At 40.1% G+C, this 57671-nt stretch carries 51 protein-coding genes (2 of these 51 cut by a window edge); 31 read left to right on the top strand and 20 right to left on the bottom strand.

Translation table 11 applies throughout. The features are described 5' to 3' along the window. From nuoN to F991_RS06050, 4 genes are all read left to right on the top strand, one after another. Positions 1-424, top strand: the end of a protein-coding gene (gene nuoN, locus F991_RS06035; protein WP_004669867.1) for an NADH-quinone oxidoreductase subunit NuoN. The gene continues 1073 nt to the left of window position 1, outside the view; 424 of the gene's 1497 nt are visible here — the last part of the coding sequence; its start codon lies beyond the left edge, outside the window; its stop codon occupies positions 422-424. A 106-nt stretch (positions 425-530) separates the two neighbouring features. Next, positions 531-1166: a uracil phosphoribosyltransferase gene (upp, locus tag F991_RS06040; protein ID WP_004669868.1), complete on the top strand. Its 636-nt coding sequence runs from the start codon at positions 531-533 to the stop codon at positions 1164-1166. A gap of 119 nt (positions 1167-1285) precedes the next feature. Next, positions 1286-1576: a cold shock domain-containing protein gene (locus F991_RS06045; protein WP_004669869.1), complete on the top strand. Its 291-nt coding sequence runs from the start codon at positions 1286-1288 to the stop codon at positions 1574-1576. Between the two features lie 116 nt (positions 1577-1692). Next, positions 1693-2400, top strand: a complete 708-nt coding sequence (locus F991_RS06050) for a cold shock domain-containing protein (protein ID WP_004669870.1) — start codon at positions 1693-1695, stop codon at positions 2398-2400. A 10-nt stretch (positions 2401-2410) separates the two neighbouring features. On the opposite strand, the gene gigC is transcribed toward F991_RS06050, so the two are convergent. Next, positions 2411-3295: a LysR family transcriptional regulator GigC gene (gene gigC, locus F991_RS06055; protein ID WP_004669871.1), complete on the bottom strand. Its 885-nt coding sequence runs from the start codon at positions 3293-3295 to the stop codon at positions 2411-2413. Between the two features lie 112 nt (positions 3296-3407). Between gigC and F991_RS06060 the strand changes: the two genes are divergently transcribed. Beyond that, positions 3408-4169, top strand: a complete 762-nt coding sequence (locus F991_RS06060) for a ferredoxin--NADP reductase (protein WP_004669872.1) — start codon at positions 3408-3410, stop codon at positions 4167-4169. 79 nt (positions 4170-4248) lie between these two features. On the opposite strand, the gene F991_RS06065 is transcribed toward F991_RS06060, so the two are convergent. Then, a complete protein-coding gene (locus F991_RS06065; RefSeq protein ID WP_004669873.1) occupies positions 4249-4671 on the bottom strand; it encodes a hypothetical protein in 423 nt (140 codons plus the stop codon). Positions 4672-4879: 208 nt separating this feature from the next. Here F991_RS06065 and F991_RS06070 point away from each other — a divergent pair, with 208 nt between their 5' ends. From F991_RS06070 to F991_RS17650, 3 genes are all read left to right on the top strand, one after another. Continuing rightward, the gene (locus F991_RS06070) at positions 4880-5080 is read left to right on the top strand and encodes a hypothetical protein (RefSeq protein WP_004669874.1); all 201 of its coding nucleotides are present in this window, start codon (positions 4880-4882) and stop codon (positions 5078-5080) included. Positions 5081-5317: 237 nt separating this feature from the next. Continuing rightward, positions 5318-6880, top strand: coding sequence for a mechanosensitive ion channel (locus tag F991_RS06075; RefSeq protein ID WP_004669875.1), 1563 nt, complete (start codon positions 5318-5320; stop codon positions 6878-6880). Positions 6881-6975: 95 nt separating this feature from the next. Further along, positions 6976-7152 (top strand): hypothetical protein, encoded by a 177-nt coding sequence (locus tag F991_RS17650; RefSeq protein WP_004669876.1) that lies wholly within the window; start codon positions 6976-6978, stop codon positions 7150-7152. A gap of 33 nt (positions 7153-7185) precedes the next feature. Here the strand turns inward: F991_RS17650 and F991_RS06080 are convergent, their stop codons facing one another. Further along, the gene (locus F991_RS06080; RefSeq protein ID WP_004669877.1) at positions 7186-8382 is read right to left on the bottom strand and encodes a BaiN/RdsA family NAD(P)/FAD-dependent oxidoreductase; all 1197 of its coding nucleotides are present in this window, start codon (positions 8380-8382) and stop codon (positions 7186-7188) included. A 137-nt stretch (positions 8383-8519) separates the two neighbouring features. Here F991_RS06080 and F991_RS06085 point away from each other — a divergent pair, with 137 nt between their 5' ends. Further along, on the top strand, positions 8520-8885 hold the full coding sequence (locus F991_RS06085; protein WP_004669878.1) for a DUF4870 family protein: 366 nt from the start codon (positions 8520-8522) through the stop codon (positions 8883-8885). Positions 8886-8914: 29 nt separating this feature from the next. Here the strand turns inward: F991_RS06085 and F991_RS06090 are convergent, their stop codons facing one another. The 9 genes from F991_RS06090 to F991_RS06130 form a co-directional block, all read right to left on the bottom strand. Further along, positions 8915-9790 carry a 1-aminocyclopropane-1-carboxylate deaminase/D-cysteine desulfhydrase gene (locus tag F991_RS06090; protein ID WP_004669879.1) on the bottom strand — a complete coding sequence of 292 codons (876 nt, stop codon included), beginning with the start codon at positions 9788-9790 and terminating at the stop codon, positions 8915-8917. Positions 9791-9856: 66 nt separating this feature from the next. Continuing rightward, positions 9857-11020 carry an HlyD family secretion protein gene (locus tag F991_RS06095; RefSeq protein WP_004669880.1) on the bottom strand — a complete coding sequence of 388 codons (1164 nt, stop codon included), beginning with the start codon at positions 11018-11020 and terminating at the stop codon, positions 9857-9859. A gap of 21 nt (positions 11021-11041) precedes the next feature. Then, positions 11042-12697 carry an MFS transporter gene (locus F991_RS06100; protein ID WP_004669881.1) on the bottom strand — a complete coding sequence of 552 codons (1656 nt, stop codon included), beginning with the start codon at positions 12695-12697 and terminating at the stop codon, positions 11042-11044. A 13-nt stretch (positions 12698-12710) separates the two neighbouring features. Continuing rightward, entirely contained in the window at positions 12711-13259 is a 549-nt protein-coding gene (locus F991_RS06105; RefSeq protein ID WP_004669882.1) for a TetR/AcrR family transcriptional regulator, read from the bottom strand. 129 nt (positions 13260-13388) lie between these two features. After that, positions 13389-14360 (bottom strand): MBL fold metallo-hydrolase, encoded by a 972-nt coding sequence (locus F991_RS06110; protein WP_004669883.1) that lies wholly within the window; start codon positions 14358-14360, stop codon positions 13389-13391. A 119-nt stretch (positions 14361-14479) separates the two neighbouring features. Beyond that, the gene (locus F991_RS06115) at positions 14480-15601 is read right to left on the bottom strand and encodes a DUF3644 domain-containing protein (protein ID WP_212749348.1); all 1122 of its coding nucleotides are present in this window, start codon (positions 15599-15601) and stop codon (positions 14480-14482) included. A gap of 39 nt (positions 15602-15640) precedes the next feature. Next, complete coding sequence (locus F991_RS06120; protein ID WP_017396695.1) at positions 15641-16573, bottom strand: IS5-like element IS17 family transposase; 933 nt, start codon at positions 16571-16573, stop codon at positions 15641-15643. A 181-nt stretch (positions 16574-16754) separates the two neighbouring features. Further along, entirely contained in the window at positions 16755-18812 is a 2058-nt protein-coding gene (gene metG / locus F991_RS06125; protein ID WP_004669886.1) for a methionine--tRNA ligase, read from the bottom strand. A 91-nt stretch (positions 18813-18903) separates the two neighbouring features. After that, positions 18904-19401 (bottom strand): hypothetical protein, encoded by a 498-nt coding sequence (locus F991_RS06130; RefSeq protein ID WP_004669887.1) that lies wholly within the window; start codon positions 19399-19401, stop codon positions 18904-18906. Between the two features lie 107 nt (positions 19402-19508). On the opposite strand from F991_RS06130, the gene F991_RS06135 reads away from it, so the two are divergent. The 4 genes from F991_RS06135 (at position 19509) to F991_RS06150 (ending at position 23123) form a co-directional block, all read left to right on the top strand. Next, the gene (locus F991_RS06135; RefSeq protein WP_171063419.1) at positions 19509-20051 is read left to right on the top strand and encodes a GNAT family N-acetyltransferase; all 543 of its coding nucleotides are present in this window, start codon (positions 19509-19511) and stop codon (positions 20049-20051) included. A 182-nt stretch (positions 20052-20233) separates the two neighbouring features. Then, positions 20234-20683 carry a hypothetical protein gene (locus F991_RS06140; protein WP_004669889.1) on the top strand — a complete coding sequence of 150 codons (450 nt, stop codon included), beginning with the start codon at positions 20234-20236 and terminating at the stop codon, positions 20681-20683. Positions 20684-20840: 157 nt separating this feature from the next. Then, positions 20841-22079, top strand: coding sequence for an iron-sulfur cluster carrier protein ApbC (gene apbC / locus F991_RS06145; protein WP_004669890.1), 1239 nt, complete (start codon positions 20841-20843; stop codon positions 22077-22079). Between the two features lie 168 nt (positions 22080-22247). Beyond that, the gene (locus F991_RS06150; RefSeq protein ID WP_004669891.1) at positions 22248-23123 is read left to right on the top strand and encodes a 5'-methylthioadenosine/S-adenosylhomocysteine nucleosidase; all 876 of its coding nucleotides are present in this window, start codon (positions 22248-22250) and stop codon (positions 23121-23123) included. A gap of 86 nt (positions 23124-23209) precedes the next feature. Here the strand turns inward: F991_RS06150 and F991_RS06155 are convergent, their stop codons facing one another. The 4 genes from F991_RS06155 to F991_RS06170 form a co-directional block, all read right to left on the bottom strand. Continuing rightward, complete coding sequence (locus F991_RS06155; protein WP_004669893.1) at positions 23210-25231, bottom strand: TRAP transporter permease; 2022 nt, start codon at positions 25229-25231, stop codon at positions 23210-23212. After that, positions 25215-25703 (bottom strand): DUF1850 domain-containing protein, encoded by a 489-nt coding sequence (locus F991_RS06160; RefSeq protein ID WP_004669894.1) that lies wholly within the window; start codon positions 25701-25703, stop codon positions 25215-25217. Before F991_RS06160 ends, F991_RS06155 begins: the two co-directional genes overlap by 17 nt. Beyond that, the gene (locus F991_RS06165) at positions 25700-26704 is read right to left on the bottom strand and encodes a TAXI family TRAP transporter solute-binding subunit (RefSeq protein WP_004669896.1); all 1005 of its coding nucleotides are present in this window, start codon (positions 26702-26704) and stop codon (positions 25700-25702) included. The genes F991_RS06160 and F991_RS06165 overlap by 4 nt, the downstream gene beginning before the upstream one ends. A gap of 143 nt (positions 26705-26847) precedes the next feature. Then, entirely contained in the window at positions 26848-27399 is a 552-nt protein-coding gene (locus F991_RS06170; protein WP_004669897.1) for a DUF2062 domain-containing protein, read from the bottom strand. 323 nt (positions 27400-27722) lie between these two features. Between F991_RS06170 and F991_RS06175 the strand changes: the two genes are divergently transcribed. From F991_RS06175 to F991_RS06215, 9 genes are all read left to right on the top strand, one after another. Beyond that, on the top strand, positions 27723-28316 hold the full coding sequence (locus F991_RS06175) for a LysE family translocator (RefSeq protein WP_004669898.1): 594 nt from the start codon (positions 27723-27725) through the stop codon (positions 28314-28316). 113 nt (positions 28317-28429) lie between these two features. Then, positions 28430-28999, top strand: coding sequence for a dCTP deaminase (gene dcd / locus F991_RS06180; protein ID WP_004669899.1), 570 nt, complete (start codon positions 28430-28432; stop codon positions 28997-28999). A 409-nt stretch (positions 29000-29408) separates the two neighbouring features. After that, on the top strand, positions 29409-32390 hold the full coding sequence (locus F991_RS06185) for a two-partner secretion domain-containing protein (RefSeq protein ID WP_004669900.1): 2982 nt from the start codon (positions 29409-29411) through the stop codon (positions 32388-32390). A gap of 84 nt (positions 32391-32474) precedes the next feature. Next, entirely contained in the window at positions 32475-34184 is a 1710-nt protein-coding gene (locus F991_RS06190; protein ID WP_004669901.1) for a ShlB/FhaC/HecB family hemolysin secretion/activation protein, read from the top strand. A gap of 243 nt (positions 34185-34427) precedes the next feature. Then, positions 34428-36497 (top strand): hypothetical protein, encoded by a 2070-nt coding sequence (locus F991_RS06195; protein WP_004669902.1) that lies wholly within the window; start codon positions 34428-34430, stop codon positions 36495-36497. A 12-nt stretch (positions 36498-36509) separates the two neighbouring features. Beyond that, on the top strand, positions 36510-37202 hold the full coding sequence (locus F991_RS06200) for a hypothetical protein (protein WP_004669903.1): 693 nt from the start codon (positions 36510-36512) through the stop codon (positions 37200-37202). 20 nt (positions 37203-37222) lie between these two features. Next, positions 37223-39619 (top strand): DUF6160 family protein, encoded by a 2397-nt coding sequence (locus F991_RS06205; protein ID WP_004669904.1) that lies wholly within the window; start codon positions 37223-37225, stop codon positions 39617-39619. A gap of 20 nt (positions 39620-39639) precedes the next feature. After that, the gene (locus F991_RS06210; protein WP_004669905.1) at positions 39640-41139 is read left to right on the top strand and encodes a hypothetical protein; all 1500 of its coding nucleotides are present in this window, start codon (positions 39640-39642) and stop codon (positions 41137-41139) included. A 131-nt stretch (positions 41140-41270) separates the two neighbouring features. Further along, positions 41271-42266, top strand: coding sequence for a DUF6160 family protein (locus tag F991_RS06215; RefSeq protein ID WP_004669906.1), 996 nt, complete (start codon positions 41271-41273; stop codon positions 42264-42266). An 87-nt stretch (positions 42267-42353) separates the two neighbouring features. Here the strand turns inward: F991_RS06215 and F991_RS06220 are convergent, their stop codons facing one another. Together F991_RS06220 and F991_RS06225 are read right to left on the bottom strand one after the other, a co-directional pair. After that, positions 42354-43286 (bottom strand): tRNA dihydrouridine synthase, encoded by a 933-nt coding sequence (locus F991_RS06220; protein WP_004669907.1) that lies wholly within the window; start codon positions 43284-43286, stop codon positions 42354-42356. Positions 43287-43364: 78 nt separating this feature from the next. Next, entirely contained in the window at positions 43365-44174 is an 810-nt protein-coding gene (locus F991_RS06225) for a cytochrome C assembly family protein (protein ID WP_004669908.1), read from the bottom strand. 146 nt (positions 44175-44320) lie between these two features. Between F991_RS06225 and ffh the strand changes: the two genes are divergently transcribed. Together ffh and F991_RS06235 are read left to right on the top strand one after the other, a co-directional pair. Then, positions 44321-45733, top strand: a complete 1413-nt coding sequence (gene ffh, locus F991_RS06230) for a signal recognition particle protein (protein WP_004669909.1) — start codon at positions 44321-44323, stop codon at positions 45731-45733. Between the two features lie 162 nt (positions 45734-45895). After that, positions 45896-46483, top strand: a complete 588-nt coding sequence (locus F991_RS06235; protein WP_004669910.1) for an RBBP9/YdeN family alpha/beta hydrolase — start codon at positions 45896-45898, stop codon at positions 46481-46483. On the opposite strand, the gene F991_RS06240 is transcribed toward F991_RS06235, so the two are convergent. Together F991_RS06240 and F991_RS06245 are read right to left on the bottom strand one after the other, a co-directional pair. Further along, the gene (locus F991_RS06240) at positions 46453-47196 is read right to left on the bottom strand and encodes a pantothenate kinase (protein WP_004669911.1); all 744 of its coding nucleotides are present in this window, start codon (positions 47194-47196) and stop codon (positions 46453-46455) included. The genes F991_RS06235 and F991_RS06240 overlap by 31 nt on opposite strands. A 15-nt stretch (positions 47197-47211) precedes the next feature. Further along, on the bottom strand, positions 47212-47964 hold the full coding sequence (locus tag F991_RS06245) for a biotin--[acetyl-CoA-carboxylase] ligase (protein WP_004669912.1): 753 nt from the start codon (positions 47962-47964) through the stop codon (positions 47212-47214). A 29-nt stretch (positions 47965-47993) separates the two neighbouring features. Here F991_RS06245 and F991_RS06250 point away from each other — a divergent pair, with 29 nt between their 5' ends. From F991_RS06250 to F991_RS06280, 7 genes are all read left to right on the top strand, one after another. Beyond that, entirely contained in the window at positions 47994-48794 is an 801-nt protein-coding gene (locus tag F991_RS06250; RefSeq protein WP_004669913.1) for a sulfite exporter TauE/SafE family protein, read from the top strand. Positions 48795-49205: 411 nt separating this feature from the next. Beyond that, positions 49206-49901 (top strand): GntR family transcriptional regulator, encoded by a 696-nt coding sequence (locus F991_RS06255; RefSeq protein ID WP_004669914.1) that lies wholly within the window; start codon positions 49206-49208, stop codon positions 49899-49901. A 21-nt stretch (positions 49902-49922) separates the two neighbouring features. Then, positions 49923-53408: a chromosome segregation protein SMC gene (smc, locus tag F991_RS06260; protein ID WP_004669915.1), complete on the top strand. Its 3486-nt coding sequence runs from the start codon at positions 49923-49925 to the stop codon at positions 53406-53408. 1 nt (position 53409) lies between these two features. Continuing rightward, a complete protein-coding gene (locus F991_RS06265) occupies positions 53410-54423 on the top strand; it encodes a cell division protein ZipA C-terminal FtsZ-binding domain-containing protein (protein ID WP_004669916.1) in 1014 nt (337 codons plus the stop codon). Positions 54424-54497: 74 nt separating this feature from the next. Then, positions 54498-55718: an NAD-dependent DNA ligase LigA gene (gene ligA, locus F991_RS06270; protein WP_004669917.1), complete on the top strand. Its 1221-nt coding sequence runs from the start codon at positions 54498-54500 to the stop codon at positions 55716-55718. Positions 55719-55729: 11 nt separating this feature from the next. Continuing rightward, the gene (locus F991_RS06275) at positions 55730-56938 is read left to right on the top strand and encodes a hypothetical protein (protein ID WP_004669918.1); all 1209 of its coding nucleotides are present in this window, start codon (positions 55730-55732) and stop codon (positions 56936-56938) included. 11 nt (positions 56939-56949) lie between these two features. Further along, a protein-coding gene (locus F991_RS06280) for a hypothetical protein (protein WP_004669919.1) crosses the window boundary here: on the top strand, positions 56950-57671 show its 5' portion. It continues 445 nt past the right edge of the window; 722 of the gene's 1167 nt are visible here — the first part of the coding sequence; the start codon lies at positions 56950-56952; its stop codon lies beyond the right edge, outside the window.

Below are 57671 nucleotides of genomic sequence, written 5' to 3' on the forward strand. Positions count from 1 at the left end.
AGCACAAAGTCTTGCAGACTACCGTGGTTTGTTTTGGCGCCGTCCGATTTTGACTGCCGCTTTAACGGTGATGATGTTGTCTTTGGCTGGTATTCCATTAACAGCGGGCTTTATTGGTAAGTTCCTTGTTGTGATGGCCGCAGTTACAACTCAGCACTGGTTCTTGGCAGCGATGATCGTGGTCGGTAGTGGTATCGGTTTGTATTATTACCTCCGTGTGATGGTGGTCATGTATATGACACCACCTGATGTACCACGTATTGATGCTGATGCCCATTGGGGTCAACAAGTGGGGGGTATCATGGTACTCGGTGCTGCATTGTTGGTATTGTTCTTGGGTATTTATCCAGATCCGATGATTAACTTGGCATTGAAGGCAGAAATTCTTTCTCCATTGCACTTTATGTTATCTCAACAGCAGTAATGATCTGATTTGTACAAAAAAGCCTCCAAAATTGGGGGCTTTTTTATTGAAGAGTAAAAAAACACTTTATAATAGTCAGAGATTAATATGAATTAGGTATTTGCTTGTGTCCATTCAAGAAATTCGTCATCCACTTATTCGCCATAAACTTGGTTTATTGCGTCGTTCAGACATTAGTACCAAGAACTTTCGCGAATTGGCGCAAGAAGTCACGATGTTATTGACTTATGAAGCAACCAAAGATTTACCTGTGGTTGATCATGATATTGATGGGTGGGCAGGAACAGTCTCAACACAACGTATTGCAGGTAAGAAAATTACCATTGTTCCGATTTTACGTGCAGGTATTGGGATGCTGGAAGGCGTACTTAATCTGATCCCAAGCGCAAAAGTGAGTGTATTGGGTTTAGAGCGTGACGATGAAACGTTAGAAGTTCGTACCTATTATAAAAAGTTAGTGCCAGATGTCGCCAATCGTTTAGCCATGATCATTGATCCAATGCTTGCAACAGGAAATTCTTTGATTGCTGCAATTGATGTCTTAAAAGCAAGTGGCTGTAAAGATATTCGTGTCATGGTCTTAGTGGCTGCACCTGAGGGTGTTGCAAAAGTTGAAGCGGCGCATCCCGATGTGCGTATGTATACGGCTTCGATTGACCAAGGATTAAATGCAGAAGGCTATATCGTTCCTGGTTTGGGCGATGCAGGTGACAAGATTTTTGGTAGTGTTCAAAAAGATTAATTTTTGAAATACAGATAAAAAGAGGCTGCATTCACCCGTAAAAATTTTGTGGGCGGATCAACAGTCTCTTTTTTTATATATACTGTGACTAATAGCGTTTAAAGAATAGGGTGAAGTTAATGAAGCAAGAGTTCTATCAAGGAAAAATTAAACAATACAATCCAGACAAAGGGTTTGGCTTTATTGCAACGGCTGAAGGAGATGTGTTTTTTCATATTTCAGAATATCCAACAGACGGTGAGCCGAAAAGAAATGAAAAAGTGAAATTTGTGGTAATTGAAAATGATGGAAAATATAAAGCCACAAAAATTGAGCGCGTTGATCCAAACCCTGCCAAAACTAGAAAAACTAAAATACTGGCGCATAATGAATCGATCACAACAGATTTGTTGTCAAATTTTCGACGCTAATGATTTAGTTTTTTGTGCTGATCGGTTCAGACTTCGTTTTGAATATACCGATAAAAGAGGCTTTTTAGCCTCATTTTTTATTAGAATATAGCCACTATAAAAATAGAGTGTTAATGATGTTTCTTGAGGGAAAAATTAAAAAATATAAGGCCGAACGTGGTTTTGGTTTTATTGAAGTAGACGGAAATCAATCGGATATTTTCTTCCACGTTACTGATTTCCCCCAAGCTACTGGAGAGCCAAAACTTGGAGAGAGGCTCAAGTTTCTCATTGTTGAGGATAAGGGAAAGTTTAAAGCTGTAAATATCGTTCGCTTAGATTTAAAGACTGCAGCGTTAAGTAATTCAACTGTTCAAAATGAGCCAGCTCAGAAGTTAGTGCCTCGAGCTCATTCTCAATCAAATAAGAATGGGATAACTCTGATGATAGTGGGATTGATAGTGATCGCGATATTAACGGGGTTAGTCTTTAAAAAATATCAGTCCTATCAACAATCGCAAAAAATAAAAACAGCTCAGCTTATTGAGGAGCAAAAGAGAATTATTGAGGAACAGCGAAAAGCGATAGGGGATTTACCAGAAGTAAAGTTCACAGAAAAATCGCAGAATGCACTAATGTCCTTGGGTAATAAGAATGATCTAACTCAAAATCATCAATCGGCACAAAAAAACACAGTGAGCAGCGAGTTTAGCTGTGATGGACGTAGACATTGTTCTCAAATGCGATCTTATGAAGAAGCTGTCTTCTTTTTAAGGAATTGTCCAAATACCGAAATGGATGGAGATGGTGATGGCATTCCATGTGAACGGCAATTTGGACGATAACAAGATTAGATTAAGTTTGATTTTCGCAGAACTGTAAAAAAGCTTTTAAGCCAGGGCCTTGATATTTTTGACGATGTACCAGCATGTAGAGTGGACGTGTCAATTGCCAATATGGCGTGTCTAAAATAACCAATTGACCTTTTTCTAGTAGTGGTTCAATTGCAAGCTTAGAGATACACGACATCCCTAAACCACCCGCAACGATTTTTAAAATCGCTTCGTTGTGACCGAGGGTTAAACGAATATTGGCATCGGGTAAGTCTTGCAAGATGGCGTTATCAAACACTTCGCGTGTGCCTGAGCCTTCTTCACGTAAAATCCATTCGACATCAAGAAAATCTGCTTGCGTGATTGGACGATTTAACTGGGCCAATGGATGATCAGGTGAACAACACACGGCTAATTCATCATTACGCCAATGAATGCATTGCAGTGATGGTAAATGACAAGAACCTTCAATTAACGCTAGATCGAGCTGAAACTGATTTACAGCTTCAATCATTTGGCGTGTATTACCCACTTGTAGTTGTAGATGAGCTTGTGGGTGATGCTTTAAAAAATCTGCCATGAGATCAGGCATTAAATAATCACTGATGGTCAGGGTCGCGCCTAAGCGTAAATCAATGCTTTGTAACTCGCCTTTCGCTGCTTGTTCAAAGGATTCACAGCGACCTAATATTTCCAAAGCTTGTGGAAGTAAAAATCTTCCTAAATCATTAAGTTGTAATCGTTTGCCTAAACGATCAAATAAAGGTGCGCCGAGACCGTCTTCTAAATCAGCTAAAGCCATGCTCGCCGCACTTTGTGTGAGTCGGACAGCATCACTGGCTTTGGTTACCGTTCCCTCTTGAGCGACCGCCACGAAAACTGCCAATTGGCGTAATGTCATGCGCATGTTAAAAGCCTTAACGTGTTGAGGGTCTCGTCACATTTAACAGACCCTAGAGTATTCATCAATAATCAGATCATGCTACCATGAGCGCACTGTTTCGTGCCACGTTCAAATCATGTCAATTGAAAAATTTAGCGTAGAAAAAGTTTTATCGGTACAGCGTTGGACCAGCAACCTTTTTAGTTTCACGATGACTCGACCAGCACACTTTAAATTTACCGCAGGGCAGTTTGCTCGGATTGGTTTAATGGTCGGTGATGAGCTAGTCATTCGTGCCTATTCCGTGGTGTCTTCGCCATATGATGAAACCTTAGAGTTCTTTTCGATTGTGGTACCCGATGGGGCATTTACCTCGAACTTACAGCATCTAAAAGTCGGTGATGAACTTTATCTCGAAAAAATATCTTATGGGTATCTAACACTGGCTCGTTATCAACAGCCATTGCCACAAGATTTATGGTTGTTGGCTACGGGAACAGGTTTAGCGCCATTTCTTTCTATGTTGCAAGATTTTGAAACGTGGAACAAATATCAGCAAATTACCTTGGTTTACAGTGTCCGAACTGAGTCTGAGTTGGCGTATATCGAGCGTATTCAGGAGATTGCGGAACTGTTTGGTGAGGGACATTCTGGGTTTAAATTTGTGCCGATTATCACTCGCGATCCAAATGCAGCTTTACATGATCGTTTGCCAATACTGATTGCAAATGGTGACTTAGAAAAGGCTGTAGGACTGTCATTCAATCCTGCCAGCAGTCATGTGATGTTATGTGGCAACCCACAAATGGTCGATGACACCAAAGAAGCATTAAAGCAGCGTGGTCTCATTATGAATCGGCGTGGTGTGGGAAATATCGCGGTAGAGAATTATTGGTAATGAGCCGCGATTGTAGCGGCGCAAGAGCGATTGTAGCTCCGCAAGGCGATGTAGCAGTGAGCGAGAGAGGGATATATTGTTAATGAACAAACATATCCATAAATTCACGGATTTCTTGAATTGCGGTCTCAACATCTGTAGAGAGCCAAGTCGGTTCAAAAATCCCCGTATAATGCTCTAAACGATCTTGTGGGACGACCAAGCGTACAGGGCAATCCTCTTCCAATAAGCGCCACGGTAAAATTGGAACTTCATTATCTAAGAAAGGCAGTACATTGCGAATATCAACAATCATCGCATTGATACAATCAGGTAATGGCATCACTGAAAGTTCTTCTGTTCGACGTCGAAAATATTCCAAATCCCCCCATTTTAGGATATAGCTTGGCTTATTGAACTCAATAATTCCAATCAAATGTTCGTCGCGTGTATGGTGCAAAAAGCATTGATGCGTGACATCAGTGTCTAATTCAAGAGAAACGCGCTGTTGGCTATAGGACATAAAGCAGAATATTAAAGAAACGAGGAGAAATATTATAGCTTATTTTTATCGCATTCTAAAATCGCATATATTTTAAACAAAACGTCAAACAATAAAAAGTAGAGTTCTGCAAACAAGACAACGATAGTCCGATGTTTCTTCACACAATGCAACATTGCGTACTGCTAAGATGAAAGTCAAATAAGTAATAACAAGAGGGCTAGCTGCGATGCATGATTTTAGTAAGCCAAAACCACATGTAGAAAGTAAGGAAGATACAGCGCGTAAACGGAAACTACCTGTCTATATGCTCATTATTGTTGGTATCTTTCTGATCGCGCTGCTTGTGTTTATGCTCGCTGATCATTCAGCCAAACCAACTGCACAGGTAATTATGCCTTATGTGCAGTCGTTGCTACTGAATGCGTAGAGCATCATTTAAGACCATATTCGATGAATATTTGAGTAACCAACGCCCTTTGGTATAAATCAAGGGGCTTTTTGCAAACTATTACATACTTTTTGTTGTATTAGTGATGCGGTTCATTGATTGGGAAATAGACAAAAACTAAGGTTAAAGCATCCATACACTATGTGCTTGCTTATAAAGTGATCATGATTGGATCGTACAAAATGTAAAAACACGACATGACATAAGGATAACAACATGAATGAATTTTTTAGAGATCCTTCCCAACGTGGAGGATTCGATGCAATGTATTATTGGGATCAATTTCAGCCGATTTTAGCTGCAATTGCGATCCTGCTAATCGGGTGGATTATTGCATTGGTCATTGCGGCAGGTGTAAAGAAATTACTGCAAAAACTTGATACCAATAATAGATTGTCATCTGCGACAGGCAGTACACCGAATATTGAGGGTATTGTTTCCAAAATTGTATTTTGGTTCATTATGATCCTTGCTGTTGTTGGGGCATTAAACGTGCTCAATATCAATAGTATTAGCGATCCGTTTAGTAATATGGTGGGCAGCGTCTTACTGTTTATACCGCATCTTATTGCTGCGATTGTTGTTGGTGGACTGGGTTGGCTTATTGCCAGTTTAGTACGAACAGGCATCACGCGTGTACTTGCACGAACTGAGCTTGATGAAAAGCTAAGTGGCGAGGTCGGTGTCGGTTCGCTCAGTAGTAATATTGGTGAAATTATATACTGGTTAATTTTATTACTTTTCTTACCAATTGTTTTATCTATCTTGGGTTTAACCGGTTTATTGATTCCTGTGCAGAACATGGTGAACGAAGCAATTGCTTATTTACCAAGTCTGTTTATTACTGGTGTGATCATTTTTGTAGGCTATATCCTTGCAAAAATCGTTCGTGGAATTGTGGAAGGCTTGGTCAGTAGTGTGGGTCTACAAGCACAAGCTGAAAAAGTGGGATTATTTAAAAATTCAAGTGTTGGTAAATTTTTAGGCTCTTTTGTTTTTGCTGTGATCATGATTACGACATTGATCATTGCATTTGAGGCATTAGGGGTAGATGCAATTTCTCAACCTGCAACAGCAATGCTCAATGACATTATGTTGGCGATACCACAAATCATTGCGGCGATATTGATTTTAATTGTTGCATACGTGGTCTCTCGTTTTGTCGGACGTTTAGTTGCTGAACTCATTTCAGGGGCAGGTGTTGATGAAGTTCCAATGAAGCTGGATGTGCAGCGTTTCCTTGGACAAACACGTGTTTCTGATGTGGTTGGCTATTTGATCGTCTTCTTTACCATGTTATTTGCGGTATCAGAAGCTGCAAATCGACTTGGATTGGAACAGGTGAGTGTACTCATCGCCATGTTCATCCAGTTTGGTGCAAGTATCTTACTTGGTGCTGTGATTTTGGTGATCGGTTTCTGGCTGGCAAATGTCGTTGCAAATGTCGTGCAGCGTGGTGAATATAATTGTTCACGCTGGTTGGGTACGCTGGTTCGTATCTTGATTATGGGCTTAGTCATTGCAATGGGCTTAAAAGCAATGGGCATTGCAGACTCGATTGTGAATTTGGCATTCGGTTTAACGCTTGGTTCGGTCGCTGTTGCATTTGCACTGGCATTCGGATTGGGTGGTCGTCAACCCGCTGAACGTTTACTTGGTGATTTGCTCGATAAAGCAAAAGCGGATGCGAAACAACCAAATCCTTTGCATAAAAATGAGACTGTTTCACCTAATACTGTTCAACCGACACCGCCATCTCCACCACATTCGGATGAATAGAAAAAATAATCTTTGATTTTTTTTGCCAATTCGACCACTCTTAGCGAGTGGTCGTTTTACTTATATATGAATAAAAAAATTTATAGGAGAATGAAATGAAGAAGCCAAATCGAGTATTCGCGCCGATTATTATTGCAGGGATCACTGTAGGTTTTTTGGCGAGTGCTTATAAATTTGTCTTTGCGAAATCAAATGCTGAAAAAGAACAATCAAGCTCAAACGCACGCAAGGCATCTTCTTCAGAAGCAGAAAAGACTTCCGAGCATCGTTGAAGTTCTGAGCCAGCTCTCGATTGATGTCGTGGTTTAAACAAATTGGGCGGCAGCTTGTGCTGATGACCATGCCCATTGGAAGTTATATCCTCCCAAGTGTCCCGTTACATCAAGCACCTCACCAATAAAATATAAGCCCTTCTGTTTTTTACTTTCCATGGTTTTCGATGAGACTTCGCTTGTATCTACACCACCGAGGGTGACTTCGGCTGTGCGATAACCTTCAGTTCCAGAAGGCTTGACTGAAAATGCATGCAATTGTGCTGCGATTTGCTCAAGTTGTAGATCACTGATATTGCCAATCGCCGTCTCGCTTTGCTCAGCCCAAATCAATTGTTGTAATTCAAGTACGATACTTTTTGCGGTGAATTCATTAAGTAGGGTACGTAGTAAAACTTTAGGCTGTGTTTTTTTCTTTTCTTTAAAGAATTGATTGAAATCTTGGCTTGGGAAAAAATCAATGTTGAAACGTTCACCGATATGCCAGTAATTTGAAAGCTGTAATGAGCTTGGCCCACTTAAACCGCGATGCGTAAACAGCAATGCTTCAGTAAATTGATGACGTTCATTGCTCAAACTTACATCCAAGGCATTACCACTTAAGCGCGTGGTGACTTCTTTAAATTGGTCTGAAAAAGTAAATGGAACTAACCCTGCGCGAGTTGGGAAGACGTGATGACCGAATTGTTGTGCAAGTTCATAACCAAAACCTGAACCGCCTAAGGTTGGAATGGATAATCCACCTGTCGCAACAACTAAGGATTCACATTGAAAGGTACCTTGATTGGTGTCGATAAGAAAGCCAGATTCTTTTTGTGCCTTCACACTTTGAACCTCACAATGCGTTTCAATGTCGACTTGTTTGGTTTTAGCACATTCTGCAAGTAACATTTCCAAAATCTCTTTTGCACCTTTTGTGGTGAAAAGTTGTCCATGTTTGCGCTCTTCATATTCGATGCCATACTCACAAACCAAACCGATGAAATCCCAATTGGTGTAGCGTGATAGGGCAGAAATAACGAAGTGTGGGTTTTCAGAAAGAAAGTTTTTAGGTTCAACATCTAGGTTGGTGAAGTTACATTTACCACCACCTGACATTAAAATCTTTTTACCGACTTTATTGGCTTTTTCGAGTACCACAACCGATCGTCCACGTTTTGCAGCCTCAGCAGCCAACATCAAGCCCGATGCACCTGCACCTAAAACAACTACATCAACTTGATGAACCATGAGTATTACTCGGTAGACGAAAAGCGGCCGATTATAAAAGATTTAAACAAATTTTAATATGTAGAGTGCTTGACTAGAAAAAATGTTTTTATTGCAAGGTATGTTATAAACATAACTTTAAATAAGAGGGCAATATAATGAATGATAAAACAATTTTAGGTCATAATCAGCCAGAAAACCAAGATCAATTGAAACAATATACACTCATTATTTATGTATTATATGCTGTGAGCATCATTGTTGGCTTAACCTGTATTGCTGCAATCATTATGAATTATATCAAACGTGATGAAGTACAAGGGACATGGCTTGCTAGTCATTTTGAATGGCAAATAAAAACCTTTTGGGTCACTTTGATTGCAGGTGTGATTGGATTCGTGTTGTCTTTTATCCTGATTGGCATTCCAATTCTATTGGCAGCGACGATTTGGTTTATTTATCGTATTGTGAAAGGATTGATTGTATTCAATGATAACAAGCCAATTGGCGATGGTTGGTTTTAATGACAATGTGAAAGCGATGACAAAAGCTATCAGATGATAGCTTTTAATTTACCTTGTAAACCACCTGTATGAATCACCAAAATTCGAGTATGTGCAGGGAATTGATTTTGTTGAATTAAATCAAGTACACCCAACATCATTTTAGCCGTGTAAACTTGCTCTAAGGGAATCGCATATTGTTCTTCAAATTGCTGCATAAATTGTAGTAGCTCAGGTGTGGTTTTGGCGTAGCCGCCACAACAATAAGCATCGGTGAGTGACCAATTATTTTTATTCGTCCATTTCTGAATGTCTTGTTTCAAAAAATCCCCTTTTAACGCAGAAAAGCCTAGGATGTGCTGATGATCAGCACTGCTTTCGATGAGGCCTGCAATCGTTCCTCCTGTCCCCACTGCACAGCAAATCAGATCATAATTTTCTAAGTCATCGGCAGATAGAATTTCCTGTGTACCTTGAATGGCGAGGACATTGGTTCCACCTTCAGGAATAATCAAAGCTTGGGGATATTGTTGCTGTAACTGTTCTAAGTATTCAGCTTCATGGCGCAAACGATATTCAGCACGACTGACGAAATGTAACTTCATACCAAAGTCATGCGCTGTTTCTAATGTTGGATTTAAGCGTTGTGAGGCTAATTCTTCACCTCGAATGATGCCAATACTATCAAAACCAAAATGTTGTGCTGCATAAGCGGTCGCAGCAATATGATTTGAGTATGCTCCACCAAAAGTGAGCACTTGTTTTAAGCCTTGTTGTTGAGCAGCCAAAAAATTGTATTTGAGTTTAAAAAATTTATTGCCTGAAATTCGAGGATGAATTTGGTCTAGCCGCTTGATGGTCAGCTGAACAGGATAGGGCAGTGCTAATGTTTGATAAGGAATGGGAAAAGCAATGTGATCAAACATTTCATTGAGCTAACAATTAATTTGATCACATTGTAAATGGATTTGATTGAGAATGTCAGTGTTGCTTTAAGAGTCGGTATCCACAGAAGTCACCACTGACATACCTGGACGCAAGTTCTCTATGCCTTTTTGATTCGGATCAATAGCGATACGTACGGCAATGCGTTGCACCACTTTGGTAAAATTACCCGTCGCATTATCTGCTTTCAATACACTGAACTCTGAACCTGCGGCAGGTGAGATTTGCTCAACATGCCCTGTAAACTTTTGATGATTCATCGCATCGACAGTGAAAGTGGCTTTTTGTCCAATTTTCATATTGGCGATCTGCGTTTCTTTAAAATTTGCAATCACCCACGTTTGCTTTGGAATTAAATAAAGCAATTGACTGCCTGCTGCGACGTATTGACCCACACGAGGATTCACTTCGCCTAACTGACCATCCAATGGTGCTTCGATGGTACTGTAATCCTTCGTCGTATTGGCTTGGTCAAGCTGAGCTTGTGCACTATTTACTTGTGCTTTTAAGCCCATCTGCGCAACTTGAGCTGTTTTTAATGCTTCTTGAGCCACTAAAATATTAGCTTCAGCTTGCTTCAGCAGTGCAAGATTGTTTTGTGCATCAGCCGCCGCTTTGTCTTGTTCTGATTTGGAAGCAGCACCACTATTGCCCAGTTGTTGATAACGTCTCAATTGTGCAATAGATAAATCATATTGTGCTTTGACTTGCTCCAATTTTGCCTGAGCTGCGACAACATCGGCTTGGCGTTGGGCGATGGCTTGAGTTTGATTGGCGAGGCTATTTTGTGCTTGCTCGACCTCTGAAACGGCTTGTGTGACTTTCTGATCATAGGTTGTCGCATCAATATGCATCAGCACTTGACCTTGTTTCACCTGATCAAAATCTTTGACCAGTACATCTTTGATATAGCCATTGATTTGTGAGGACAAAATCGTGGTTTTGCCTTTGACATAGCTATTGTCGGTTTGTTCAATCGCGGTGTGAAAAGGACCAATTCGCCATGCCCATAAAATGATAATAATCCCCACGAATAAGACCACTAACATCCACCATAGTGTTGAGCTTTTAGTTTTGATGAGTTTGCTCGTAGGTGGCGGAGGCGGCGGCATTTGTGCCACAGCATCTGGCGCTTCTACTGGTGTAGCGGGCTGTTTTGGCTCACTACTTTGGGGTAGCTCATTTTTCGGTTTATCTTGTTCTTCGGACATAATCTTTTCTCAATCAAATGTTCAAGTAGGTGAATTGGCCGTTTCTATCTTTTTTCGCGCGATGTATTTGTCACGCATATACTTAAATAAGCCCCATACGAATAAAATAACAGCAAAGATGCCATTGAGTATAATGACGTCGTTATAAGCACGGACCTGAGCTTCACGCGTTACCACTTGATTCAAGTTTTGCATCGCTTGCTTATTTTGTAATACAGGATCAGTGGTATTGATCATGGCACTGTGTTGATAGCTCTGTAAGCGTTGCGCAACAAATGGGTCTGTGGGGTCTAAACTGCTATTGATTTCGACCTTGTAATCGTAGGTATGACGTTGTTGATAAGTGTTGAAGAATGATGAACCAACCAGACCACCAAAGTTTTGAGTGGCGGTGAATAGTACGATAAAGGTCACGACGTACTGCGGACCACGTTGTAAAGTGCGTAAAAATCCCATCAACAATAATGGACCAATAAATACACCACCCGCAAAACTGACCAAGAACTGACTTCGGTAGAAATTCGCAGGGCGAACATCACTGGTCAGGTGATAGTCGAGTATGCATGCAATAAAAATCAGAATTTCTGCAAGGAACAGATTTAAGATCAAACGATCTTTATGAAAGGTGAGTGCGCTAAATACAGAACCCGCAATTGTTCCACATAAGATAACGCCATAGAGTGGAACAAATTGGTCAGGACCCATGCCCATTGTTTTTAGAAAATTAACAGCAGCATAACTTTGTTCGGACATAAGTAGCCGTAAAGCAAAAGCACTAATGATAAAACCGAGTAAATCACCCGTTGCGAGCCAACGCGTCATAATCAGTGGATTACGACGATAATGCTCATAGGTTAGACCCAAAACAATCAAACAAAAGCCAATGATCAAGGTATAGGCCAACCACGGGCTATTGAACCACCACAGAATCGGACCTTGTGTTAACACGATACATAAACAAGCAAAACCAGGGGCTAACAGCGCAAAAGTAAAAAAATCTTGTTTTTCAAAAACTTCTAAACGCAAGCTACGAGGTAGTTTGAGTGCGACGACCATGGCAAAACAACAAATAGCCAAACCGAGCTCAAAGGTATAAATCACATCCCATTGATTGGCACTCAGTAGAAATGGAGAAATAATCCATGCCAAAGGCAAGCCGAGTTGCTGAAAGCCGAAAGCGAGATAAATCCCTTTTGCCATATCAGCCTTACCAAAGGCTTGCATGGTGTAGTACATCCCCAGCGAACTTAACGGTGCTGCGGCTAAACCTGCAATAAACCGAACAAAAAGCGCCATTTCATAGGTTTTTACAAAGATGTGTAAGATCAGGACACCAATAAAAACCAATAATCCAATTTCTGAAAATAAACGCAGTCCATATTGTTGTCGCGCTTTGAATAAGATCAAATTTGAGCTGACATTTGCCATTACATAAGCGGCAGGTAACCATGCTGCTTGTGAGGGTGTTAAAGCATATTCACCTTGGAAAATTGGTAAATTAGCGATAATAAATCCATTACTTAAGCTCGCAGCGATACAGATAAATAACCCAATAATAAAATAAGCAAAGCGTTTTGGTGTGGCATGTGCGATTGCGGCAGGCGAGCCGGGTAGTGTTGGGCGCTCATCAGCAGACCAATCAGGGGGAGTTTCAAGATAGCGAGGTGTTTTATCCATTTTATGCCTCAGACTAAACTTTAATACCGTTTAATAATAATTCTATTGCTCGTTTAGCCAAACGAACCTGATCTGATGCGTTATGACCTTGAAATGAAGACCCTAAAATCGCAGCAATCATGGCAAAATCTTGTGTTGTTAGATCTGGGCGGCATAAATGATGTTGTATGGCTCGATCAATGAGTGGTTGTAATGCTTTATCACGCCGTGCATAAATGTTTAGCATGATTGGGTCTTGGCGATCAATGATACGCCAGTAATCAATCAGTACAATCAGATGAGGGAGCTGTTCAATATGACCTTCAATCAAGCGAATGAAACCATCATCAAATTCAAGTAAAGCTTGCGCTCTTTGTTCTAAACGAATGATGGCTTGTTCGAGTAGCGCAATGATTAATGCTTTGCGATCAGCAAAATTACGATAAAACGTTGCACGTCCAACACCTGCATGATCAATAATCGCTTGTAACGGTGCATGTATGCCTTGTGTTCGGAAAATTTCCTCTGCTGCATTGAGTAGCTCATCACGGTTATGGGCTGCCTGTTGTTGGCGATTTAACATGACTTATAATCTAAGAATATTTACATGATATTTAACGGACATTTTTGTCCGAAGTAAATTTAAGTGATTTTGATTTTTGTTTTAGTTCAGTAAAAGCGTGCATCGATCTACAACACACGCTTATTGTTATCAATCTTTAAAATGGGTTGGAATCCATTGATAGCTTTTACCATCTGCCGAATAAATATGCCCAATACCCGGAAATGGTAAGTGTGGTGCTGCAATGGTTTGTCCATTCTTGGCAAAATTGGCAAATTGTTTTAGACGGGTCTGAACGGCTTTTTTCGGATCAATATCGTATTCAATTGCAGTTTGAGGTTTATCAAATTGCACAGTATGAGAATGAACAATATCACCAATAAACACGACACTTTGATCTTTAGTTTTTAGCTCATAACTATAGTGTCCCGGGGTATGTCCTGCCGTGTTGATGACTTTAAAGCCTTGAACTTCATCACCGAGCTTAAATGTTTTAAAGCGTTGTTTCGCTTGATAGGGTGCAATAGCTTCCTTGATCATTTCGACTGTGCTTAAGTAGTTGGCTTGTTTGTCTTTTGGTAGTTTTGCCGCTTGTTTTGGATCTAACCAATATTTAGCTTCATCCTCAGATACATAAACTGTGGCATTGGGGAAATTAGCTGTGCCTTTTTGGCTGATTCCACAGACATGATCTGGGTGTAAATGAGTGAGTAAAATCGTATCGACCTGTTCAGGTTTATATCCTGAAGCAACTAGGTTTTTCAAAATAGAACCAAGATGCGCACCGAAGCAACTTTCAGCACCACTATCCACTAAAACCAATGATTTGCCTGTATTGACGAGGAAAGCATTGATTGAGGTTTGCACGCCTTTGTCTTGATCAGCATAGTATTTTTTTAAGATTTCTTGGACTTGTTGTGGCGATATATCTTTAAATAAGCTTGGCGACATAAAGTTAGTGCCATCGAGCAAGGCAGTGATTTGTACATCACCAACTTGGTGTTGGTAAAAACCTGAGACTTGTTTTTGTGCTTGGATTGAAGTTTGGGGCGGGGTAGCGGCAAATGTTGTAAGACTAAGGAAACTTGTACTGATCAAAGCTGATAAGAGGATTTTATTCATTGGTAAAATTTCTCAAAATTAGTTGAATTGTCTGTTTTTTAGCATGTAATGAGAAGCCTTACATCTTTATTTAAATATTAATTGTAAACCCAAATTATAATATACAAGAAATAAATTACTTACTCGTAGTTACTAATGTTTAATATTTTCTTCTGTTTAAAGTGATTTTTCCAGTTTTCTCGTGATAATTTATTTTCTTGAATGAGTTTTACTAGAAAAACAATCCATTCATCTTGATATAAGTAATCCTGATGTGCTTCATCATATAGGCAATATCTGGGATTGGTTTCAAATGGGTCACTATCTGGACTAAAATCAGGATAAGGTCTAATTTTGAAAATACATAGAAGTTGTTTATGATCTGCATGAGTAATTTTAATTGTTGTTCGAGAGTTAACCTCACTTAAAACTTTCGTGGGTTTTAACTTGCCAATATTTACAGCTTCAATCTTAATAACTTTATCTTTGATAATTGCAGTTAATTTATCAAATTTATCTTTGTCATCATTAGATAATGAACTCCAATTAACAAATTCAACAGCTAAGTCATTCTTATTACTATTAGATATTTTAGGGATTTGTATTAATTTAATACTATATTCTTGCGAATTATAAATATCCTCACGGAGATGCTCACGATATTTTTTTACAAATTCAATTAGGTCTTTATACTCTGTAGAAAGTAACTGTTTACTAGCTTTCTTTTGTTGAGATGTTCTTAGCCTAGAGAACTGTAAGGAATATGCTAGGCTTTCATTGATCGCGTAATCTTCTCCAAAAAGTTTAATTAGTTCATTTTCATAATTGTATAATAATGCTTGGCATTCTCCAAAAATTGTTAATCCAATTTCATCTTTATCTATTGTTCTATGTTCAATCTTGTTTCTTAATTTTATGAAAAACTCTAGGTTTGTTTTTACAGGATCTGACAAGTTTCCGTATTCTTTTATGCAAGTTTTTAGTTCCCATGCTTTTTTATCACCATCAACAAGTTTGTAACGTCCATTTCTCTCTTTATAAAAATAAGTTTCACCAATTGTTAGGTTAAAGTGAGATTGAAATAATCTAGTCCAAGCCATCACCATGTGAGTGATGAATGTTTCTACTCGAAAAGGTGCTCTTGGTTTATTGTAAATTTCAACAGCTAATAAAGCACAATCAATTGAGCTTTCTAACAATGATTTTGTTTTTCCTTTTCTTAGTAACGGAGTCTTCATTAGTTTAATAGGGCTTTGTTGCACAAAGATTTGAAATGCAAAGCGCCCCTAATTGAGCCAAATTTAAGGCGTAACTTGGGTAAGTGGTCGACCTAATTCCGTAAATCTGTTAAGGACTGCTACACGTGCATGGATCTCATTCACTTGGCTTTGAAAGCTCCTTGCACTCAGTTTATCGCCCAATAATTTAATGCAATGCATCTTGGTTTCTACCAAACTTCGCCGATGATAGCCTGACCATTTTTTCCATAGTGTCCTGCCTAAACGTTTAACTGTTCGAAGTAATTCATTTCGTTCTAGCGAGCTACTCTTTGTATCTTTCCATGGGTTCGCATTTTTTCTAGGTGGAATCACCGCATGCGCTTGCCGATCTGCAATGACCTGACGGCATTGCTTGGTGTCATAAGCTCCATCGGTATAAACAGAGTCAATCTGCTCATCTTGTGGAATCTGATTAAGTAAATCACCAAGCACCTGTGAATCACTGACATTATTGGTTGTGAGCTGAATAGCGCGTATTTGTAGGGTTTTGGCATCTATACCAATATGTAGTTTACGCCATTGGCGACGATATTCAGCTCCATGTTTCTTGCGTTTCCATTCGCCCTCACCTAGAAACTTCATGCCTGTAGAGTCTACGAGTAGATGCAGCCCATCGCTACTTTTTTGGTAGCTGATTGCAATATCAATATGCTTTTGTCTTCTACAAAGCGTACTGTAATCTGGTGCTGTCCAATTTAATCCGCAAAGTTTAATCAGACTTTGCACAAAGCCAGTGACCATACGTAAAGACAAACGGAATAGAGATTTAATCATTAAGCAGCATTGGATAGCTGCGTCGGAGTAGGTTTGATTTCGCCCTTGTTTGCCTTTTGATGGAGCATACCATTGCGTAGCAGGATCAAACCAAATGGCAATATTTCCGCGACTCATGAGTGCTCGGTTATATGCGGGCCAATTGGTTGTGCGGTAGATTTTCTGTGTAGGCTTCTTCATTTGAAAATTATATCGCTGAAAAAGCCTTTACAGATAGGTTTGTGCAACAAAGCCGTTTAATAGTTAAAGTGATTAAAATAAGAAAATATCATTAAAATTCTTTTTTTGTTAATAAAAATTATTAGTGAATCAAAAAAGCCCCTACAACGTAGAGGCTTTTTTTATCTAAGATTTTAAAACCTTAAGACACTTTATCACCAGCTTTAGCGCCAGATTCAGGTGAAATCACCCAAACACCTTCGCCATTACCTGCGGCAAGCACCATACCGTTAGAAATACCAAAACGCATCTTACGTGGAGCAAGGTTTGCCACCATCACCACCAATTTGCCTTTTAAGTCTTCAGGCTGATAAAACTCACGAATACCACTAAACACATTACGTGGTTCAGCTTCGCCAACATCCAAAGTCAATTGAAGTAGTTTGTCAGAACCATCGACAGTTGAAGCTTCTAAAACTTCAGCTACACGCAGGTCAACTTTCATAAAATCTTCAATACCAATAATTTCAGCTTCACCCACTTTTGGTTCAGGCTTCTTCTCAGCTTTCTTCTCTTTTTTCTTTTCCACTTTTGGCGCTTCTGCCGTAGCGACTAAAGAATCTTTAGAAGAATCAACCATTGCAGCAACTGCTTTCGGGTCGACACGTTGCATTAACGGTTGGAATTGAGCGATCTCATGTGAAACTAAGATTTGCTTACGTGATTCAAAATTAAAACTTTCAAGTTTTAAGAAAGCCTGAACTTGTGCAGCAAGTGTTGGTAATACAGGGGATAAGTAAACTGCAAGCTGACGGAAAAGGTTGATACCCACTGAGCACACATCATGAACTTGTTGTTCTTGACCTTCTTGCTTGGCAAGTGCCCACGGTTTTTTCTCATCAATATATTGATTTGCTTTGTCCGCAAGCGCCATGATTTCGCGAATAGCCGCAGAGAATTCACGAGCTTCATAGGCTTGAGCAATTGAATCGCCCGCATCAATAAAGCTTTGCACTAACTCCGGCTCAGCACAGGTATTTGAAAGGGTGTTGTTGAAATTAGTATTAATGAATTTCGCACAACGGCTCGCAATATTCACCACTTTACCAACAAGATCCGAATTCACTTTTTGAACGAAGTCATCTAAGTTCAAATCAGAATCTTCAACTTTGTCTGAAAGCTTAGAAGCAAAGTAATAGCGTAAATATTCAGGATTTAAATGCTGTAAATAAGTTTCAGCTTTGATGAATGTACCGCGAGATTTCGACATCTTCTGACCATTCACAGTCAAGAAGCCATTGACGAATAAACCAGATGGCGTACGGTAGTTTGCGCCTTCAAGCATTGCAGGCCAGAACAGTGCATGGAAGTAAACGATGTCTTTACCAATGAAGTGATAGACTTCATTTTCTGAATCTTTTTTCCAGAAATCATCAAAACTTAAATCAGGTCGTTTGGTTTTGATGTAGTTTTCAAAACTCGACATATAGCCAATCGGTGCATCCACCCAAACATAGAAATATTTGTTAGGTGCATCAGGAATTTCAAAACCGAAATAAGGCGCATCGCGAGAAATATCCCAATCAGATAAACCTGCTTCAAACCATTCATCTAGTTTGTTGGCAATCGAAACAGGTAAACGACCTTGGTCACGGGTCCATTTCTGTAAATATTCTGAGAAATTTGGCAGTTTAAAGAAGTAGTGATCTGATGATTTTTCAACTGGTGTTGCACCGCTCAAGGTTGAGCGAGGATCAAGAAGTTCAGTTGCGTTATAGGTTGTACCACAGACTTCACAGGCATCGCCATATTGATCTTCAGATTTACATTTAGGGCATGTACCTTTAATGAAACGATCCGAGAGGAACATGCCTTTTTCTGGATCAAATAGCTGATTTACAGGACGAATCGCAATATTGCCTGCTTCACGGTTTTTAATATAAATTTCTTCTGAACGTGCTTTGTTTTCGTCACTATTGGTTGAATCATAGTGATCGAAATGTACGCCAAAGCCATCAAAGTCACGGATATGTTCTTTTTGAACGTTGGCAATCTGTGCTTCTGGGCTAATGCCATTTGCTTCGGCACGCAGCATGATCGCTGTCCCATGAGCATCATCCGCACATACGTAAGTCACGTCATGACCCATTGCACGCATCGCACGAACCCAAATATCTGCTTGGATATAACCGAGTAAGTGACCCATATGGATAGGACCATTGGCATAAGGAAGGGCATTGGTGACTAAAATTTTACGCACGGATATTGTTCTCTCATTCGTATTTCAAGGTGGATGATTTTACATGACTTAACACCGACTTGCACAAGGGAATCGGTGAATTCTTTAGAGATCACATACTCTGCATTTGTTTAACGGTTACACTGTGCTTAGAATTTTTTCTCAACGAAATGATTTTGCCTTTAGACAGGAAATGAATGTGATAGCTTTTTAAGCTATTGGTCTTTGGATCAACCGTGATTTCAGCAAATAAAGGTGTTTGCCAAAGTTCATCACTACCTAAAGTACCTAACCAAGCTTGAGCTTTAATCGCAACCGAATACTCATCTTTTATCTCTAAATCGCTGATGCTCATCTCGCTACACCAATGCACGGTTGTTGGAAATTCTACTTTTGAAAATTTCCAACAAATCGAAAGTGCTAAGCTTGTTGCAATTCCAGCATAATCATTGCTTTCATTATGAATGACAGGAAGTAATTGTTCTGCCAAATCACGCTCAAAAGAATCAATCATGCTTTGGATTCTTCTTTTACTTGAAAGAATGTACCTTAAGCGCTTTTCTTGTGCTTGAAGTTCATGTTGAATTTCTAAAAGTTCGTTTTCATTCATATTTAAAGCTTTATAAATAAGGTTAAGATTTCGATAGTGCAAAAGTATATCTGATCTATTTTTTTATATTGTGAATAGTTTTTAATTGAAATTTAATGGGTCTAAAAATGATCGAAACAGCTCGACTACGTTTAAGACAGTGGCGAGCAGAGGACTATGTATCCTTTGCCGCAATGAGCACCAATCCACAAGTTATGGAATATTTTCCAAAACTGCTGACGCGAGCAGAAAGTGATGCCTTGATCGATAGAATGAAGTCGATTATCGAGACTCAAGGTTGGGGCTTTTGGGCAGTTGAGTTAAAGCACAACCAGCAATTTATTGGTTTTACTGGTTTACATGACCAACCTACCCAGTTTTCTTTTTCGCCGTGTGTGGAAATCGGATGGCGACTCGATCAAGCGTATTGGGGGCAGGGATATGCACCAGAAGCAGCTCAAGCGGCTCTCACATTCGCTTTTGATCAGTTGAAATTAGACAAAGTTGTGTCATTTACCACACTAGGAAATGAAAAATCGCAAGTGGTGATGAAAAAGTTGAAAATGAGAAAGATCACAGAATTTCAACATCCAGCTTTGGAATCAGATCATCCTTTAAGCTGGCATGTCTTATATGAGATCTCTAAAAATGAATTTCTTGAAGTAAATTAAACGTTATTCATTGATATGCTTTTTATATCCAAAAATTCATAAGGTTATCAATCAGAAATGATTTGAATATTCCTGTATATCCTTTGTTTCAATTTGCTGCAATCACTAAAAAATCAACATAAACGCGGTATAACTAAGTTTGCTCCAAACAATTTATATTTACCTATAAGTGAGGAATTACGATGACAAATGAAAAAATTGATGAGTTAAAAACTCAAGCAGCCGACTTAGGTAATGATTTAAAACACAAAGCAAAAGAAGCGCAGTTACAAGGCGAAAAAGCAGTTGATGATTTAAAGCACTCAGCAGAGGAGCTAAAACTGAAAGGTGAAAAAGCATTGGATGATCTTAAAAAAGATGCGTCTGAGCAAAGTAGCGAAAGCAAAGAGGCTTTTTCTAATAAAGTGGATGAAATTAAAGCTAAACTTGAAGATACCCAACATAGCGTTCAAGATAAATTTGACCACTTAAAAGAAGAAGCAAGTCATAAGTTAGATGATGCAAAAGTAAAAGCGGCTGAATTGAAAGACGAAGCTGCTGCAAAATTTGATGATCTCAAAGCTCAGGCAAGTAGCAAATTGGATGATTTAAAGAAAGCAGCAACGGATACTATAAATAAATTCAAAGGCTAGTTGGTTGATTAAATTTAAATAACTGATGCTCATATCTTATGAAGAAATATGCTGTAAAAAATAAGCAATTGTCTTCTTTGATATGAGCGTCACTTCTTCGATCCTGCTAAACTAACCAAACTCAGTCCTCTGTTGATCTGTTTTTGGAGTAAACAAAATGTCGTGGCTTTCTTCCTTAAAATCTGTTTTTTCACCAGCACAAGAAGTGAAGGAAGACGAGATTCAAACAGTTCTACAAAATTATGTATTACCTGATTCAGAAAATGGCTTAAAAGATCGGATTAGCCAAGTGAATGTGCAAGGTCGTATTTTGCAACTGACGATTAATACCTTTCCTCAAGAAAAAGATCATTTACAACAAATCCATGATGAACTTGCTGAAGCCTTAGAAAAATGTGGCATTCAGGAGTTAAACCTACATGTCATTCAACAAAAACACGCTGCACATGGCGAAGTGGGTCATAGCTGTTCATCTAAGCCTAAAGCGGAAACTGCAAAAAATACAAAACTACCGCCTGTGATGGATGCGTCCGCAAAAGTTGAAACAGACCCAAATAACCCACCTATTCAAAAAGCGGCACCACAACAGCGTGACATTGCAGCTCATCCACGCATTCAAAATGTTATTTTGGTGTCATCGGGTAAAGGTGGTGTAGGTAAATCAACCACCACAGTGAATCTTGCACTTGCACTACAAAAAATGGGCTTAAAAGTCGGTGTTCTCGATGCCGATATCTATGGCCCAAGTATTCCAACGATGCTTGGAAATGCAGGTCAAACACCTCAAATTGAAAATGAACATTTTGTGCCTTTAGATGCTTATGGCATGGCAGTTATTTCGATCGGTCATCTCATCGGTGCGCATAATACGCCTGTGGCTTGGCGTGGACCAAAGGCAACAGGGGCATTGATGCAATTGTTTAATCAAACGCTTTGGCCTGATTTAGATGTACTGGTGATTGATATGCCACCGGGAACAGGTGACATCCAATTGACATTGGCACAGCGTATACCTGTGACAGGCGCAGTGATTGTGACAACACCTCAGAATGTGGCACTCATGGATGCGGTGAAAGGGATCGAGCTGTTTAATCGCGTCAACATTCCAGTGCTTGGTGTGATCGAAAATATGTCGACACATATTTGTTCGAATTGTGGTTTTGAAGAACAAATTTTTGGGATCGGCGGCGGTGATCAAATTTCTGAACAATACCAAATTCCATTACTCGGGCGTTTACCTTTGGATGGTAAAATTCGTGAACATGCGGATCAAGGTAAACCAAGTGTAATTGCGCAAGATGCTGCGGCTGAAAGTTTTATGGCTATCGCTCAAGCACTGCTTGAGCAAATGGAAAAATTACCAAAGCATCAAAAAGATGACAAACGCATTTTCTAAATAAACCGATTTCCAAACTTAATGCTTTAAAAAAACCAACATCATGATGTTGGTTTTTTTATGTGCTGAGCAAAATGATTTTTTGATTGATAAGAATTAAAAATATACCAACGAGTAAAAACTGGCATGTGGATTGCTTATTTTCTCTTTTCGATTGAGAGTGGATGAATGATGCATTTTAAACGGTTTATGGGGATTGTCAGTGTTTGTACAGCTTTGTTCTTGAGTGCTTGTAACGGGGACGGCGATTCAGGTTCTCAGCAAGCGCGAGAAAAGCCCCAATTGCAGCCTATCGTGATACAAGGTGCATTGCCGATTGAATCTGAACGAATGGCTTCAAAATTAGACAGTGTTACAGTCGAAACGATAGGAGGTTGGACGTTTTGGAAGGGAAGCTATAAGGGTTATCCCATGATTATCTCGAAGACCCGAATGGGCATGAGTAATTCAGCCGCAGCAACAGCGATTGCCATTCAGCATTACCAACCGATTGCGATTATAAATCAAGGTACTTCAGGCGGACATGATCCTGATTTACATGTGTTTGATATTGTTCTCGGAAAATATACGACCAATATCGGTGCATTCAAAACACCTCATCAACCCATAAATGGCGGTTCAAACTCACTGACATGGAACGAAGCATTTGATGTACTTCCTGATGATGAGTCTGATCCTGAACCGATTGCGATACGCAAGTTTGAAGGGGATCCAGCCTTATTGGTTGCGGCCTATAAAGCCAAAGCAAACTATAGCAAAGGCCAAGTTGTAGAAGGTACGATTGGCTCGGCTGATGTTTGGAATAATGAATTAGATCGAATTAATTTCTTGCATAGCACATATGGTACTTCTGTTGAGGAAATGGAAGCAGCATCGGTTGCACAAATTGCATATCAATTTAAAGTGCCATTCCTTGGCATTCGGGTTTTATCCAACAATATTACTAATAATGGCGCTTATGATCCCGCTACAGGTGAAGCGTGTCAGGATTATGTCTTAGATGTTGCGGAACACTATATGAAGGCAAAAACTGAAACTAAATAGAGATAGGTGTTGCTAAAAAGCTGTCTCATCACATGCTGAGACAGCTTTTTAGGTTTTATTCACATCACTATTAATCGTGAATAGTGCTAGTGAGCGGATTGAGGCGGTGTAGAACCCGTTTCTTTTTTCGCTTGTGCGATATTCATGGCAATACAAACCCCAACAATAACAACACCAATAAGATCAGTCATCGGTTCTGGCACAATCATCATCAATGCTCCAACGCCTAACACCAATCTCCATAGCCAATTCATCGTGGTTTTGAAATAGCCCTCTACTGCTGCACCTAAGGCCAGAATGCCGATAATCGATGTCGTCGCGATGCTGACAATACTCCAGATCGAAGGTAGGGCAAACTCACGGGCATTCATTGCCACATTGGTGGTATCGATCATCAGCATGGCTGGATTATAAACAAACAGAAACGGCACAATAAAACCAGCTAAGGATAACTTAAGTGCTTGAAATCCTGTTTTCATCGGGTCGCCACCTGAAATACCAGCCCCAGCAAAAGCAGCCAAAGCAACAGGAGGGGTAATATTGGCAAATAAACCAAAATAGAATACAAACATGTGTGCAACAAGAATCGGCACATCAAAATGAGCCAGTGCAGGCGCTGCCATCGTTGCCGTGATGATATAGGCAGGAATAGATGGAAGCCCCATGCCTAAAATCATCGATGCGACCATGGTAAATAACAACGTAAGGAACAGATTTCCTGCGCCGACACTCATGATATATGAGGTCATTACCGAGCCGAAACTTGTTAAACTCACCACACCAATGATCAGACCAACCACAGCACAGGCAGACATTACCGATAAAGATTGCTTGGCACCATCCGCAAGCGCCTCTAAAATTTGTTTAACTCCCATCCGCGTTGTTTTACGCAGATTGGCGACAACAATGGTTAATAGAATGGTATAGACCGCGGCATAGCTGACAGGCATGGATTGAAATAAGAAAAACACCAATGCCACAATCGGAATGAGCAAGTGACCACGCTCTTTCAATACTTCTTTGACACGAGGCAAATCTGATTTGGGTAAGCCTTTGAGATTGTCACGACCTGCACGGAAATGGACTTGTGAAATCACGCCGAGGTAATACAACAATGCAGGTAAGATCGCTGCGAGAGCAATGGTGCCATAACTGACCCCTGTTGTTTCTGCCATGATAAAGGCACTCGCGCCCATGATTGGCGGTAGAATCTGACCACCAACGGAAGCACTGGCTTCCACTGCGCCTGCGAAATTTTTGTTATAACCAATTTTTTTCATCAATGGAATGGTAAATGAACCTGTTCCCACCACATTGGCAACGGCTGTGCCGTTAATACTTCCCATAAAACCACTAGAAATCACAGCAACTTTTGCAGGCCCACCTTGTTTGTGTCCTGCTAAAGCCATCGCGAGATCATTGAATAGTTTGCCCATACCCGACTTGGCTAGAAATGCACCAAATAAAATAAACAGGAAGATAAAGGTCACTGACGCGCCAATCGCAGATGAATAAAGACCTTCCGTTTTTAAATACATTTGCCCGAAAATATCACTGACGCTATAAGGTCGAGTGAGTAAGCGGTCAGGCATCCAGTTAAAATGACTAATAAATGGATAAGCCAGAAAAATTAGCCCAAGAATAGGCAACATCCAGCCCATGATTCTTCGTGCCGCCTCAATCACTAGAACCACAGTCATAATGGCAAACACGATATCCAAGGTATTTGGAATACCTCCTCGCGAGGTCATAATATTTTGATATTCAATCCATAAATAACCAAATGAAGCGAGCGATGCCAGCATTAATACCCAGTCAAACCAAGCGATATATTGCCGATCGCTACTTTGCCGAGCTGGATATAACAGGAAAATAAGGGCTATACCAATCGAAACGTGTGCTGAACGTTGGATCAGTTCAGGTAGTGGATTAAAGGTAATAAACAAATGGAACAGAGAGTAAAAAATGGCTAACACGGTAATAAATAGGCCAACAGATTTCTGTTTGGGCGTGCGTGTTACAGATTCCTTATCAAATTTTTCTAATAATTCTTTTTGTTTTGCTTGATCTGTCTGTTCTGGCGTTACGGTATCATTCGGTGTATTCATCACATTCTCCTAACCACCAGATCTTCCATAATGGTGTATAAGTGCTTCTAAACTGAACAAGGCTATAATCGGGGAGTCGGTTTGCGATTGCCCAGCTTTTGTCCTTTAGTAAAATATGACCTTGCATATTTCGTGAAACGGTCCAGTTGATCTCAGGGATTTGTTGATTGACCGACATTCGGATCACACCACCCTTTTGAAAAATAACTGGGTAATCACTTGGTGTTCCAGCACCAAAAGAAATTAAGTCCGTATAAATGAGCTGGAAGCCATTTTTGCTACGTTGGTAATTTTCTAGCCATAACGTTTTTTCTACAGAATGCCGCCATTGCAAATTAAAATCAGCGTCACGGATAATGCAGTGATGTTTTGGCGTTGTGACCTGTGTGCTTGCAATGGGATAACTCATTAGAATACCCAATAGCACCACGCTACAGAAAAGTGCAGCCGAGGCTGCACTTAGATGCTTCATTTTGTTGCTGCAATTTCGTCGTAATATTTTTTCGCTCCAGGGTGTAGTTGAGTCACTAAACCTTGTTGCGCACCTTGCAAGCTGATGTCTTTGGCTGCTTGGTGACTATTGGCTAAAGCATCCAGACTTTCAAAGAATGTTTTAGTCAATTTATACACATCATCTTCAGAAAGATCTGAACGAACAACCAAAGCATTCATGATCGCTGCTGTAGGAATATCTTCAGCATTGTCATAGGTGCCTTTAGGAATGATCATTGGTAAGAAATAAGCTTGGTCTTTGGCGATTTGTTTAATTTTTTCAGGATCAATACTGACAAGCTGTAAATCATAGCCGCGCTGTAATTCCATAAGTGATGAATTGGGAATACCACTGGTGAGGAAGGCTGCATCTAACTTTCCGCCTTTAAGTGCGTCAGCCGCCTCTGCATAGCCTAAATAATCAACTTTTACGTCTTTATAGCTAATACCGAAACCATTTAATAAAGTGCGAGCATTCACTTCAACGCCAGAGTTTTGAGCACCCACTGCGATACGTTTACCTTTCAAATCCTCAATGCTTTTGATCCCAGATTTTTTTGATGTGACGATTTGCACATAGTTTGGATAGAGTGCAGCTATCTGTTGCACATTGGTTATTTTATCCTTAAAGCTCCCTTGTCCATTCACTGCTTCTGTAAGGCTGTCACTCATCACAAAAGCCATTTCGACTTTGTTTTGTTTGAGTAGATTGAGGTTTTCAACCGAAGCGCCAGTGGTCTGTGTTTTGGAGTTTACACCATAAGTTTTATGATAAATTTCAGCCAAATTTGTTGCGATGACATTATATGGACCTGATGCTCCACCCGTTGCAATATTGACAAATCTTGTTTCGAGTTTATTGGCATTTGCAGTTGCGCTACTTCCTTCTTGGCTTGTATTTTTGTTGCCAGTATTGTCAGAACAAGCGGATAAACCTGTGATTGCTAAACCGAGTAAAATGAGTTGGGGCCATTTTTTCATTGCTATCTCCTAATTGTATGCAAACCATAAATCCATCATTTGGTTGCTTTATTTAATATGATTGTTCATTTTGACGCGATAAAATATGTTCTACTCTTACCGTATTCTGAGGGGGATGGCAACTTTTTTCGACGCTTTTTATACTAAAGAATTGATCCTTTTTTATGACGTGATTTCCAATTCTTTATCACCACCCAACGCCAAATTAAATGTGTCGCGACATAAAACAGCAGGGCACACAGCAGCGCCTCAACCACCAAACCAGACAAGAGTATTTTTGCTAAATTTAAATCAATATGACCATGACCAAAATTGGTCAACCAATTGATCATTTGATGCAGCACACCAAGTAATATCTCTTTATTAATCATGTCGACTTGATATATCTGAGCACCAAACCAAAAACCGACATATAGGATGGGCACAACCGTCAATGGGTTGGTGAGCCAAGCTAGACATAAGCCAATCGGCAGATTCACCTCGAAGTATAAAATACTCAAGATGATAAACAGGCTATGAAAAGGTACGGGTAAGATGCCCCAAAAAGTGCCAATAAAGATCGCTTTTGCAATGGTGTGACGATTCACATACCAAAGTAAGGGGTTTAAGGTGCGAGGACCAAAAACTTTCATCAACTTAAGTTTGGCGATTTTTTCCGAGGAGGGGAGCCATTTCTGAAAGAATAGCTTAGGCATAAAATGGGAAATGTATCAAAATAAAAGAGCAGTACCCTTCAAAATAGCATGCTTTGCTTAGCCTAAACTTAAAAGCCAAAAAGATTGGATGCAGCAATGAAAGTTTACTTCCATCGGCGTTTTTGCTGAGGCACACTCTATCTGTTGTATGCAAAATATACGAAATTATTAAGGTGACTCTAGAGTTATAAGGGATTGAAAATCATAAAGTATAAATAAAATATGAGGTTAATATGAATGTCAGCATAACTACTTACAGTTATTTTTTTGCTATCGGATCGCCGTTCGATTAATCTAAAAAACAATTTTAGTGAGGTCATTCGATGATTTCATGGTTTTTTATTGGATTGGTTGCGACGATTTTATTGACGCCTGGTCCGACCAATACCTTACTTGCATCCTCTGGTATCCAAGTGGGGCTACGTAAGTCTTTATTGTTGATCCCCGCAGAGGCGATCGGTTATATCATTGCGATTAGTGTGTGGGGGATGTTGATTGGTAAAGTCTCCGCAACATTGCCCTTATTGCCCGTTTTTCTCAAGTTGCTGAGTGCAGGCTATATTTTATTTCTCGCTTTTAAATTGTGGCGTACGGCAGATCAAGAAGTGATATTAAATCAACCGACGATTAGACCTAGAGAATTACTTTGTGCCACCTTACTCAACCCTAAAGCATTGTTATTTGCTTCTGCGATTTTCCCAGCTACTGCGTGGAAGAGCCAAGACATTTATTTTGCACACATGAGCACTTTTGTTGCTCTGATTCTCCCAATTGCGTTATTTTGGATCGCTGTAGGTGCTGTTTTGGCAACCAACAAAGTAACATGGTTATCTCAATCTAAATTACAGCGTATGACTTCAGTTGTGCTGGTCAGTTTTGCGATTCCGATCAGTTATTCAGCACTCAATAATTTATAAGATTTCAACGTTTCTCACTTGGTTGGTTATATCGATTGGGGTGTTGTTTTCATTAATGTCATTTTACGTTAAAGTAGCTGCCAATCATCAACTTCGTTTTTGGATATAAAGACATGGCAATAAAATCTGATCGTTGGATTCGTGAAATGAGCGAAAAACACGGCATGATTGAACCTTATGCAGAAAATCAAGTCCGTTTCGATGAAAATGGAGAAAAGTTGATTTCTTATGGGGTCTCAAGCTATGGCTATGATGTCCGTTGTGCGCGTGAGTTTAAAGTCTTTACCAATGTGCATTCTGTCATTGTTGATCCAAAGAATTTCGATGAGAAAAGCTTTATTGATATCGAATCTGATGTTTGTATTATTCCACCCAATTCATTTGCACTTGCGCGTACCATCGAGTATTTCCGTATCCCGCGTAATGTACTGACCGTGTGTTTAGGAAAATCGACCTACGCGCGTTGCGGTATTATTGTAAACGTAACCCCTTTAGAACCAGAGTGGGAAGGTCACGTTACACTTGAGTTTTCAAACACCACAAACTTGCCTGCACGTATTTATGCGGGTGAAGGTGTAGCTCAGATGCTGTTCTTTGAAAGTGATGAAGTCTGTGAAACCTCATATAAAGATCGTGGCGGTAAATACCAAGGTCAAACTGGTGTGACATTGCCGAAGACTTAAGTTTCTTTGGTAAGTTCAACATTATAAAATTTTAACCATTGATCATTCGGTCAATGGTTAAAATACTTAGAAAATAATAATGGTCGTTTATATCATTTCAATAAATTCTTTTTATATACTAAATCTTTCATCATTATTATAAGAGTATAGGGAAAGAATTTTGGCAACTTAATCTTAAAGTATTGTTAAGATAAATTAAATTTTTCTGACTTGTCGTGATTTTTTTAAGGTTAGGTATATAGCTATAACAAGCTTTGCTTTTTATCATCCTATTTTTTTGATTTTAAAAAATGATGTAATGGTCATTTGTCAGAAAGTGTATAAAAATAAATCAAAAAAACAAAAGATATGCTAAAAAATGAAGTGCAATAATTTTTGAATAAACATTAAAAATAAATGGGGAATAATCATGAATAAAGTATATCAAGTTGTGTGGAACAGTAAGCATTTTTGCTGGCAAGCTGTGAGTGAAATTGCAAAGGGAGGCATTGTTTTAAAAAAATCATCAGATAAGGTGGTTTCCAGATTATCAACAGGTTTTATGGTGAAGTTGACAGGATTGTTTGTCGTTAATTTACTAAGTGCAAGTATTACTCTTGCAGGACCAACAGGCGGCGTTGTAACTTCAGGAACTGCAACAATTGGTACATCTGGAACAACGACAACGATTAATCAATCTACTGCAAAGGCGGCGATCGATTGGAGTAGTTTTTCTACCAATAGCAATGAAACTGTTAACTTTGTCCAACCCAATGCAAACTCTATTACCTTAAACCGCGTAATTGGCTCAGGCGCATCTGTATTAAATGGTCAACTTAATGCCAATGGACAAGTATTTATTATCAATCCGAATGGTGTTTTATTTGGAAGTACATCTCAAGTAAATACCAGTGGTTTAGTTGCATCGACTTTAAATCTGAGCAATAGTGATTTTAATAACAATGTATTTAATTTTAATAATGTAAATAACAATAAAACAGTCGAGAATCGAGGGAAAATCACTGTGCCAACAGGTGGAACAGTTGCATTAATCGCACCTAGTGTAAAGCAGACTGGTACGATTAAAGCACCTCAAGGAAATGTGTTGTTAGCCGCTGGTGGAGATATCACTTTAAATCTAAATAATGGCAGTTTGCTTGGATACACCATTAACCAAGGTAAAGCACAAGCTTTAGTTAACTCAGGTGGATTGATTCAAGCTGATGGCGGAAAAGTTATTTTGACGGCTAAAGGCATTGATGAGTTAAGCAATGCGGTTGTAAATAGCATTGGTGTGATTCAGGCACAAACTGTAAATAATGTGAATGGTGTAATTGAGTTAAGTAGTGATTTAAACAGCGGTGTTGTGAATGTAGGCGGTGTACTTGATGCCTCAGCACCCAATGGCGGAGATGGTGGTCAGATTAAAACCTTTGGATCGAGTGTCAACATCAATACAGGTACAGCCATAACAACACAACAGAACATGACCAATGACCTACCACCAGCGACAAGTGGTTGGGAGTTACAGGCAAAAAATATTGATATTGATTTCTTCGGTGGAACTGTAAATAGCAGTACATTAAGTAATGCTTTGGATAAAGGTAATGTCACCTTAAACGCTTTCGGTACTGGAGACGGGGAAGGCAATATTAATTTCAATGATGAAACAAGTTGGACCGCAAATACGTCACTGACCTTAACAGCAAACAAAGATATTAACTTTAATAATGATTTGGACTTGAGTGGAGATAAAGCCAAGCTGGCGATGAATTATGGAGTTGGTTCAGATTACAACTTAAATCATGGTGCAAAGATTAATATCGGTGGTTCTTCACCAACTCTCAAGATCAATGGTGCATCTTACATCGTCATTAATGATCTAGGTGTTGAGGGTGATACAAGTAGTAATACATTACAAGGTATGCAAAACAACCTCACTGCAAATTATGCTTTGGGCAGTAATATTGATGCCTCTGCCACTGTGAACTGGAATAATGGCGAGGGCTTTGATGCGATCGGGCAGTTTCTAGTTAAGATTGATGGTGGTCTGCAGTTACCTGAAGGCGGTATTCCCCCAGAAATAGAGTTACCATTCTTTCAAGGGAACTTCCATGGACTCGGTCATATTGTTGATGGGCTAACCATTAAAAAGCCACGACTTGAATGGGGAACGATTAATGATCAGGTTGCAGCTCCTCAAGGATTATTTAGTATTACCTATGGTAGTGAGTTAAGGGATGTTGGCCTCACAAATGTAACGATTAATGCACAAGCATCTATAGGTGCTTTAACTGGGCTGCATTTAGGAGGAACTATTAAAAAAGCATATAGTACTGGGCAAGTTGAAGGAATGTTTTCTGTAGGTGGTTTAGTTGGGGTTGCAGGTGGGCAGTATATTGAATCTGGTCTAGATAAAATTAGCCAGAGTTATTCTGAGGCGAATGTTAAAGGGATTTTCGGAGTTGGTGGTTTGGTAGGAGGAAGTACACTCCCGATTTATGACAGTTATGCTACAGGGGATATTTCTTTAGCAGATATTTCGATGCCTCTAGAGTTTGAGCAGAATCTTGACCCTAATGGTACAGGCGGCCTTGGGGCTGGGGGCTTAGCGGGAAGTGCTCAAGGTATCTATAATAGTTATGCAACTGGCAATATACTAACTGGTGCTTATGTAAATGGAAATTGGTATCCAGAATTAGGTTTTTTTGGTGCTGGTGGCTTGGTGGGGGCAGTAGGAGCTCAAGAAAATAGCCTTCATTATATTGATCGCAGCTATGCTACTGGGAGTGTTGCAGGTATATCTGGCTTGGGGGGATTGGTTGGAATAACGGTTTTCAGAGGTTTCTATGATTTAGAACCTCGTTTGTATATTAATAATAGCTATGCCACAGGCGATGTAATAGCAATTAATTTGCCGCTTAGTCAGCATGTTGGTGGGCTCGTTGGTGCTCACTCGTCAAATAATATAATTAATGGTAGTTATGCAACTGGTCAGGTTCAAGGTGGGTTAAATGTCGGTGGGTTAGTGGGTAATAACTATGGTGGTATTATTACCAACTCATATTCAACCAGCGTTGTTGAGGGTAGTACATCTGTTGGTGGGTTGATTGGTTATCATAGTGGAGTGGTTGAACATAGTTATTCTAGTGGGGCTGTGACAGGAACGAACAATGTGGGTGGTTTAATCGGAGAGAGTAGTTCAGGGGGCTTAGTGACCAACAGTTATTGGAACATCGATACCTCAGGGCAAAGCACAAGTGTAGGCGGCATTGGAAAAACTACGGCACAGCTTCAGCAAGTTTTGACCTTTGCAGGCTGGGATATTGCAGATGCATCTGATCCGAATTCAACTTCGACATGGGTGATCGATGAAGATAATACAGCGCCTTGGTTGAGATATAACCATTAATTTAAAAAGAAAAATTAGGGAATCAGGCAAGGGGCAAAAGCCTCTTGTCTTATATGGATTTTAAAAAATAAATTTAGAGTAAGAATGAAACTTTATTTAAATCACGATAATAAATGGTTATATCTAATGCTCTATAAAGGCGTGTCTTATACGTTTATTGGTAGTTTATTTTGTTTTTCTTCATTATTAAAGGCTGAAATCGCCGTACCAGATAGTGGAACGATTACCAAGCAACTTAGTCCTGAGTCATTGAATCAGGTCAGTAAAACTGATCAGCAGTATTTTGAAGCAGATTATGCCCAACAAGAATATAGTCAAGATCAAACACCGATTTGGATAAATAAAGTTCATATTGAAGGCAACAAACAAATTGAGACGGCTATTCTCCATGAGTTGGTTGCAAATTTAGAAAATAAAAATAATGTTTTGGCAGCTTTACAGCAAGCTGTTGCACATATTACTCAATACTATAGAAAAAGAGGCTATTTTCTCGCTACAGCTTATTTACCAAAGCAAAAAATAGAGGATGGTGTGTTGACTATAAGGGTATTGGAAGGACAGCTTGGTAAGGTTGTTTTAAATAATCAATCAACGGTTAAAGATAGTGTCATCCACAGATTTACCCAGCAAATACCTCAGAATCAAGCATTACAGCAAACGTCAAGTAATAAAACGTTATTGTTAATTTCAGATCTTGCTGGTGTTGAATCGCTCAGTGCAAACTTACAAGCAGGTGAAAATCTTGGGCAAACTGATTTGCTCTTGGATGTATATGGGCAAAAAAAGTGGTTAGGTCGAGTAGGTATTGATAATACAGGCAGTACATATACTGGTCGATATCGTGCTACTGGTTATTTAGAAAGTCATAGCTTTATGGGTTATGGGGAAAAAATATCTGCTCAAATACTCACTAGTGATCAAAACTTAATATCTGGTGGTTTAAATGCCCAATTTCCAATAATAGGAGATGGTCTATGGATGGGTGGGGGGTATAGTCGAACTGAGTATGAATTGGGTGAACAATTTAAACTACTGGATGCCAAAGGTACTGCTGAGAACTATAACTTAAATTTTACTTATCCGTTTATACGTAGTCAAAAAACAAATTTAAACCTTAAATTATTGTTTGAGAAAAGAAAGTTATTTGATGAAATTGAGGCTACAGAAACGGAAGTTTCTAAGCAAACCAATGCCAGTCGTATCGCATTGAATTTAAGCCAGATTGATGATCGGGGGATTGGTGGTGCCAAAGGTGGTATGAATCAGCTTGAACTGATGACGACAATTGGTGATCTTGAAATACAAAGCCCATCCGCATTAAATATTGATCATCTATCTGCAAGAACGCATGGTAGTTTTCAGAAGTATGAGTTAACGCTATCAAGACAGCAAAGATTGACATCTTCATCATGGCTTATGGCTGAGCTGTATGGACAATTGGCTTCGAAAAACTTAGATTCATCTGAAAAGTTTTCATTTAAGCATATGCGAGCCTACCCCTCAGCCGAAGCACTTGGAGATCAAGGCTGGGGAGCTTCAATCAATTTTTATTACCAATTGATGCCATTTCTCAATGCATCACTGTTTAAAGACATTGGTGAGATACAACAAAACAAAAATCCTTATCTAACAGAAAAGAATAGTCGCTATCTAGGTGGTATGGGAGTGGGGCTAGGAGGGAATTATCAAGGATTTGACTATAATACTACGGTAGCCTGGCGAATGACTGATGCAGCTAAAAGCGATACAGATAGACAGCCAAGAGTGCAGTTTATGGTTGGGTGGCGCTTCTAATTTTGTTTTTATTCAGTCAGCAAGATGACGTATTCACTTATCGGAAAAATGTAACATTTGACCACTTTCTTTTGCATTTGTGTAAATATTCGGCATAATAAAAAATGAGAATGCCTAGGCGTAAATAGCCTATAAAGTTTGAGTGTGGCTCGGAAGCTAACTGATCTTGGTAGATTTGGTCACTCAAAATGATGTAAGAAAAATAACGATGATGCGGAGCATCAAGGAAATAGGAAGGTCAAAATGACTAGATTAACTTCTACGGTGGTTTTTAAACGGACTGTTTTAGCAAGTTTGATTGGTTTATGTATCAGTCAGACTGTTTTTGCATTGCAAGAAATCTCCGATGAAGGCCTTAGTCAAACCACAGGTGAGGGGATCGCACTTTTGCCTGAAAACTTTTCTTTTCGTTTTAATGGTGCAGACAGTGCTAATGGTGGTGCGGGAACATATGGCGCAGGTTCTATTCGTCTCATCCCCGTTGGACCATTGAGTGCGAGTGCAACTGCAAAAGGTTATAAAAAAGCAGATGCTTGGTTGTATGGTCTGTCACTTTCACAATCAAATAAAAATGTAGGCGCTGCCATCAATGGCAGTGATTGGGGAACCTTGTATGGACGCCCAATTGATACATGGGGTACAGCAGATAACCCATGGCTGTTTAAAACCTTGAATGATGAAAATGTACCAAATTTTGTTGGAAATATTGAAAATGTCACTTATTTGACTTTAGAGGCACCCTTACGCCATACGACGCTACCTGCTTCAGGCAGTGCGGAATCCTCTGCGTATAATCTAAAGCTCGGCTTATGGACGGATATTTTTCAACGCGATGCGAATGTTGTTGAAAATGGTTTAGATGGATTAAGTAATCGTTTGCGTCTTTCAGCCGTCTGGGATGGGTTCAGTATTAATGGCTCAAATTTAAAAGTTTTCCAAACATTAGACGGTGTTTCACCTGCGATGGGTGGAACTTATGATGCCTTGATGAAAGTGAATGGTGTAGAAACAACAAAAACCTTTAATTATGGTTTAAATACCAATTATAACAAAACCTTTGGTATGGCTGGATTGGTCCGTTTGAATAGCGGCGCAACCGATAGTAAGCGCGGAACGGTAAGTAATCAGACTGTGACGAGAGAAATTGTACAAGTCGATTATAATCCTGCGACAAATGAGTTTTTTGAAAATGGCGTGTTAGCAACAGGTACAACCATCACTGCTACTCAGGCTAATGCATCAAATAATACTAATGGAGTTCGAACCTCCTATGCTCCGCCAACCAATGCAACTGTGTCTGGGAGCTTTCCTAGTGGTGGTATGTGTACGGACCCAGTAAGGAATACTGTCGGAGGGAGTGATCAAGTTGGGCAATGTTATAGTCAAAATGGTTTTACTACTCGACGTTTAAGAGCAAAGGGTACGAATAATTGGACCGCACCAACAGCAACCAGTGTATTTAGGATTGGTACTCAAGAGTTGGTTGGTGGTGCATCAGACAATAGTACACCTGCACTAGGTGGGGTAGTTCCTAACTTCCAACCCAACTCGAATGCAGATGGACTTTTCCTTTATGATGTCAATATAAACTTGGTGTTGGGGAACTTATACCAACCCTTGATGCTCAGTACTGATGGTAATAACTTTTCCATTGAGTTGGCGCGAATCCCAAATGTACAAGAAGTTTATCGTCGTATCTATACGCGTTATGAGCATATTGACCCTGCGGCAAGTGTTGACTCAGGTGTGACCTATTTGGGTTCGACTTGTAATATTTATCAATGCGGTAGCTCGACCATTGCAGGCTATCAAGGCAGTAATGCGACGCATAGTAGTATTACTATTGGTTCAACAGAATATAACCCTGTGACAAATCAATTAACAGCACACAAAGGCATTGGTGCTTATGGGGTGTCGATCGGTGAGTTAAAATCTGGAACTGGATTACAAAGTTCTGTACAAGAAGATTTTACTCAAGTTTGGATGCGTACACGAGGGGCAGGTAGCTGTAGTATTTTTACTGGTTATTGTGGAAGCTGGGGTAATTGGGGTAACTGGAGTGCTGTTGCCCCCAAAGCACCACTTACAGGGCAGCCACATCCATCTTTAAATCGCCCTGATCCATACGAAACGACTTGGCGTCAAAATTTTAATAATCAAATTTTAGGAATCCAAACCACAACACCTGCGAATATTGCAGGACGAATTAATAGTATGCAGCCAACAGGTGCAACGGTCAGCAATAACTTTGGTTCTGCTGTTATAGATGGTTTACTCATTCAACATCTTAAGTTCACAACAACGGGCTTATAAGGATATAAGACGATGAAGTTCAATAAAAAGTATCGTTTTCATCGTATAACGATGAATATCTTAAAAGGATGTGGTCTGGTCCTATTATCAACAACGTTGTCTGCGATGGAAAGTTTAGATGACTCCAGTTTGCAGCAAGTGACGGGGCAAGCGGGTGCAGATTTATCATTAAAGTTCAGTTTAAACCATGATAATAATGCTAATTTTCTATGTGCCGATCTGTTGTATTGCCGTTTAGCAGTGTCGTTGAATAACCGATACCACGATGGTACTCAAGATAGCTATGATGCTCAAGGCAATCGTATTGCTTCAGCAACTGGGCGTAAACAATGGTTAGTGATGAAAGGTATTCAAGGAACTGTCAATATTCAAGAGCTTAAGTTAGATGGTGAAGATGTTATTTATAATGGTACACCACACGCTGCGATCAAGTTAGGCTTCAACCCCGCAAAACCCATTGAGTTTAGAAATGTTGGATTTCAGTCATTATCGATTGAAACGGATACTTGTACCGAAAGTGATGCCAATTGTTCTACAGGCTCAAGCAACTTACCAGGTTATTTGACTCCTGCTACACCTTATGGCGGCAGTGGTTTTGATGCCAATAAAGAACGAGGTTTTATTGGTGTAAATATGAATGGTAATTTGTCATTGACTGGAGATGTCAAAATCTTCTCTTGTGGTGCTGGACATCCACGTTGTTAAAAGAAAAAGGAAAAATGGTTATGAAAAGGATTGCAACGACACAACGCCATTTTGTTTTAACAACATTGGCCAGTAGTATCTTGTGTTTGACACAAACAGTGTATGCATTACAAGAATTACAAGATCGTGATTTACGTATGGTCAATGGTCAAGATGGTATTTCTTTACAAGTCGAATATGACGAGGTCAAAATTGATCAGTTGTACTGGCAAGATCAAGCGGGTACGTCGAATAATGTTGAACAATCTCTGAGAGCTGTTGCCAACGGTGTAAGTGTACGTAAGAACATGGCTTATGATGCAGGTTCAGGCGCTGGAAATTATAATTTAGGCACACATTTTAAAATCAATACCGGATCAAATGGCACTAAAACAGGACTTGATCTGCATATCGAGTCACAGCCATCTACCATCTCAGTCGATAATTTTCAACTTTGTGCGCAAACGCCAAGCGTAAATTGCAATGCAGGCATTGGTAATTTTGCAATTCAAACGGGTTCACCACAAGTGATTGCACTTAGTACCCGAGATGGTTTATTTAATTCAAACTCTCAATCGACTTTGCAGTTGGGTTTACAAAATATAAATCTGTATACAGGTTTAGGAACTGGAACGGCAAACCAATTCAATCAACTTATTCTTAAAAATTTCAATTTTAATTTTTTAGGTAAAGGTGCGATGTATGTCGATGCGACCAAAGGTTTAATATTACAAACTAACTTGGGTACAGCCAATGCCAGCAAACTGAATAGTCCTGATACGACCTATGGTTATGTTGACTTTGCGCGAGTGACTGATCCGAATCAGTTGGGTGCTGAGACAGGAACTTATGCAGGTACTAGTGCGGGTCTAAATATTGAGCTGATGACCAAAAGCAATGCCATGATTGATCCCAATATGCCGAACTATAATTTAGAGGATAGTAAAGGCTTAATCCGTGTGGGCATGAGTGGTCGTATGGTTAACGGGGCACTGCAACTACGTGGTACCAGTGCCAATGGGGTTGCTGCACCAGTAGATGACAATAATACCAATACCCATACATTAAATAATGTATTGGGCTTCGCCAGTGATGCGAATGTCACCGCGAATGGTGCAGATGGAACAGTCATTGGCTCAAGTGGTCTAGCATTGCGTTTGAGAGGGGAGTTTACTCAGAAAGGCGATGGCATGTTGGCTGGCGATGATAGTAAGGCAACCACCTTAGAAATTGGTGGCGCGGGCAGCAATACTTTCGGTTTTGAGTTTGGTGATCTAAGTCCTTTGGTGATTAATTCAAATCAACGTGCTTATTTTGATAGTGGCAATGTGTATGTCAATCTAGCCAATACACGTACTTTGACGATGCCCGAAAATTCAGTATTACGAAATGCACGTTTTGGTGGAACCGATATAGGCACACTGACAACATCGGCTGACTATCTGCAACAAATTCATAACGAAGCGATCAATCCATATAGTTTGGTGGTCGCAGTACGTGGTGCCGATTTCCAAGCGCTATCAAGACGAGGCCGCTTTACTTCGGGTAGTGGTGTTTCAGCCGCAAATAAAATAGAAGCGAATGCAGGGCTGGACAACAAATGGGGGCTAGGACTGCCTTTTTATAACGTTAATGCAAATATAGCGACTTATGCAACGAATTATACTGGTGAAGTATTTAATCTAAATAACAGCACGAATGTGGTCTCACGTTCAAATGTGACCAACTCACAACGTTTAGGTTTAGCGTTAGCATTGAGTACCGAAGGGCGTAATAACGATGGTAGTAAAACCACGTCGATATTAATCGTAGATGGCGATAAAAACTATTATATGGGCTTACGTAATATTGACATGTTACTTCGTGGTTATGGCAGCATGGGCTTCGAAAATGGTAATGTAAATGTCGAGCTCAAAGACTTACTTATGGTGATGGCGGCTGAAATCGCTGCTGGATATTTGCCAACTTATAATGATCCAAATAGTGCTAGCCCAGTGATCTTGAATGCATTTAATACCAAAAATGATGTGTTATTGGGACTAAAACTGAAATTTTTAGGTGATATGAATTTTAGTTTGATACCGAACAATGAAATTACAGCCAATAATGGCAATCGTTTGTCCATCGTTGGACGCTATCGTTTAAAAGATGGCACACTGCAACTGAGTGATCCGATTGATGAAGCGAGTATTGGCTTTGACAAAATGTCTGGTTTAGTCCAGTTCAACAACGCAATCGTTATTAATAAAGACAACGTTGGTTTTAATTTCGGTTTTGATTTTAACCCAGACCGCAATCCGAATGATGTCTTCCGTGTCCAAGATATTAACTTCTACCCAAGAGTGGATGCAGTGAATAACAAAGCACAACGACTTGGTGAAATGGTCATGACAGGTGGACAAATCCGTTCAGAACTTACCTTAAGACCACGTAATTAATTGAGTAGCAGAGGAAGAGAATGATGAAAAAAGGAATTAAAAAATCAATATTGACTTCTTGCCTACTCATGTCAGTGGTTTCAACCCATACATGGGCGAGCAATGATAGTCTCGTGGAAATGACTGATACAGAGTTATCTGCGATACAAGGGCAAGCGCTTTTATCTTTAGGTTTTACTGCACCGAATACTGCAAACCCGTTACAGAACTATGGTTATTATAAGTTGGGACTCGAGGCGAAAATGGAGTTGAATGCCAATATTCGTGCATTGCAACTCGGGTGTGGTGGTCGCAATGGTCCAGATGGCTGCGATATTGATATGGAAAATGTATCTCTAAGCGGACCACCTGATGGCAAGTTGGCAGATGGTACCCCGACCTGGTCCAAAGGTCGTGCTAATACCAGTGCGGTACTTACCAACCCCTTTGTTGAGTTTGCCATCAAAAACCCAAATAGTGCCTCCACTCGTGAGATCGCTGGTTTTCGACTAAGTGCTGAAGAAATCCTAGGCTATCTGTCAGCGGGCACGCGCAATGATATTGATGGCAATGGTCTATCTACTGGTGGTGGAATTAATACTTTTAGTGGTTTCATCAAAGTTGGTGAAACCCCTGTAAATGCGTTTACCCAAGATGCTATGTTTGGAACTACGCCTGATCAGTTAATTTATGCGAAGATTAGGGCAGTTGCAAATGACCGAGTTGCATTTACGAACTCTAATAAGATGACAGTAGGTTCTGGGAGTTATCAAAACCCAGCTGGTGCAAATGGATCTCAAAATCTATATCATTATAATGGCAATCCAATTTGGGGGATTAATGTACCTCGCCAAGATGTCCAGTTTAATTTTCCTGAAACGATTGTCACTGGGAGTCGTATGAAACAACTGAATTTGGTAGTGAAAGATGTCCCGATTCCAACCATTGCCATTGGTGCAGATAGCGGTGGTATTGCGATGACTATAGATAGATCGATTCTAGGCTTGGTTGATGAAGCGACTTTTTTTATGGGAGCACAAGGAACTACATCAGCTGGTTGCGCTGCTGTAGTAAATAAAAATAATTGTTCATATATCACTAATCTAAAGGCCAATGTACAAGTAAAGCAAAACTTTAATTTAATTCATAACTTACCAATTAGTAGTGGTGGTTATCTAGCCTTACAAAATACTGCCTTAATGTGGCCAGGTGTAGATCCCAATGATATTGCTCAACCTGGATGGTGGTTATCTTTTAAAGATCCGTTAGATTTTGGAGCTTTGAATCCAACCACAGGGATTCCGATGCATGATGTACTACCTCAAATTGCAACATTTATTACGGATTATTTATCAAATAATCGGATTGATATTGGTTTTGGAGAGGCAATTGGTGCAGTATTTGGTAGCCCTCTTTACAAAGGTATTGGTGATGTGCGTTTAGCCGATGATGCGCGTGCGATTATGGTTTTGGAAAACTTACTTTTAGATGGACATCAACGCCCAGTTGCGAACTGTTTTGGTGGTTTGAAGTTCTGTTAGGTTTTTAGATGTTATAGCTAAAGGTGGCACTCAGTCACTTTTAGCTTCAGATGCTTCATATTGATTGTGGTTTCTCTAGATTATGCTAAGCTAGAGTACATATTTTAAACATTTGTCTATGGATGAGGGCAATGAATAAAAACAAAAAGCTAGGATGTTTTTCATTGTTATTGTTAAGTCCTTTAACGATGGCAATGCAACCCATGGATGATCAAAGCCTTTCAGCCACGACTGGGCAAGATGGCTTAACGATCGGTGTGCAGTCAAATATTCAGTTCAATCAGTTGGCAATTATTGATAATGATGGTTTAGCTACAGACTATACCAATCGAGCAGGCTTGGTTGTCGCAGGCGTTGCAGGACAAACGACAGATACCCCCGTAAAAGTAGTCGGTTTAAATAGCGGTGCTGAAACGACACTTGGTTTTACTGCCACGATAGATACCGATGCTGGTACAGGTACAAATGGCGCATTTGCAAATATCGCGATCGCATTTAATAACAATGTCACAGGGCTTCGAGTTTCTCCTTTCTCTGTATACGCAGCCGCAGCAAACTCACTCTCTAGTATTAGCGGTAGTACCTATACACAAAACTCTATTTTTAATTCTGGCACCTTGTTAAAGAGCGATGTCAAAGAAATATTACGCGTCGGAGGAATTGACGTCGTCTTTGCTGCAAATAAGCCCACGATGAATATTCAATTGGGAGCTGCACCGCAAGGCAACATGATCAAGTTTGGCGGTGGTATTGATTCAATCTGTGGCGCTGGTGATGGTTGTAATATCATGCTGGTTTCTGACTATGCCGTTTCTGGGGATTCAACTACTGCACCGATAGGCGCAAGCTTTGATTTTAAATTTACTGGGCATAATGGATCACCTTTTGGTTTGACTGGTTTCTATGCAGGGATTGAAGCGCCTCAAGGTACTAATGCGGGTGGTTTTATTTTTGGACATGCAGGAACAACAGATAAATTCAATTTACAACTCAACAATGTGTTGCTCGGTAGTAATAATGCTCAACAAGCAAATGTCTTCAATAATTTACCCAACGCATCTATGGGCAGTTTTGGTTTGACTGGCGCTTCTGTGACTAATTTGAGAATGAGAGTAAGCGGATTATAGACTGAGGTTAAATCTTCTGGTTTTTTAGTTTTGCGAAAGCGACTTTATGTATTTAGCTCATGAGTCGCTTTTTTAATTCAATAACTCTTATTTTTTTGCATTAAGTGCATCAACAATCAGCTCAAGTTGTTTCATTCGCTTCACTTGCCCCCAAAGCTCCTGTGCTTCAGGATAGGCTTTGCTCATCATGCCTAACCATTGCTTATAACGCCCGATCATGCCAATTTCAGTTTTATATTGACCACTTAAAAAGCGTTGTTGCAATTCAACTAAGTCTTGCCAAGAAAGAAGAGCATGGTCAAGGTCTTGGCGAACACACAAGGTGATATCAGGTGTAGTGACAGCAGCACGACCAATCATGATGTCTTGACAGTGTGATTGTTGTAAGCAAGCTTTGGCATCAGCATTGTTCCAAATTTCACCATTGGCAATGACATTAATTTTTAAAGCTTCTGTAATCGGCTGAATTTTTTCCCAATAGGCTGGCGGGGTATAACCATCTGCTTTGGTTCGAGCATGTACGGTTAACCAACTCGCACCTGCATCTTCGATGGCATGAGCATTATCTAAAGTGTGGTTTTCATCTAGATAGCCCAAGCGCATCTTGGCTGAGACAGGAATGTGTGCAGGAACCGCATCGCGAACAGCTTTGACTAAGAGGTGGACCGTCTCAGGTTCATCGAGTAGCACCGAGCCACCACGATGGCGGTTCACGGTTTTTGCAGGACAGCCAAAATTTAGATCAATTGCTGGTGCGCCTAGCTCGACCGCTTTCGCTGCATTGGCGGCGAGCATGTCTGGGTTATTCCCTAGAAACTGTACATGGACGGGTGTCCCTGCTGCTGTTTTACCATCATTTTTAAGTTCGGGGCAGAAACTATAATAAATATGATCAGGGAGAATAGTATCAGTAATACGAATAAACTCAGTGACACACCAATCAAAACTGCCGACATGAGTGAGGACATCACGCATGATTGGATCTGTTAGACCTTCCATTGGGGCGAGCACAAGTTTCACGATGGTTACCTAGTAAAGCGAAAACAGCGTTATACGCATTTTAAGATTGGCTGTCTAGTCTTTATGAAAACCGTAAAATTAACGCCCTAAAAGCATTTCTAAAACAAACTTGCTACCGATAAAGCCAATGGCTAACAAAATGAAAGCGGTCACTGTAAAGCGAATGGCTTTGAGCCCACGCCAACCAAATTTGTAACGACCGATCAGCAGCGCACCATATAAAAACCACGAGATAATACTAAATGCTGTTTTATGTGCGAGGTGTTGGGCAAAGAAATTATCAATGGTGAAAAAGCCAAAGATTAGCGCAGCCGTCAATAAACCGAAACCTGTAATAATCAGATCAAATAGCAATGATTCCATCACTTGGAATGGGGGGAGTAAATTGACCCAAATTCGTTTTTTCTGTTTCTTTTTGAGTTCTCGGTCTTGGAACCAAAGTAATACGGCTTGTATGGTCGCCATCAAGAGTACGGCATAGGCAGATAAAGACAGGATAATATGTAGATCTAAGCCAAAGCTATGCAGCTCAATAAATTGATTCGGCTGGCTATAGGCATAACCCAAGATTAGACCAACCGCTGCCACAGGCGTACCTATCAGATTTAATGGCAAAATCGGACGAATCAGGCTCAGGATCAAACTCAGCGCCAGCATCAACCCCGAAGTAAAAGAAATGAGGTTAAATACATCATAATTTATCCCCATTGGTGTCATCATGTCTTGGTAGAGGACAGCACTGTGAAGTAGTACTCCTAAACCCACCATCAGACCATAACACCAAAGATTTGGCGTACGTTTTGACATTAGACGAATAAACAAATACCAAAACGAACTGGTATAAGCAATAAGTGCCAAAATTGTGTAAACCAAGGGGAGACTAATCATGTCAAACCTTTTTTAGGAGGATGAATAATATTCACCATTAAGATATAAATTCGCTGCGAACTACAGTATCCTATAGCATCTTATGCATAAATTTTCTATTTTAAGAAAGATTTTTTTGCAACTAGCCATTTTAAGCGGATTTCGCAATGTTTGATACCTTAACAGAACGACTCACACAGAGTTTAAGAAATGTTACTGGCTCAGGGCAGCTGACCGAAGACAATATTAAAGATACCTTACGTGAAGTACGTATGGCACTTCTTGAAGCCGATGTGGCGTTACCTGTAACACGTGAATTTATCGCGAAGGTAAAGGAAGAAGCGCTCGGTCAAGAAGTCATGACGCAGCTTTCGCCTGGTCAGGCATTTGTAAAAATTGTCTATGATGAACTCACCAAAATGATGGGTGAGGAAAATGCAACATTAGATTTAAGTGCAAAACCACCTGTCGTGGTGTTGCTTGCTGGTTTGCAAGGTGCGGGTAAAACCACCACTGCTGCAAAATTAGCGCGCTTCTTAAAAGAACGTCAAAAGAAAAAAGTAATGACGGTTTCTGCCGATGTCTATCGTCCAGCGGCTATTAAACAGTTAGAAACTGTATCCAATGAAGTGGGTGTTGGTTTTATTCCGTCACATGCGTCTGAAAGACCGATTGATATTGTCAATCGTGCGATTGAACAAGCCAAAATTCAGTTCGCTGATGTACTGATTGTCGATACCGCTGGTCGTCTGCATGTCGATGAAGACATGATGGATGAAATTAAAGAGTTACATGCTGCGGTTAAGCCTACTGAGACTTTATTCGTTGTTGATGCGATGACGGGTCAGGATGCTGCCAATACAGCAAAAGCTTTCAATGACGCTTTGGCATTGACCGGTGTGATTCTCACCAAGACTGATGGTGATGCGCGTGGTGGTGCGGCACTTTCTGTCCGTGCGATCACAGGTAAGCCAATTAAGTTCTTAGGTATCGGTGAAAAGCTCGATGCACTTGAGCCATTCCACCCTGATCGCGTTGCACAACGTATCTTAGGGATGGGGGATGTCCTTTCTTTAGTCGAAGAAGTTGAACGTAAAATCGACAAAGAAAAAGCCGAAAAAATGGCGAAAAAGTTGCAAAAGGGCGGAACCTTCAATTTTGAAGATATGCTGATGCAATTTGAACAAATGAGCAAAATGGGCGGCATGATGGGCTTCTTGGACAAGTTGCCTGGCATGAGCAATTCTGGCATTCAAGATGCGATCGAAAAAGCGAATCCAGAAAAGCAAGTCAAGCGCATGGAAGCCATCATTCAATCGATGACCATTAAAGAACGCCGTAATCCTGATCTTATGAATCCGAGTCGTAAGAAACGTATTGCAGCAGGTTGTGGGATGGATGTGGCTGAAGTCAATAAGCTGATCAAGCAACAAACCCAAATGGCGAAAATGATGAAGAAGTTTGCCAATCCATCGGGTATGAGCAAAATGCTGAAATCGTTTGGCAATATGCAAAAACAATTTGGCGGTGGTGGTGGCGGTATGGGACCATTATTTGGAAATAATGATTCCAAGAAATAACCGATCTACATCTGGAAAAAAGGCGCAATCTGCGCCTTTTTTTATTGAGTTTGAATGGCTGTGATCTGTATAAAATTGATACAAAATATCAATATCTAATCAAAGATTAAAAGAAGAAAATTGTCTTTAAATCTATGTTTTATATTGAAAATAGTGTTAACCATGTCGCATAATTTAGTCAATACGATTTATATCACACATTGTGTGAATGCTGACCCTGAACAACATTGGTATCTATGGCTAGAACAACAGCTCAAACAACTGAATGTCACTGTTGAACGCGTTTTTTTGGCAGATGCAAGTCATCCAGATAGCGAAATTTGGCACACATGTTTAGAGGCGCAGTTAAAAAAATTAAATGAGCACAGTATTGTGGTTGCTCATGGGCTTTCTTGCGTGGCTGTTGCTCGGTTTCTTACAAAGAAGCTGCAACAAAAAACCATAAAAGCGGGAGTATTTATCGCACCTTTTCATGAGCCGTTGCCACAGCATCCTGATTTGAATCTATTTATTGGTCATTCATCTTTTGATAGTGGAATATTGAGGCAAAATATACAGCGTCGTGTGGTGTTATTTTCTAGCAATGACCCTATCGTACCTGTTCCATTTAGCTTTAAATTTTCACATATGCTAAATGCCCAATTGATCGAAGTGAATCAGGCGGGGCACTTTTGTGCAGAAGATGGTTATGTTGAGTTTCCACAGTTATTACAGATCCTTCAAACTTTAGTGAAAGCTGAATTGAGCTGAACATAGGTTTTCAATCCTTTCAGCAATAAATCAGACTCAACTTGCGGTTGATAGTGATTCAAGAACTTGGCAAATAAATGTGCATCACCGCCTGTTAAGATCAGATTCTTCGGTGACTGCTGCATGATTTGCTCAATACTACTGATCAGTCCTAGTAAAATCCCATGATGAACTGCATCAACAGTATTGTGACCGGGTTTTAAATTATCGAAAGCGGAATCAGGAATTTTAATGCCTTTGGTATTTTGAATAAGTGCATCGCGCTGCAGATACAAATTTGGCAGGATATAGCCACCTAAATGTTGTAAATCTTTCACGAGGTCAATCGTGAGCGCGGTGCCGCAGCCGATTACACAAAAGCTTTCATTCGGCTTTGCCACTGCCAAGACTTGTAGCCAACGGTCAATCCCGAGTTGGCTAGGGTCATCATAGCCACATGTTAAACCTGCATATTCGGCATGAACTTTAGCAAAAATAATCGGGATATCCAAAATATCGAGAATGATTTGGATACGCTGATTATTTTCAGTATCCAGCACTGAAGAAATGCCCACCCGACTCAAATTTTGATAGCGGAAGTGTTGAATCAAACCTAATAATAAATCGGCAGGAGACTGTAGATGTAACTCGGCAGCGTGTTCAATCACCTGATCTTGTTCTGTGATCCAGTATTTTAAGCGGGTATTACCAATATCGAGCCATAAGCTTTTCATAGGGCGATGGTTTCCTCAAACGGACGCAAGTCGTAAACGACCTTGATAGAAGTGCTGTAGTTGATTCGTTTGGATCATGACCGCGCCATCATTTGAAATCCCTTGAAAGATGCCCTGAACTTTGCCTTGAGCATGTTCAAACTCGACCTGTTGATTGAGCCAAATCGCGTGATGATTAAAGCGGCCTGCCAAATTATAACAACCATGTTCAAACCACCGAGAGGCTTGTTGAATCGCCGTGTACAACTCAGCGATCAAACTTAAGCGATCAATCTGCTCTAAACCTAACATCTGTAAAGAAGTAATCGGTTGATCTGCACTTTCAATCGCTGGGGTATTTAAATTGATCCCTACACCCACAATGGCTTGATTAGCTGAGAGCGGCTCAACCAAAATCCCGCCCCATTTACCTTGTGAACTGTATAGATCATTTGGCCATTTAACTTGTAAGTTTAAATCTTGCAGGCTTGGCATCTGTAAAATATTCAGGGCAACTTCCAGTGCAAGGCGGCCATCTAATGCTGTTTTGCTTTGAATCAGTGTGCTTAAATAAATGTTGCCTTCAGGAGACACCCATTGTCGTTGGTGTTGACCACGGCCTTGTGTTTGTTGTGCACTGCATACCAATCCTGTTGTAATGCCTTTTTGCGCAATTTCACGCATATCATCATTGGTTGATGTCGTGGTCGTTTTGAGTAAAACCACTTCAGGATATTGATTTTTTGCGTTCAATAATTGCTGTAGCTGGCGGGTTGCGAAATCATCCATCGTTTTAAAAGTAGAGTGGTCATGTGTTTATGGAGTTAATCATATATTTGTTGATTGGTGCAATCGCAGGATTTACAGCGGGGCTATTCGGCGTAGGTGGTGGTTTAATTATTGTACCAATTTTATATATTGTCTTTACTCAAATGAATTATGACCCGAATGTCATTATGCATATTGCGATTGGCACATCATTGGCAACCATCATTGTGACCTCAATTAGCTCGGTGATGGCACATCATCGGCAAGGTGCGGTACTTTGGCCAGTATTTCGAAATTTGGCGCCAGGGTTGGTTCTAGGCTCATTTCTAGGTGCAGGGATAGCTGATCTAATGTCAGGACAACATTTGCAATTGGTGATCGGTGTATTTGCGATTTGGATGGCATATAAGATGTTCAAAGGGGCTTATGCTGTGGTCAATTCCAGTCGACATTTACCTTCAGCACCGGTCCAATTTGCTGCTGGTGGTGGTATCGGTGTTGCCTCGGCAATTTTTGGGATTGGTGGGGGAAGTTTAACCGTTCCATTTTTAAATCGATATGGCGTGGTGATGCAAAAAGCAGTTGCTACTTCGGCAGCTTGTGGCTTGCCAATTGCAGCAGCAGGAGCAGTTGGCTTTATGTGGTTTGGCGCCAAAGAACAAATCAATGTGCCAAATACCATTGGCTATGTGCATATTTATGCTTTTCTCGGCATTAGTGTGATGAGCTTTATCACAGCAAAAGTGGGGGCGAAAGTGGCACATCGATTATCTCCTGCGATGCTGAAAAAATGTTTCGCTGGCTTGTTGGTCACAGTAGGTTGTTATTTTGTCTATAAAGGGCTGATGTAAGCTTGTTCGTTGAATTCTGAATAGACTTCCATCACGACAAGCATGTTTTGATGGAAGCTGCGTAGCGTCTCATCTTACTGATCGCATAATTAGAAGCGAGGTTGTTAAAATGTGATTTTACTCATTAAGTTTTATTTTTATGTGATTTTAATCAATAAAATAAATTGCTCATATTTTATCTTTCAGATATGTGGTCAAATCCGATAAAAAAATGTAAATACCTGATATTAAAAATAGAAAATCTTGGTTTTTTAGTCAAATTGGGTGTTTTAATTGTGTTTTTAGCGTGATTGGCTTAAAAAGCAATGAAATTGTCTGACAATGATATAGAATTTATACACTAAGATCAGTTAAAACAAAAAAGCACAACCAGTATCGGAAAATGCGTATAACAAAGATAGCGAGGGACTCATGAATCTCGAAGAGGCTGATAGTCTTTCTGAACAGATTGCAAAATATATTAGTGAACAAATCATTAGCGGTGAGCTGGTTGAGGGCGAACGTATTCAAGAATTACGCATCGCTAAAGAATTAGATGTTAGTCGTGGCTCTGTCCGTGAAGCGTTGTTATTACTTGAAAGAACCTATTTGATCGAAATTTTTCCGCGTCGAGGGGCGATTGTTTCTGAAATGTCTGCTCAACAGGTCAAAGCGTTATTTGATACCAATGTGATGGTGCTTGGGCATATCGTGCAACGTATCAGTGAAACTTGGCGTGTCAATGAGGCAGAGCAATTACAAGCATTGTTGGATGAGTTGGTCGAGTTTGTTCGCGCAGGGGATATTGAAAAATTTTATGATGCGATTTTTAAATATTTAGCAGAACAACACGATATGGTGGCCAATCCTTATTTGATGCAGTTTTATAAAGAACTGTTGCCATCGTTACGTCGTAGCTATTTTTTAACCTTAAACACCTCACGTCGTGAGCTACAAGAATCATTTACCCTGTTTAAATTGGTGATTGATGCTATTTTGATCCGAAAATCACAACAAGCTGCTTTATTTATGGAAGATTTTTGTCGACACTTGCGCAACCTTGTGTTGGAATCTCTGACACGTATGAAACAGATTGAATTGGCTTGGGCGAGACGCTCACGCCGCTAATTAGGGTTAAGAAACGGCAGTATGCGTTTAAGCAGTTTAAAACTTTCCGGCTTTAAATCTTTTGCCGATAGTACAACCTTACATTTTAAGGCGAACCGTACGGCGGTTGTGGGGCCAAACGGTTGTGGAAAATCAAATGTCATAGATGCGATTCGCTGGGTTATGGGCGAGTCTAGCGCACGTCAGTTGCGTGGTGGCAGCATGCAGGATGTTATCTTTACAGGAACATCCAAGCGTAAACCAGTGGGTGTGGCCAGTGTCGAACTTCGCTTTGATAATACTTACGGTAAATTAGGCGGCGCATACAATGCTTATAATGAACTTGCTGTACGTCGCCAAGTCACGCGTGAAGGCAAGTCTGAGTATTTTTTAAATGGCACTCGTTGTCGCCGTCGGGATATTACCGATATCTTTTTGGGGACAGGTTTAGGGCCGCGTTCTTATGCTGTCATTGAACAGGGTATGATTAACCGCCTTGTAGATGCCAAACCTGAAGAAATGCGGGTATTTATTGAAGAGGCGGCAGGGGTTTCTCGCTATCAAGCGCGTCGTCGTGAGACTTTACAGCATTTAGAACATACTGAACAAAACCTTGCACGATTAGATGATATTGCGGCTGAACTTAAATCACAGTTACGTACATTAAAACGGCAGTCAGAAGCTGCGATTCAATACAAAACGTTAGAAACTCAAATTCGAACTTTAAAAATAGAAATTTTGTCCTTTCAAGCCGATCAAAGTCATAAGTTACAGCAAGAATATACTTTGCAAATGACCGAGCTTGGAGAAAGCTTTAAATTGGTTCGTTCAGAGTCACATACGATTGAACATGATTTAGAGGCAACCAGTGCATTATTCCAACGCTTAATTCAGCAGTCCTCTCCGTTGCAACAAGAATGGCAACAGGCAGAAAAGAAACTGGCTGAATTGAAAATGACATTGGAACAAAAACAGGGTTTATTTCAGCAGAACAGCAGCAGTTTAGCTCAGCTTGAACAACAGAAAGCACAAAGCAAAGAACGTTTGCAATTGTCTGAATTACAGGTTGAAACCTTGACCACTCAGTTTGATGAGCAAAATGAGGCCTTAATTGGACTTGAGCAACAAACTCAATCCTCAGAGCAAAATTTAAGTGATCTACAGGCTCAGCATAAGCAAGCACAGCAACAGTTTGAACAGTTAAAAAGCCAAGTAGACAAGCAACAACAGCAAAAGCTGCAAATGGCTGCTCAAATCGAGCAGCTTACAAAAAATGTGTCGCGCATAGAGCAACAGAAACAAACCTTGCAAACGCAAACGAGCCAAATTCGTGCTCAAGTACAGCAGGATGAGCAGGCACAACTTCAACGACACCAGCAGCAGTTACAGCAAGAGATTGTTGCGTTAGAAACAGCCATTGAACAGCTACAGCAAAATGTGCAGGCGCAGCAAGATCAGCAACAGTTGAGTAAGACTGATTTACAGACGCTCAAGACTGATATTCAGGTTTTATTGGCTGAGCAAAAGAATTTAAATCAGTTGATGGCTAAGCAAAGTCCAAAGCAGCATCAAGCTGTTGTGCGCTTGATGCAGAACTTGCATTTAAGCGCTCAGGGGAAAGCCCATGCAGCGATCATTGAAAAGTTTTTAGCCAAGTGGTTGCAAGCGCATTTGTTGGATGATGAGCAGTCTTTCCAAGAAGGTGTGGCGCGTCAGTTAAGAAATCCCTCCCAACCTCCCTTTATCAAAGGGAGGAGTTCCCCTCTTTTCCAAAGAGGGGTTAGGGGAGATTTGCAATATCTATCAGACTGGATCGAATCACCTCAATCTTCGCTATGGTCAAATGTCGCTGTGGCTGAAAATTTAGCGTTAGCATTGAGTCATCAAAAAGACTTAAACCTAGCCCAGTCAATTTTAACCCTTGATGGTTATCATGTTGGGGTAGATTGGGTCATTGGCTTACTTTATGATGAAGATAGCCAAACTGCACAGGGCTTGCTGAGTCATCAAGTACGTTTAGAGGAAATTGAGCAGCAACTTGCTGAGAATCAGCCACAGTTATCTGCTTTGGAACATCAATTTTCGCAACAACAACAAGTTTTGCAGCAACAGCAACAGGCTTTGCAACAACAGCAGCAAAGTCTGAAGAAAAAGCAAAAAGAACTGCAACAACTGGATATCGAGATTGTGAAGTTACAAAGCACTGCACAAGCCTTTGTATTGCAGCAACAGCAACTGGCGGATCAGTTGAAACAATTGGATGTGCAGCTTGAAGAAGATGCGATGCAGCGTGATGACTTGGAGATTGATCTACATGCTTTGGCGATCAAACTAGAAGCCGTCCTGCCGAACTACAAGACTTTGCAGTTTCAAGTCGAAAATTTAACTGAACAGTTGGATGAACAGCAGCAGCATTTAACCCAACAACAGCAACAACGTGAACATTTACGCCGTCAAACCGCTCAAGCCAAACAGCAAATTGAGTTATTAGAGAAAGATATTTCGTTCTTAAAAACACAATACCGACAAATCATTGAGCAGATTGAACAAGCGAAGAAGTTTGTTGATCCGATTCAGCTTGAGCTACCAAATCTTGAGTCACAGTTTCAAGAGCAATTGCAGCAAACGGAAAAACTGCAAAAAACATGGAATGAATGGCAGCTTGAATTGAATCAAGTGCAAGAGAAACAACAACAGCTTACTGAACAACGTCATTTGGCACAGCAAAAAGATGAACAGGTGCGTGAGCAACTCGAACAGAAACGTTTGGCTTGGCAGGCAGCTAAATCAGATCGCGAGCATTATTTAGAACAGCTTAAAGCGCTCAATTCTGAACCATTGTCCGATGTGTTGATTGAAATCAAAGACCATCAGCAGAAATTGGAAAAAGCCCAGCAACAATTTGAAAAGATTGGAGCAGTCAACTTGGCTGCATCGCAAGAATATGAAGAAGTTTCACAGCGTTTTGATGAGCTGAGCCATCAAATGCAAGATTTACAAAATACCGTAACTCAACTGAAAGATGCGATGAAAAGCATTGATCAGGAAACACGTAAGTTGTTTATGACTACTTTTGATCAGGTCAATCAAGAGTTGCAGTTGTTATTTCCGAAGGTATTTGGTGGCGGTGAAGCGACTTTAAGTCTTGAAGATGATTGGCAGTCAGGCGTGAAATTGATGGCGCGTCCGCCGGGCAAGCGTAACAGTTCTTTGGCACTACTTTCGGGCGGCGAAAAGACCTTAACTGCAATGGCATTGGTATTTGCGATTTTTAGATTGAATCCTGCGCCGTTTTGCGTATTGGATGAAGTTGATGCGCCACTGGACGATGCGAACGTGCAACGTTATTGTAATTTGGTAAAAGAGCTTTCTGAACAGGTGCAATTCATTTACATTACACATAATAAATTGGCAATGACAATGGCAACAGATTTGTTAGGAGTGACCATGCCTGAGCCAGGTACATCAAAATTAGTGACTGTTGATTTAGAACAGGCAAAAGAATACGGGTTAGTTGCGGAGTCTTAGTATGGAAATGAATACAATAATAGGCATTGTTATCGCCGTTGTGATTATGCTCGTTGGCTTAACCATGATTTTAAGAAAACCAAAACCAGTTGAGCCTTCATTAGAAACTGATTTGCATATTAACCCTGAAAGTAATCAGCCTGTTATTCCTCGTCATGTTCGTGATCAATTACAACATGATCAGGTGAAGATCGAGGCAGAACGTGTTGAACCGAGTTTAAAGATTGAATCGACTGAACTTGAATCGCAAGTTGTGAAACCTGTGGAATTGGTTGAAGTTGAAGAAAAAACCACGGTAGCTGCTGATATAGAAACGGTTGAGCCTGTAGTACAAGTTGATGTTGATCCCATCCGTGAGACTGAAACACCTGAGCCGCAATTGGAAAAAATTGTAGAAGTAGAACCGGTCGCATCAGCAGAAACTGAGGTGATGGACAAGGATGGGGAAACCAAGCCTGAATCAGAACTGAGCTTAAATCCAAATATTGAGACCGTAGAAATCGCTGACTTCGAAGGCGAGAGTAATATTTTGGATGTACATCTGCATGAGCAGCAACGTTATGATGATGAAAGCGCATTAGCAACGGCTGAACAGATCATCGCCCTTAATGTTTATCCAAACCCACGCCGCGCGTTATCTGGTGATAAGGCATTAAAAGTTTTACTTAAATATGGTCTACGTTTTGGTGAGATGTCGTGCTTCCATCGCTATGAAAATACCGATGAGCCAAGTGCATTGATGTTTTCTGTATTACGTATCACAGATCATGGACCTGCTGGTTTTGATTTGGAAACCTTATCGACTGAACAAGTGCAAGGTTTGGCATTTTTCTTGGCCTTGCCAAATAGCAAAGCAGTCACAGGTTATGACATGATGACCAGTATTGCGGGCTTAATTGCGCGTGAAGTGGATGGCAAAGTCTATGACGAAAATAATCTGGAGTTCACGCCGCAGCTGAAAGAACATTGGCGTCATCATGTGATTGATTATCGCCCAAATCAAGCAACAACATGATTAATCTTTTATAATAAATTCAGTGAAATGTTTTATAGGGCGGTTTTTCCGCCCTTTTATATGGTGAAAAACAAATGGAACAAAATTCAGTGATTGAGCAAATGCGTCAATTGATTCAACTCATTGCAAAACACAATCATGCCTACTATGTCATGGATCAGCCTTCCATTTCAGATAGTGAATATGACCATTTGTTTCATCAACTTAAAGCTTTAGAACAACAACACCCTGAGCTTGTTCAGGCAGATACACCAACCAATAAAGTCGGTGGGCAAGCACTGTCTAAATTTGAAAGCGTCACGCATACAGTGCCGATGCTGTCATTGGGTAATGTCTTTAATCAAGAGGATTTGTTTGCTTTCGCACGCCGTATTGATGAGCGTTTACCAAATCAAAAAGTCCAATATGATGTGGAATTAAAACTGGATGGTTTGGCGATTTCACTGTGGTATGAGCATGGTGTGCTGGTTCGTGGCGTGACCCGTGGCGATGGGGAGACAGGTGAGGATATCACTCAAAATGTTAAAACCATTCGTAATTTACCAAAAGTATTATCCAGTCAGTATCAAGCGATTCCGCAATTTTTAGAAGTGCGTGGCGAAGTCCTGATGCCAAAGCAAGGCTTTGAAAAGCTCAATGCAGACCAAGAAGCCAAAGGTCATAAAACCTTTGCCAATCCGCGTAATGCCGCAGCAGGAAGCCTAAGACAGCTAGATCCAAATATCGCCGCATCGCGCCCATTGGCGTTCTATGCCTATGGAATCGCGCAATGCGAGCCACATCATAACTTACCGACCATGCATGATAGTTTACATTGGTTGACTAAATTTGGTTTTGAAATCGCAGAGCGACAATTTCTCTGTGCTTCAATTGAAGAAGTTCAGCAACGCTATGAACAGATTCAGCAAGAGCGTCCAGATTTAAAAGTTGAAATTGATGGCATGGTGGTGAAGGTTGATAGCCTTAAACAGCAGCAGCAACTCGGATTCCTCAGTCGCGAACCACGTTGGGCCACGGCTTATAAATTTCCTGCACAAGCTGCACTTACTAAAGTTGAAAATATTGATTGGCAAGTGGGTCGTACTGGCACATTGACTCCTGTTGCAAGGCTTAGCCCCGTGAATGTTGGAGGGGTAATGGTATCCAACGTAACTTTGCATAATATTGGTGAAATTCATCGCTTAGATGTGCGCATTGGAGATACGGTCAGTGTGTATCGCAGTGGTGATGTAGGTGTCACCATACACTCAAATGTTTCAAGTAGAACTCAACTAGATTTTCAAATGGCAGTGTAAGGGTAGCAGTAATGTCTAAATATATATTTAACGATAACCAAATCGCCATTATTGAAAAACTAGACCTTAATTTAGGTATAGAAGAAGCAGAGAAGTTATTTACATCTGATGAGCACAGTTGGGAAGAGTTGGAAACATTACTTAAAGTTGCTAATGCTCTTTACAGATCAGGTTATCCGATTATTGAGGATGAGACGTATGATGAATATCTTAACTACTTCAAAACTCATGATCCCGACAATCCATACTTATTAAATGTAGAGCCTGAAGTTTTAATCGATAGTAAGACTGTCCGACTTCCAAAGAAAATGCTTTCTACTGATAAAGCATATTCTTTTGAAGAAATTAAAAAATGGACGGAAAGAATTACTAAAGCAGCGTCAGAAATTGATTTTGATCAAAATTTAATTCGTATTAGGGTTACACCGAAACTTGATGGTTATGCTGCTTATGATGATGGCATAACTCTCTATACCCGAGGTGATGGGACAAGAGGTCAAGATATTACTCGTGCATTTGAACGAGGACTCAAAGTAGCAAAAAACGCAGGAAGAGGTTTAGGCCCTGGCGAAATCGTAATCAAGAAAAGTTACTTTAATGAAGTGTTGAGTGAAAAATTTGAAAACTCACGCAATATCCAAGCAGCAATTATTGCTGAAAAGAAAGTTGATGAAGATGTTCAAAAGGCAATTGATGAAGGTGCCTGTGTCTTCTACCCTTTTTCACTATTAGATAACTGGACGGGAAGTATTGAAGAGTTGTTGTCAAAATTTGATAGTATTCTTGAAAGTATGTGGAACTCAATTGATTTTGATATTGATGGATTAGTCTTAGAATCAACAAATGCACCGATTAAAGAGCATATGGGCTCTACGAGAAAATTCCATAGGTGGCAAATCGCTTTTAAAGTGAATGAAGAATCGGCTGAAGTCGAAGTATTGAAAGTTGTTCATCAGACTTCAAGGACTGGTCGAGTTTCACCAGTAGCTGAATTGGTTCCGACAAAACTTAGTGGGGCTACTTTAAGCAGGGCAACCGTTCATCACTACAATATGGTGAAGACAAATGGAGTTGGTCCTGGCGCAATCATTAAGCTAGTCAGAAGTGGCTTAGTAGGTGTCACCATACACTCAAATGTTTCAAGTAGAACTCAACTAGATTTTCAAATGCACTCAAATGTTTCAAGTAGAACTCAACTAGATTTTCAAATGGCAGTGTAAGGGTAGCAGTAATGTCTAAATATATATTTAACGATAACCAAATCGCCATTATTGAAAAACTAGACCTTAATTTAGGTATAGAAGAAGCAGAGAAGTTATTTACATCTGATGAGCACAGTTGGGAAGAGTTGGAAACATTACTTAAAGTTGCTAATGCTCTTTACAGATCAGGTTATCCGATTATTGAGGATGAGACGTATGATGAATATCTTAACTACTTCAAAACTCATGATCCCGACAATCCATACTTATTAAATGTAGAGCCTGAAGTTTTAATCGATAGTAAGACTGTCCGACTTCCAAAGAAAATGCTTTCTACTGATAAAGCATATTCTTTTGAAGAAATTAAAAAATGGACGGAAAGAATTACTAAAGCAGCGTCAGAAATTGATTTTGATCAAAATTTAATTCGTATTAGGGTTACACCGAAACTTGATGGTTATGCTGCTTATGATGATGGCATAACTCTCTATACCCGAGGTGATGGGACAAGAGGTCAAGATATTACTCGTGCATTTGAACGAGGACTCAAAGTAGCAAAAAACGCAGGAAGAGGTTTAGGCCCTGGCGAAATCGTAATCAAGAAAAGTTACTTTAATGAAGTGTTGAGTGAAAAATTTGAAAACTCACGCAATATCCAAGCAGCAATTATTGCTGAAAAGAAAGTTGATGAAGATGTTCAAAAGGCAATTGATGAAGGTGCCTGTGTCTTCTACCCTTTTTCACTATTAGA

Source organism: Acinetobacter sp. CIP-A165, assembly GCF_000367985.1.
GTDB lineage: Bacteria > Pseudomonadota > Gammaproteobacteria > Pseudomonadales > Moraxellaceae > Acinetobacter.

What these genes read in the sequence shown, in the direction of transcription:
- F991_RS06045 (WP_004669869.1), top strand. Translation starts at nt 1,286, where the DNA reads ATGAAGCAAGAGTTCTATCAAGGAAAAATTAAACAATACAATCCAGAC.
- F991_RS06050 (WP_004669870.1), top strand. Translation starts at nt 1,693, where the DNA reads ATGTTTCTTGAGGGAAAAATTAAAAAATATAAGGCCGAACGTGGTTTT.
- gigC (WP_004669871.1), bottom strand. Translation starts at nt 3,295, where the DNA reads ATGCGCATGACATTACGCCAATTGGCAGTTTTCGTGGCGGTCGCTCAA.
- F991_RS06060 (WP_004669872.1), top strand. Translation starts at nt 3,408, where the DNA reads ATGTCAATTGAAAAATTTAGCGTAGAAAAAGTTTTATCGGTACAGCGT.
- F991_RS06065 (WP_004669873.1), bottom strand. Translation starts at nt 4,671, where the DNA reads ATGTCCTATAGCCAACAGCGCGTTTCTCTTGAATTAGACACTGATGTC.
- F991_RS06070 (WP_004669874.1), top strand. Translation starts at nt 4,880, where the DNA reads ATGCATGATTTTAGTAAGCCAAAACCACATGTAGAAAGTAAGGAAGAT.
- F991_RS06075 (WP_004669875.1), top strand. Translation starts at nt 5,318, where the DNA reads ATGAATGAATTTTTTAGAGATCCTTCCCAACGTGGAGGATTCGATGCA.
- F991_RS17650 (WP_004669876.1), top strand. Translation starts at nt 6,976, where the DNA reads ATGAAGAAGCCAAATCGAGTATTCGCGCCGATTATTATTGCAGGGATC.
- F991_RS06080 (WP_004669877.1), bottom strand. Translation starts at nt 8,382, where the DNA reads ATGGTTCATCAAGTTGATGTAGTTGTTTTAGGTGCAGGTGCATCGGGC.
- F991_RS06085 (WP_004669878.1), top strand. Translation starts at nt 8,520, where the DNA reads ATGAATGATAAAACAATTTTAGGTCATAATCAGCCAGAAAACCAAGAT.
- F991_RS06090 (WP_004669879.1), bottom strand. Translation starts at nt 9,790, where the DNA reads ATGTTTGATCACATTGCTTTTCCCATTCCTTATCAAACATTAGCACTG.
- F991_RS06095 (WP_004669880.1), bottom strand. Translation starts at nt 11,020, where the DNA reads ATGTCCGAAGAACAAGATAAACCGAAAAATGAGCTACCCCAAAGTAGT.
- F991_RS06100 (WP_004669881.1), bottom strand. Translation starts at nt 12,697, where the DNA reads ATGGATAAAACACCTCGCTATCTTGAAACTCCCCCTGATTGGTCTGCT.
- F991_RS06105 (WP_004669882.1), bottom strand. Translation starts at nt 13,259, where the DNA reads ATGTTAAATCGCCAACAACAGGCAGCCCATAACCGTGATGAGCTACTC.
- F991_RS06110 (WP_004669883.1), bottom strand. Translation starts at nt 14,360, where the DNA reads ATGAATAAAATCCTCTTATCAGCTTTGATCAGTACAAGTTTCCTTAGT.
- F991_RS06120 (WP_017396695.1), bottom strand. Translation starts at nt 16,573, where the DNA reads ATGAAGAAGCCTACACAGAAAATCTACCGCACAACCAATTGGCCCGCA.
- F991_RS06130 (WP_004669887.1), bottom strand. Translation starts at nt 19,401, where the DNA reads ATGAATGAAAACGAACTTTTAGAAATTCAACATGAACTTCAAGCACAA.
- F991_RS06135 (WP_171063419.1), top strand. Translation starts at nt 19,509, where the DNA reads ATGATCGAAACAGCTCGACTACGTTTAAGACAGTGGCGAGCAGAGGAC.
- F991_RS06140 (WP_004669889.1), top strand. Translation starts at nt 20,234, where the DNA reads ATGACAAATGAAAAAATTGATGAGTTAAAAACTCAAGCAGCCGACTTA.
- apbC (WP_004669890.1), top strand. Translation starts at nt 20,841, where the DNA reads ATGTCGTGGCTTTCTTCCTTAAAATCTGTTTTTTCACCAGCACAAGAA.
- F991_RS06150 (WP_004669891.1), top strand. Translation starts at nt 22,248, where the DNA reads ATGATGCATTTTAAACGGTTTATGGGGATTGTCAGTGTTTGTACAGCT.
- F991_RS06155 (WP_004669893.1), bottom strand. Translation starts at nt 25,231, where the DNA reads ATGAATACACCGAATGATACCGTAACGCCAGAACAGACAGATCAAGCA.
- F991_RS06160 (WP_004669894.1), bottom strand. Translation starts at nt 25,703, where the DNA reads ATGAAGCATCTAAGTGCAGCCTCGGCTGCACTTTTCTGTAGCGTGGTG.
- F991_RS06165 (WP_004669896.1), bottom strand. Translation starts at nt 26,704, where the DNA reads ATGAAAAAATGGCCCCAACTCATTTTACTCGGTTTAGCAATCACAGGT.
- F991_RS06170 (WP_004669897.1), bottom strand. Translation starts at nt 27,399, where the DNA reads ATGCCTAAGCTATTCTTTCAGAAATGGCTCCCCTCCTCGGAAAAAATC.
- F991_RS06175 (WP_004669898.1), top strand. Translation starts at nt 27,723, where the DNA reads ATGATTTCATGGTTTTTTATTGGATTGGTTGCGACGATTTTATTGACG.
- dcd (WP_004669899.1), top strand. Translation starts at nt 28,430, where the DNA reads ATGGCAATAAAATCTGATCGTTGGATTCGTGAAATGAGCGAAAAACAC.
- F991_RS06185 (WP_004669900.1), top strand. Translation starts at nt 29,409, where the DNA reads ATGAATAAAGTATATCAAGTTGTGTGGAACAGTAAGCATTTTTGCTGG.
- F991_RS06190 (WP_004669901.1), top strand. Translation starts at nt 32,475, where the DNA reads ATGAAACTTTATTTAAATCACGATAATAAATGGTTATATCTAATGCTC.
- F991_RS06195 (WP_004669902.1), top strand. Translation starts at nt 34,428, where the DNA reads ATGACTAGATTAACTTCTACGGTGGTTTTTAAACGGACTGTTTTAGCA.
- F991_RS06200 (WP_004669903.1), top strand. Translation starts at nt 36,510, where the DNA reads ATGAAGTTCAATAAAAAGTATCGTTTTCATCGTATAACGATGAATATC.
- F991_RS06205 (WP_004669904.1), top strand. Translation starts at nt 37,223, where the DNA reads ATGAAAAGGATTGCAACGACACAACGCCATTTTGTTTTAACAACATTG.
- F991_RS06210 (WP_004669905.1), top strand. Translation starts at nt 39,640, where the DNA reads ATGATGAAAAAAGGAATTAAAAAATCAATATTGACTTCTTGCCTACTC.
- F991_RS06215 (WP_004669906.1), top strand. Translation starts at nt 41,271, where the DNA reads ATGAATAAAAACAAAAAGCTAGGATGTTTTTCATTGTTATTGTTAAGT.
- F991_RS06225 (WP_004669908.1), bottom strand. Translation starts at nt 44,174, where the DNA reads ATGATTAGTCTCCCCTTGGTTTACACAATTTTGGCACTTATTGCTTAT.
- ffh (WP_004669909.1), top strand. Translation starts at nt 44,321, where the DNA reads ATGTTTGATACCTTAACAGAACGACTCACACAGAGTTTAAGAAATGTT.
- F991_RS06235 (WP_004669910.1), top strand. Translation starts at nt 45,896, where the DNA reads ATGTCGCATAATTTAGTCAATACGATTTATATCACACATTGTGTGAAT.
- F991_RS06240 (WP_004669911.1), bottom strand. Translation starts at nt 47,196, where the DNA reads ATGAAAAGCTTATGGCTCGATATTGGTAATACCCGCTTAAAATACTGG.
- F991_RS06245 (WP_004669912.1), bottom strand. Translation starts at nt 47,964, where the DNA reads ATGGATGATTTCGCAACCCGCCAGCTACAGCAATTATTGAACGCAAAA.
- F991_RS06250 (WP_004669913.1), top strand. Translation starts at nt 47,994, where the DNA reads ATGGAGTTAATCATATATTTGTTGATTGGTGCAATCGCAGGATTTACA.
- F991_RS06255 (WP_004669914.1), top strand. Translation starts at nt 49,206, where the DNA reads ATGAATCTCGAAGAGGCTGATAGTCTTTCTGAACAGATTGCAAAATAT.
- smc (WP_004669915.1), top strand. Translation starts at nt 49,923, where the DNA reads ATGCGTTTAAGCAGTTTAAAACTTTCCGGCTTTAAATCTTTTGCCGAT.
- F991_RS06265 (WP_004669916.1), top strand. Translation starts at nt 53,410, where the DNA reads ATGGAAATGAATACAATAATAGGCATTGTTATCGCCGTTGTGATTATG.
- ligA (WP_004669917.1), top strand. Translation starts at nt 54,498, where the DNA reads ATGGAACAAAATTCAGTGATTGAGCAAATGCGTCAATTGATTCAACTC.
- F991_RS06275 (WP_004669918.1), top strand. Translation starts at nt 55,730, where the DNA reads ATGTCTAAATATATATTTAACGATAACCAAATCGCCATTATTGAAAAA.